The organism is Burkholderia sp. AU31652, assembly GCF_002223155.1.
Classification (GTDB): Bacteria; Pseudomonadota; Gammaproteobacteria; order Burkholderiales; family Burkholderiaceae; genus Burkholderia.
In genome coordinates this window covers 168790-225373 of the sequence record NZ_NKFG01000008.1, presented here as the reverse complement: position 1 = coordinate 225373, position 56584 = coordinate 168790, and the positions used below count along the sequence as shown (strand labels likewise).

Annotated in this window: 54 protein-coding genes and 2 pseudogenes (2 of these 56 running past the window's edge); 21 read left to right on the top strand and 35 right to left on the bottom strand. The window is 66.3% G+C overall.

Annotation, left to right across the window (positions count from 1 at the left end; genetic code table 11):
- On the top strand, positions 1–174 hold the 3' end of the coding sequence (fnr, locus tag CFB40_RS36780; RefSeq protein ID WP_089434175.1) for a fumarate/nitrate reduction transcriptional regulator Fnr. 600 nt of this gene lie to the left of the window's left edge; the window shows 174 of its 774 coding nt (coding positions 601–774); its start codon lies beyond the left edge, outside the window; it ends in the stop codon at positions 172–174.
- A gap of 23 nt (positions 175–197) precedes the next feature.
- On the opposite strand, the gene CFB40_RS36775 is transcribed toward fnr, so the two are convergent.
- Positions 198–1187 (bottom strand): zinc-dependent alcohol dehydrogenase family protein, encoded by a 990-nt coding sequence (locus tag CFB40_RS36775; protein WP_089429401.1) that lies wholly within the window; start codon positions 1185–1187, stop codon positions 198–200.
- Between the two features lie 174 nt (positions 1188–1361).
- Here CFB40_RS36775 and CFB40_RS36770 point away from each other — a divergent pair, with 174 nt between their 5' ends.
- Genes CFB40_RS36770 through CFB40_RS36755 form a run of 4 tightly spaced genes read left to right on the top strand, consistent with a single transcriptional unit; the run spans position 1362 to position 5576 of the window.
- Positions 1362–2363, top strand: a complete 1002-nt coding sequence (locus CFB40_RS36770) for an Acg family FMN-binding oxidoreductase (protein ID WP_089429400.1) — start codon at positions 1362–1364, stop codon at positions 2361–2363.
- Positions 2364–2414: 51 nt separating this feature from the next.
- Positions 2415–2750 (top strand): c-type cytochrome, encoded by a 336-nt coding sequence (locus CFB40_RS36765; protein ID WP_089434174.1) that lies wholly within the window; start codon positions 2415–2417, stop codon positions 2748–2750.
- Between the two features lie 22 nt (positions 2751–2772).
- On the top strand, positions 2773–3813 hold the full coding sequence (locus tag CFB40_RS36760; RefSeq protein ID WP_089434173.1) for an LOG family protein: 1041 nt from the start codon (positions 2773–2775) through the stop codon (positions 3811–3813).
- The gene (locus tag CFB40_RS36755; RefSeq protein WP_089434172.1) at positions 3810–5576 is read left to right on the top strand and encodes a SulP family inorganic anion transporter; all 1767 of its coding nucleotides are present in this window, start codon (positions 3810–3812) and stop codon (positions 5574–5576) included. The genes CFB40_RS36760 and CFB40_RS36755 overlap by 4 nt, the downstream gene beginning before the upstream one ends.
- A 98-nt stretch (positions 5577–5674) precedes the next feature.
- On the opposite strand, the gene CFB40_RS36750 is transcribed toward CFB40_RS36755, so the two are convergent.
- The 7 genes from CFB40_RS36750 to CFB40_RS36720 all read right to left on the bottom strand — a co-directional run bounded on the left by CFB40_RS36750 (position 5675) and on the right by CFB40_RS36720 (position 10126).
- On the bottom strand, positions 5675–5914 hold the full coding sequence (locus CFB40_RS36750) for a hypothetical protein (RefSeq protein WP_089429396.1): 240 nt from the start codon (positions 5912–5914) through the stop codon (positions 5675–5677).
- Positions 5915–5964: 50 nt separating this feature from the next.
- Positions 5965–6615, bottom strand: a complete 651-nt coding sequence (locus CFB40_RS36745; protein WP_039353456.1) for a BON domain-containing protein — start codon at positions 6613–6615, stop codon at positions 5965–5967.
- Positions 6616–6872: 257 nt separating this feature from the next.
- The gene (locus CFB40_RS36740; protein WP_089429395.1) at positions 6873–7307 is read right to left on the bottom strand and encodes an Hsp20/alpha crystallin family protein; all 435 of its coding nucleotides are present in this window, start codon (positions 7305–7307) and stop codon (positions 6873–6875) included.
- Positions 7308–7487: 180 nt separating this feature from the next.
- On the bottom strand, positions 7488–7763 hold the full coding sequence (locus tag CFB40_RS36735) for a DUF1488 domain-containing protein (protein WP_089429394.1): 276 nt from the start codon (positions 7761–7763) through the stop codon (positions 7488–7490).
- A gap of 65 nt (positions 7764–7828) precedes the next feature.
- Positions 7829–8299, bottom strand: a complete 471-nt coding sequence (locus CFB40_RS36730) for a universal stress protein (RefSeq protein WP_089429393.1) — start codon at positions 8297–8299, stop codon at positions 7829–7831.
- 143 nt (positions 8300–8442) lie between these two features.
- Positions 8443–8916, bottom strand: coding sequence for a hypothetical protein (locus CFB40_RS36725; protein ID WP_089434171.1), 474 nt, complete (start codon positions 8914–8916; stop codon positions 8443–8445).
- Positions 8917–9244: 328 nt separating this feature from the next.
- Positions 9245–10126 (bottom strand): endo alpha-1,4 polygalactosaminidase, encoded by an 882-nt coding sequence (locus CFB40_RS36720; protein ID WP_089434170.1) that lies wholly within the window; start codon positions 10124–10126, stop codon positions 9245–9247.
- A gap of 57 nt (positions 10127–10183) precedes the next feature.
- On the opposite strand from CFB40_RS36720, the gene CFB40_RS38480 reads away from it, so the two are divergent.
- The 3 genes from CFB40_RS38480 (at position 10184) to CFB40_RS36710 (ending at position 12918) form a co-directional block, all read left to right on the top strand.
- The gene (locus CFB40_RS38480) at positions 10184–10699 is read left to right on the top strand and encodes a hypothetical protein (RefSeq protein ID WP_143329956.1); all 516 of its coding nucleotides are present in this window, start codon (positions 10184–10186) and stop codon (positions 10697–10699) included.
- Between the two features lie 357 nt (positions 10700–11056).
- Complete coding sequence (locus CFB40_RS36715; RefSeq protein ID WP_256976991.1) at positions 11057–11860, top strand: hypothetical protein; 804 nt, start codon at positions 11057–11059, stop codon at positions 11858–11860.
- Between the two features lie 56 nt (positions 11861–11916).
- On the top strand, positions 11917–12918 hold the full coding sequence (locus CFB40_RS36710) for a fatty acid desaturase family protein (RefSeq protein WP_089434168.1): 1002 nt from the start codon (positions 11917–11919) through the stop codon (positions 12916–12918).
- Positions 12919–13074: 156 nt separating this feature from the next.
- Here CFB40_RS36710 and CFB40_RS36705 read toward each other — a convergent pair whose 3' ends face one another.
- From CFB40_RS36705 to CFB40_RS36685, 4 genes are all read right to left on the bottom strand, one after another.
- Positions 13075–14067 (bottom strand): chitinase, encoded by a 993-nt coding sequence (locus CFB40_RS36705; RefSeq protein WP_256976990.1) that lies wholly within the window; start codon positions 14065–14067, stop codon positions 13075–13077.
- Between the two features lie 666 nt (positions 14068–14733).
- Positions 14734–15444 carry a lytic polysaccharide monooxygenase gene (locus CFB40_RS36695; protein WP_244115330.1) on the bottom strand — a complete coding sequence of 237 codons (711 nt, stop codon included), beginning with the start codon at positions 15442–15444 and terminating at the stop codon, positions 14734–14736.
- Between the two features lie 477 nt (positions 15445–15921).
- Positions 15922–16959, bottom strand: coding sequence for a LysR family transcriptional regulator (locus CFB40_RS36690; RefSeq protein ID WP_089434167.1), 1038 nt, complete (start codon positions 16957–16959; stop codon positions 15922–15924).
- Positions 16960–17039: 80 nt separating this feature from the next.
- Positions 17040–17783, bottom strand: a complete 744-nt coding sequence (locus CFB40_RS36685; RefSeq protein ID WP_089434166.1) for an SDR family oxidoreductase — start codon at positions 17781–17783, stop codon at positions 17040–17042.
- A 205-nt stretch (positions 17784–17988) separates the two neighbouring features.
- On the opposite strand from CFB40_RS36685, the gene pdxR reads away from it, so the two are divergent.
- The 5 genes from pdxR (at position 17989) to CFB40_RS36660 (ending at position 22556) form a co-directional block, all read left to right on the top strand.
- Positions 17989–19554 carry a MocR-like pyridoxine biosynthesis transcription factor PdxR gene (pdxR, locus tag CFB40_RS36680; protein ID WP_089434165.1) on the top strand — a complete coding sequence of 522 codons (1566 nt, stop codon included), beginning with the start codon at positions 17989–17991 and terminating at the stop codon, positions 19552–19554.
- A 304-nt stretch (positions 19555–19858) separates the two neighbouring features.
- Entirely contained in the window at positions 19859–20359 is a 501-nt protein-coding gene (locus CFB40_RS36675) for an Ohr family peroxiredoxin (protein ID WP_089434164.1), read from the top strand.
- A 107-nt stretch (positions 20360–20466) separates the two neighbouring features.
- The gene (locus CFB40_RS36670; protein WP_089434163.1) at positions 20467–21468 is read left to right on the top strand and encodes a bestrophin family protein; all 1002 of its coding nucleotides are present in this window, start codon (positions 20467–20469) and stop codon (positions 21466–21468) included.
- Positions 21469–21667: 199 nt separating this feature from the next.
- Entirely contained in the window at positions 21668–22147 is a 480-nt protein-coding gene (locus CFB40_RS36665; RefSeq protein ID WP_046546535.1) for a carboxymuconolactone decarboxylase family protein, read from the top strand.
- A gap of 4 nt (positions 22148–22151) precedes the next feature.
- Positions 22152–22556 carry a cupin domain-containing protein gene (locus CFB40_RS36660; RefSeq protein WP_089429382.1) on the top strand — a complete coding sequence of 135 codons (405 nt, stop codon included), beginning with the start codon at positions 22152–22154 and terminating at the stop codon, positions 22554–22556.
- Between the two features lie 58 nt (positions 22557–22614).
- Here CFB40_RS36660 and CFB40_RS36655 read toward each other — a convergent pair whose 3' ends face one another.
- The 13 genes from CFB40_RS36655 to CFB40_RS36595 all read right to left on the bottom strand — a co-directional run bounded on the left by CFB40_RS36655 (position 22615) and on the right by CFB40_RS36595 (position 38542).
- Positions 22615–23499 carry a GNAT family N-acetyltransferase gene (locus CFB40_RS36655; protein WP_256976989.1) on the bottom strand — a complete coding sequence of 295 codons (885 nt, stop codon included), beginning with the start codon at positions 23497–23499 and terminating at the stop codon, positions 22615–22617.
- Positions 23500–23580: 81 nt separating this feature from the next.
- Positions 23581–24768, bottom strand: a complete 1188-nt coding sequence (locus CFB40_RS36650; RefSeq protein WP_089434161.1) for a M20 aminoacylase family protein — start codon at positions 24766–24768, stop codon at positions 23581–23583.
- Positions 24769–24841: 73 nt separating this feature from the next.
- The gene (locus CFB40_RS36645) at positions 24842–26299 is read right to left on the bottom strand and encodes an aldehyde dehydrogenase family protein (RefSeq protein ID WP_089434160.1); all 1458 of its coding nucleotides are present in this window, start codon (positions 26297–26299) and stop codon (positions 24842–24844) included.
- A complete protein-coding gene (locus CFB40_RS36640) occupies positions 26296–27573 on the bottom strand; it encodes an NAD(P)/FAD-dependent oxidoreductase (protein ID WP_089434159.1) in 1278 nt (425 codons plus the stop codon). The genes CFB40_RS36645 and CFB40_RS36640 overlap by 4 nt, the downstream gene beginning before the upstream one ends.
- Positions 27574–27706: 133 nt before the next feature.
- On the bottom strand, positions 27707–29032 hold the full coding sequence (locus CFB40_RS36635; RefSeq protein WP_089434158.1) for an NAD(P)/FAD-dependent oxidoreductase: 1326 nt from the start codon (positions 29030–29032) through the stop codon (positions 27707–27709).
- Between the two features lie 2 nt (positions 29033–29034).
- Positions 29035–29769 carry a cupin domain-containing protein gene (locus CFB40_RS36630; RefSeq protein ID WP_089434157.1) on the bottom strand — a complete coding sequence of 245 codons (735 nt, stop codon included), beginning with the start codon at positions 29767–29769 and terminating at the stop codon, positions 29035–29037.
- A gap of 120 nt (positions 29770–29889) precedes the next feature.
- Positions 29890–30330, bottom strand: a complete 441-nt coding sequence (locus CFB40_RS36625) for a helix-turn-helix domain-containing protein (RefSeq protein ID WP_089434156.1) — start codon at positions 30328–30330, stop codon at positions 29890–29892.
- Positions 30331–30353: 23 nt separating this feature from the next.
- Positions 30354–31631 carry an NAD(P)/FAD-dependent oxidoreductase gene (locus CFB40_RS36620; protein ID WP_441299790.1) on the bottom strand — a complete coding sequence of 426 codons (1278 nt, stop codon included), beginning with the start codon at positions 31629–31631 and terminating at the stop codon, positions 30354–30356.
- Between the two features lie 200 nt (positions 31632–31831).
- Positions 31832–33721 (bottom strand): ABC transporter ATP-binding protein, encoded by a 1890-nt coding sequence (locus CFB40_RS36615; protein ID WP_089429375.1) that lies wholly within the window; start codon positions 33719–33721, stop codon positions 31832–31834.
- Positions 33721–34677, bottom strand: a complete 957-nt coding sequence (locus CFB40_RS36610) for an ABC transporter permease (protein ID WP_089434154.1) — start codon at positions 34675–34677, stop codon at positions 33721–33723. Before CFB40_RS36610 ends, CFB40_RS36615 begins: the two co-directional genes overlap by 1 nt.
- Positions 34678–34707: 30 nt before the next feature.
- Positions 34708–35661: an ABC transporter permease gene (locus CFB40_RS36605; protein WP_089429373.1), complete on the bottom strand. Its 954-nt coding sequence runs from the start codon at positions 35659–35661 to the stop codon at positions 34708–34710.
- Positions 35662–35740: 79 nt separating this feature from the next.
- Positions 35741–37324, bottom strand: coding sequence for an ABC transporter substrate-binding protein (locus CFB40_RS36600; protein ID WP_089429372.1), 1584 nt, complete (start codon positions 37322–37324; stop codon positions 35741–35743).
- Positions 37325–37873: 549 nt separating this feature from the next.
- Positions 37874–38542, bottom strand: a complete 669-nt coding sequence (locus tag CFB40_RS36595) for a haloacid dehalogenase type II (protein ID WP_089434153.1) — start codon at positions 38540–38542, stop codon at positions 37874–37876.
- Between the two features lie 471 nt (positions 38543–39013).
- Between CFB40_RS36595 and CFB40_RS36585 the strand changes: the two genes are divergently transcribed.
- The 5 genes from CFB40_RS36585 to CFB40_RS36565 all read left to right on the top strand — a co-directional run bounded on the left by CFB40_RS36585 (position 39014) and on the right by CFB40_RS36565 (position 44540).
- A complete protein-coding gene (locus CFB40_RS36585; protein ID WP_089434152.1) occupies positions 39014–39874 on the top strand; it encodes a GNAT family N-acetyltransferase in 861 nt (286 codons plus the stop codon).
- Positions 39875–39886: 12 nt separating this feature from the next.
- A complete protein-coding gene (locus tag CFB40_RS36580) occupies positions 39887–40813 on the top strand; it encodes a 2-hydroxyacid dehydrogenase (protein ID WP_089434151.1) in 927 nt (308 codons plus the stop codon).
- A gap of 161 nt (positions 40814–40974) precedes the next feature.
- Complete coding sequence (locus tag CFB40_RS36575) at positions 40975–42375, top strand: aspartate aminotransferase family protein (protein WP_089434150.1); 1401 nt, start codon at positions 40975–40977, stop codon at positions 42373–42375.
- Between the two features lie 91 nt (positions 42376–42466).
- Entirely contained in the window at positions 42467–42958 is a 492-nt protein-coding gene (locus CFB40_RS36570) for an Lrp/AsnC family transcriptional regulator (RefSeq protein ID WP_006749694.1), read from the top strand.
- Positions 42959–43067: 109 nt separating this feature from the next.
- Positions 43068–44540: an NAD-dependent succinate-semialdehyde dehydrogenase gene (locus CFB40_RS36565; protein ID WP_089434149.1), complete on the top strand. Its 1473-nt coding sequence runs from the start codon at positions 43068–43070 to the stop codon at positions 44538–44540.
- Positions 44541–44767: 227 nt separating this feature from the next.
- Here the strand turns inward: CFB40_RS36565 and CFB40_RS36560 are convergent, their stop codons facing one another.
- Positions 44768–45733, bottom strand: a complete 966-nt coding sequence (locus CFB40_RS36560; protein ID WP_089429365.1) for a DMT family transporter — start codon at positions 45731–45733, stop codon at positions 44768–44770.
- Between the two features lie 131 nt (positions 45734–45864).
- Here CFB40_RS36560 and CFB40_RS36555 point away from each other — a divergent pair, with 131 nt between their 5' ends.
- Positions 45865–46788, top strand: coding sequence for a LysR family transcriptional regulator (locus CFB40_RS36555; protein WP_089429364.1), 924 nt, complete (start codon positions 45865–45867; stop codon positions 46786–46788).
- Positions 46789–46873: 85 nt separating this feature from the next.
- Here CFB40_RS36555 and CFB40_RS36550 read toward each other — a convergent pair whose 3' ends face one another.
- From CFB40_RS36550 to CFB40_RS36510, 9 genes and pseudogenes are all read right to left on the bottom strand, one after another.
- Positions 46874–47203, bottom strand: a complete 330-nt coding sequence (locus tag CFB40_RS36550; RefSeq protein ID WP_089429363.1) for a hypothetical protein — start codon at positions 47201–47203, stop codon at positions 46874–46876.
- A 139-nt stretch (positions 47204–47342) separates the two neighbouring features.
- Positions 47343–47837, bottom strand: a complete 495-nt coding sequence (locus CFB40_RS36545; RefSeq protein WP_089429362.1) for a DUF2938 family protein — start codon at positions 47835–47837, stop codon at positions 47343–47345.
- 154 nt (positions 47838–47991) lie between these two features.
- A complete protein-coding gene (gene asd / locus CFB40_RS36540; RefSeq protein ID WP_217481516.1) occupies positions 47992–49104 on the bottom strand; it encodes an aspartate-semialdehyde dehydrogenase in 1113 nt (370 codons plus the stop codon).
- 40 nt (positions 49105–49144) lie between these two features.
- Complete coding sequence (locus CFB40_RS36535) at positions 49145–49582, bottom strand: acetyltransferase (RefSeq protein ID WP_089430089.1); 438 nt, start codon at positions 49580–49582, stop codon at positions 49145–49147.
- Between the two features lie 268 nt (positions 49583–49850).
- Positions 49851–50435, bottom strand: a complete 585-nt coding sequence (locus CFB40_RS36530) for a flavodoxin family protein (RefSeq protein ID WP_089429360.1) — start codon at positions 50433–50435, stop codon at positions 49851–49853.
- 127 nt (positions 50436–50562) lie between these two features.
- Complete coding sequence (locus CFB40_RS36525; protein ID WP_089429359.1) at positions 50563–50991, bottom strand: SRPBCC family protein; 429 nt, start codon at positions 50989–50991, stop codon at positions 50563–50565.
- Positions 50988–51311 carry an ArsR/SmtB family transcription factor gene (locus CFB40_RS36520; protein WP_089434148.1) on the bottom strand — a complete coding sequence of 108 codons (324 nt, stop codon included), beginning with the start codon at positions 51309–51311 and terminating at the stop codon, positions 50988–50990. The genes CFB40_RS36525 and CFB40_RS36520 overlap by 4 nt, the downstream gene beginning before the upstream one ends.
- 318 nt (positions 51312–51629) lie before the next feature.
- Positions 51630–52880: a DUF1835 domain-containing protein gene (locus CFB40_RS36515; protein WP_089434147.1), complete on the bottom strand. Its 1251-nt coding sequence runs from the start codon at positions 52878–52880 to the stop codon at positions 51630–51632.
- A 345-nt stretch (positions 52881–53225) separates the two neighbouring features.
- A pseudogene (locus tag CFB40_RS36510) lies at positions 53226–53852 on the bottom strand (GrpB family protein).
- 383 nt (positions 53853–54235) lie between these two features.
- Between CFB40_RS36510 and CFB40_RS36505 the strand changes: the two are divergent.
- Together CFB40_RS36505 and CFB40_RS36500 are read left to right on the top strand one after the other, a co-directional pair.
- The gene (locus CFB40_RS36505; protein WP_089434146.1) at positions 54236–56017 is read left to right on the top strand and encodes an IlvD/Edd family dehydratase; all 1782 of its coding nucleotides are present in this window, start codon (positions 54236–54238) and stop codon (positions 56015–56017) included.
- A 33-nt stretch (positions 56018–56050) separates the two neighbouring features.
- Positions 56051–56584 (top strand): annotated as a pseudogene (locus CFB40_RS36500) (fumarylacetoacetate hydrolase family protein); it runs 647 nt beyond the window's last position.

Sequence of the window (56584 nt, the reverse complement as noted above, 5' to 3'; positions counted from 1 at the left end):
TACTCGGCCGCCGAGTTCGTGCTGCGGATGACGCGCGACGAGATCGGCGAATATCTCGGGATGAAGCTCGAAACCGTCAGCCGGATGATGTCGAAGTTCCAGCACAAGGGGCTCGTCGCGGCGCAAGGCAAGCAGATCCGCATCGTCGATCCGGAAGGCCTCGGGCAAATCTGACCTCGCTGTGTGCGGCGGGCGCATCAGCCGCGCATGGCGAGCACCGCCGCCCCCGACAAACGCCCGGAGCGCAAGTCGTCGAGCGCACGGTTCGCGTCGGTCAGCGCATAGCGCACGGCCTCGACCCGCAGCGGCATCGTATCGGCGACCCGCATGAATTCGACCGCATCCGCGCGCGTCAGGTTGGCGACCGACACGATACGGCGCTCGCCCCACAGCCACGCGTACGGAAAGCCCGGTATGTCGCTCATGTGGATGCCGCCGCATACGACGATCCCGCCTTTGTCGACCGCGCGAAGCGCTGTCGGCACCAGTGCCCCCACCGGCGCGAAGATGAGCGTGGCGTCGAGCGCCTCGGGAGGCGCTTCGTCGCTGCCGCCGGCCCACGCGGCACCGAGTGAACGCGCCAGCTGCTGCGCCACGGTATCGCCCGGCTTCGTCAGCGCAAACACCTTGCGTCCCTCGATATGCGCGACCTGCGCGACGAGATGCGCTGCCGCACCGAAGCCGTAGATGCCGATGCGCCGTGCATCGCCCGCCATGCGCAAGGTTCGATAGCCGATCAGGCCGGCACACAGCAGTGGCGCGGCTTCGAGATCGGTGTAGCGCTGCGGCAGATGCACGCAATACCGGTGGTCGGCGACGGTGCACTCCGCATAGCCGCCGTCGATCGTATAGCCGGTGAATCCCGGGCTGTCGCACAGATTCTCACGGCCCGTCGTGCAATACGCGCAATGGCCGCACGTCAAGCCGAGCCACGGCACACCGACGCGGTCGCCCACGACGAAGCCCGTCACGCCCGCGCCGAGCGCACGCACCGTGCCGACGATCTCGTGCCCCGGGATCAGCGGCAGCTTCGGATGCGCAAGCTCGCCGTCAACGACGTGGAGATCGGTCCGGCATACGCCGCATGCGTGTACGTCGATCAGCAACTGGCCCGCCGCCGGCAACGGGTCCGGCACGCGCGCCTCGCGCAGATGCTGTGTCGTGCCGTCAAACATCATCGCAAACATGCTCGCCTCCCCGCGCACGCATGTTCGTGCGCGTCACCTCTCCACGCTAGTCGCTCCGCGCCCCGAACGCATGGCCCGGTGACGGGCGCTTGATGTGGGTCAACGGCGGACAGACGGTTGCTGACACGATGAAGTGACATGACGCCCCCCGTGTGGCGACCAGGAGATGATCGAATGGTATCCGTTCCCCCACTAGCCGCAAGCGCCCACCCTGAAGCACATCTGAGGTCGCTGCTGGCCTACGCGGTGCTGGCCCCGTCCAGCCACAACTCGCAGCCGTGGCGGTTCATCGTCGACGGCCCCACGATCGCGGTCTGCGCGGATCGCGTGCGCGCGTTGCCCGTCATCGATCCGTTCGATCGCGAGCTGCTCATCAGCTGCGGTGCGGCCCTGCTCAACCTGCGCGTCGCGCTCGATCACGCCGGGCTCGCCCACACGATCAGCACGTTCCCGTCCGACATCGATCCCGATCTGCTGGCGCTGGTCCGGGTGTGCGACGACGGCTATTCCGACGCGTCGCTCGGCGCGCTGTTCGATGCGATTCCGGAGCGCGTCACGACGCGTGCGCCGTTCGAATCGACGGCTGTTCCGGACACGCTGCAGCGCGAGCTGATCGCGGCCGGTGTCGCGGAAGGCGCCGAGATCACCTGCGTCGACTCGATCGCGCATCGCGCACGGGTGGCCGAGCTGGTTGCAGAGGCCGATCAGGAGCAGTTCGCGGACCCGCGCTTCAGGCGCGAACTGGCGAGCTGGATCGATCCGCGCCGCCACGTCGACGGCATGCCGGCGTTCGCGGCCGGCGTGCCGACGCTGCTGGACTTCGCGGCGCCCGTCGTGACGATGGCGGTACGGACGTTCGATCTCGGTAACGGACTGGCCGCGCTGCATCACCAGCTCGTCGGCGCGTCGCCGTTGGTCGTATGCATCTCGACCGTGCGCGACGATCGCGACGCGTGGCTCGCCGCCGGACAGGCGCTGGAGCGCGTCCTGCTAGTCGCGACGCGCGCAGGCTATACGGCGTCGTACCTGAACCAGCCGATCGAGACGACCGAGCTGCGCGCCCACCTGCGTCACATGCTCGGGCTGCACGGCGAACCGCAGTTGCTATTGCGTGTCGGGCACGGCCCGCATACGCCGCACTCGCCGCGTCGCCCGCTCGACGAAGTCGTTTCGTGATCGCGCCCGGCGGCACGGCGCGGCCTTTCTGATCCGGACGAGGAAAAAATCATGAACCTCCTGCGTTGCGCCGCCTTCTGCGTGACCGTCACGGCGGCCAACCCGGCCGCCGCGCAGACGGCCGTGCCCGAGCCGACCGATCTCGTCAATGCGCAGCACTGCATGTTCTGCCACACGTCCGACATGACGTTCCTCGGGCCGTCGTTCCACGACATCGCGCAGCGCTACCGCGGCGATCCGGCCGCCGCGCCTGAACTGGAACGCAAGCTGCGCGTCGGCGGCCGCGTGCACTGGGGCGACACGCCGATGCCATCCGCCGAGGATCGCGGCGGCCCGCTGTCCGCCGACGACGCGCACCAGCTCGTGCAATGGGTGCTGAGCCAGTAACCGGCCCGCCAGCCAGCCGCTCATGTCGACCGTCGTCAAACGCGTTCCCGTCGGTACCGCGCGAGGTGGAGTGCGCCGCCGTGCCGCAGCCGGCCTGACGTCGGCGGCCGCGCCCGGCAAACGCGCTCGCACACGGCCCGATGCGATCGTCGGCAACGACCGCGTCCAGCGCATCCCGCATCGCGCGCCGCGTCTCGCCAACCGTCCGGACTGCACGCCCGCCGACGACGATGCCACCCTCCTGCAGCGCGCGGGCATGCGCGGCATCCGGCTGCAACTCGACTACTGGAAGGCCGAGGAACGCCTGCAGAACGAACGCATCGGCCATGCCGTCGTGATCTACGGCAGCACGCGCATCGTTGCCCCGGCCGTCGCGAACGCGCGGCTGAACGAAGCCAATCGCCTGCTCGCGGCGCGGCCGCACGATGCGGGCCGGCGTCACGCCGTCGCGGCGGCGAGCCGGCTCGTCGAGCACAGCGTGTATTACCGCGTCGCGCGCGAATTCGGGCGCATCGTCGGCCACGCCGACCGGTGCACGCGCGCCGCGCGGCTCGCCATCGTCACCGGCGGCGGCCCGGGCATCATGGAGGCCGCCAATCGCGGCGCATACGAGCGCGGCGCGCCGAGCATCGGCTTCAACATCGAGCTGCCGCGCGAACAGGCACCGAATCCGTACATCACGCCCGGTCTCTGCTTCCGGTTTCACTATTTCGCGATCCGCAAGCTGCACCTGCTCGAACGCGCGAAGGCGGCGGTATTCTTCCCCGGCGGCTACGGCACGTTCGACGAGCTGTTCGAAGTCCTGACGCTGCTGCAGACGCGCAAGATCCCGCCGCTGCCGGTCATCCTCGTCGGCGAAGCGTACTGGCGCCGCGCGGTGGATCTGGCCTTCCTCGCCGACGAAGGGATGATCGCTCGCGCCGATCTCGACCTGTTCACGTACTGCGAATCCGCCCCGGACATCTGGCACGCGATCGGCGACTGGTATGCGCGGCGGCGCACGGCGCGGCCGGTGCGCCGCCGCACGACGCCGAAGCCGAAGCCGAAGCCGAAGCCGCAATGAACCGGCCGCTTTCCGCCCGCGTTGCCCACCTGTTCCCGGGCTTCACCATGCTCGCGAACTACCGGCGCGCATGGTTCTCGCGCGATCTCTATGCGGGCATCGCGCTGTCGGCCGTGCTGGTGCCCGTCGGCATGAGCTATGCCGAGGCGGCCGGCCTGCCCGCCATCACGGGGCTCCATGCGTCGATCGCCGCGTTGCTCGCGTATGCGCTGCTCGGCCCGAGCCGGATCCTCGTCCTCGGCCCGGATTCGGCACTGGCCGCGCTGATCGCCGGCGCCATCGCCCCGCTCGCCGGTCACGATCCGCAGCGCGCCATCGCGCTCGCCGGCGCGCTGGCGCTGTTGGCCGGCACGATCTGCATCCTGCTCGGCGCGCTCCGCCTCGGCTTCGTCACCGATCTGCTGTCGCGTCCGATCCAGTACGGCTACCTGAACGGCATCGCCATTGCGCTCGCGATCGGCCGGTTGCCGGAACTGCTGGGCATGCCGGTATCGGGCGGCGACGTGTTCGCCAGCGTGCCGCGCATCGTGCAGGCGCTCAACGCACACCGGTTTTCCATTGCCGCGACCGCGCTCGGCATCGGTACGCTCACCACCATTTTTCTGATGAAACGCATGATGCCGCGTGCGCCCGGCGTCTTGATCGCGGTGCTGGCGGCAACCGTCATCGCGCAGGTGCCGCGGCTGCACGGCGTGGCCACGATCGGCGCCCTGCCTGCCGGTGCGCCCGTGCCGCATCTGCCGGCCGTCTCCGTCGCCGATCTGGTCGCGCTTGCGTCCGGCGCGATCGCCGTCGCGCTGGTGTCGTTCGCCGACATCAGCATGCTGTCGCGCGCACTGTCCACTCGCGCGGGCGACACACCGGACCGCAACCAGGAACTGGTCGCTCTGGGCGCCGCCAATCTGCTGGCCGGCGTGATGCACGGGTGCGCGGTCAGCAGCAGCGCATCGCGCACGCCCGTCGCGATTGCCGCCGGTGCGCAAAGCCAGGTCACGAATCTGGTCGCGGCGGCCTGCATCGCGCTCCTGCTCGCCGCCGCCCCGGCGCTGCTGACCCTCGTCCCGCGCGCGGCGTTGGCCGCCGTGGTGATCTACGCGGCGTTCGGCATCGCGGACGTCCGCAGCGTCGTGCGGCTGTACCGGATGCGCCGCGGCGAATGCCTGATTTCGGTGCTGTGCTTCGCCGGCGTGATCGGCATGGGCGTCGTGCCCGGCATCCTGCTCGCCAGCGCGCTGTCGCTGCTGTCGTTCGTGTGGCGCGCGTGGCATCCGTACGATGCGGTGCTGGGCCGGCTCGCCGGCGTGCGCGGCTATCACGACGTCGCGCGGCATCCGGACGCCGTGCCGATACCGGGGCTCCTGCTGTTCCGCTGGGATGCGCCGCTCTTCTACGCGAACGTCGAGATTTTCTGCGAGCATCTGCACGCGGCGATCGCGAAGTCCGCGCCACCGGTTGCGCGCGTCGTCATCGCGGCCGAGCCCGTCACCGATATCGACATCAGCGCCGCGGACCGGCTCGTGATGCTGGGCGAGGAACTCCGGGAACGGAAGATCGCGCTGGACTTCGCGGAAATGAAGGGCCCGGTGAAGGATCGCCTGCGCGCCTACGGGCTGTTCGACGTGTTCGGTCGCGCCAGTTTCTTCCCGACCGTGACCGACGCCGTCGCGCATCATGTCGGGCGGCAACGCAGACATGCACGCGACGACGAACCGGTCCCGCGCGCGGCGCTGCCGCGTGCCACCCGTGATCGGTCGGACGGCTAGGCACGTCGATGTCGATGCACACGCGATGCGACGCCGGTTGCGTCGCGTGGCGAACGAAACGCCGGCACCCGTGCGACACGTGCACGGGCGCCGCGACCTCACACCGTGAACGTGTTCGACTTCCTCATTTCGACCCACGTCATCCCGACGCGCAGCCCGTCGATCGCGGCTTCGCGCTCGGTGCCGTGGGTCCGGCTGTGCGCGAACGTACGCTCGCACGCGCCCTCCGGCGACACCAGCGTCACGTGGATCCTGCAACGATAGCCGCCCGTTCCGGCGACGATCGTCTCGATCGCCACCGACCAGTCCGCGTCGTGCACCTCGCCTGACAATGTCATTTGATTCCCCTTTCCGCGCGCACTGCGCATCCGGTTGCCGCTTGCCGGCGTTACTCGACGACCAGATCGTCGACGACGGCGCGCACGCCGCGCGCCGACCATGCCGCCCCGCGCACGGCCTTGCGCTCGGAGAACGAGCCGACCTTGCCGGACAGCCGCACCGTGCCGTCGCGCACCTCGATCGCGATGTGCTTCGCCTCGCGCTCCGCATGGCGCATGATCGCGCGCTTGATGTTGCCGCCGATGTCGGCCGAACCGATCGTCCCCTGCACCGCGATATGGTCGGTCACGCCGGTCACGCTGCGCATCTGCGAGATCGCCCGCACGGCGAGGTGGCTCTGGTACGCCCATTCGACCCTGCCGGACAGCGTGATCCAGCCGTGTTCGACCTGCACCTTCACCGCGTCGTCGTGCAGCCCGACCGTCCAGTGCAGCACCGAACGCACCGCGTTCGCGATGTCCTCGTCGGTGCGGACGTCGTCGTCCGGCAGATGCACGGTCATGTCGACGACGAGCGCCTTGACGCCGGCCACGCGGTTCGCCGCCCGCTCGATCGCCAGCTTCTCCGCATAGCTCGGCGGATGACCCGAGAGCGTCACGATCCGGTTGACCACCTCGACACCGATACGTGTCGCGTCGATCGCCGGGTCGGACTCCAGTTCGTCCTGAACGTCCTGCTTCAACTGCTTGTCGGTCTTCATCGCCTGCACTCCTGTGAGCCGCGGCGCGCCAGTCCGCCGCACATCTCCAGAGTTGCACACGCGCGGCCGGGGATCGCTGATGCAGGTCAACGGACGCCGCCCGACGCGCAGACGGAGCGCTCCCGCGCCGGCGGCACCGGATCGAATGCGCAGGCGTTCGCGCGACCGCCACAATGAAACGGCGCGCGGATCGCTCCGCGCGCCGGTATCTCCGTTCGGACGACGCGTGCCCGCATCGCCCGCTGCCTGCTCTCCGATCAGCTGATGGCCAGTTTCTTCTGCGCGACCGGCGCCTTCTTCGGGAGCGTCAGCGACAGCACGCCGTCCTGGTAAGTCGCCGTCGCGTTCGCGTCGTCGATCTCGCCCGACAGCGAGAACGAGCGGCTGATCGCGCCGCTGTAGCGCTCGCGCCGGATCACGCGTTCGCCCTCCTTCTGCTCCTGGTTGCGCTCGATCTTCGCGTGGATCGATACGGTGCTGCCCGTCACCTGGACGTCGATGTCGTCCTTGGCGACGCCCGGCAGTTCCGCGTTGACCTTGTACGCCTCGTCGCTTTCCGTCACGTCGATCTTCATCGAGGCCAGATCGGGCTCGTCCGTCAGCGTCATTCCGCGCAGCGGCCTGAACAGCCCCTGAAACAGGTCGGCGACGGGTTCGATCGAAAACGGATCGTAACGCGTGACATTGCTCATGGTTCGCACTCCTTGAACGATAGACAAGCGGCCCGCGCGTTCGTCCCGCCCGCGCGACGCCATGATGAAGACCGGATTGGCGCGGCACCGTGTGCCGCACAACGGACGAACGATCATCAGGATTCCAGCGTAAGTGCCCGTATCGGCACGCGCTTGATGCGCGTCAACGACTGCGGGCGCTCACGTGCAGAACCGGAAATAGCCGCTGTGAAGCAGAATCGGCCGCCCGCCCATCTCCTCGAGCAGGCAGCGTGCGGCGCGCTCGATCGCGGGACGGTGGCGGGCAAACGCATCCACGAGATCCTGCTCGCACGGCGACGCCGCGCGGAAGTGATCCTCCAGCGCTTCCGCGGTAATCGCGCAGCGCACGCGGTGGCCTTCGACCAGCGCCGGAAAGGTCAGTGCCGGATCCAGGCCGCAATACGTCGGATGTTCGGAAGGAAACGAGATCTGCATGATGGCCACCTCGGCAGGTTGCGCACGGGCAGGCGCCGGCTGGCGGCGCTGCGTGCATGGCGGCCCTACGCCGCCGCCGCGGCCGGTGCGGCGTCGGTGCCGCGCATGAGCAGGACCGGGCAGCTCGATCCGCGCAGGAACCGTTCGGCGACGCTGCCGAGGAACAGCCGCCGGACCCCGCGCCGCCCGTGAGTGCCGACCACCGCGAGATCGATCGACCGCTCGGCGACGTAGCGCTGCAGCCGTTCGGCGACACTCTCGCCCAGCTCGGTCTCGACGAGTTCCGTCTCGCCGTTGACCGCAGCATGCGCGATGGTTCGTTCGACGTGTCGCAGGACCGACGCGCCGTCGCGCCGGATCTCGTCGAGCAATGCATCCGGGTCCAGGCGCCCGCTGTAAGTGATCAGCAACGACTTGTCGACGACGAAAACGGCGAACAGGCGCGCACCGCACGAGCGCGCCACCTTCAAGCCCTCGTCGAGCGCGCGTTGCGATGAAGGGCTGCCGTCCACGGCGACCATGATGTTCGTGTACATACCGACCTCGCTGGATGACCCGATGCGCCGGCGGCGTTCGGCCTGGTTTTCATCATCGGCGTTCGCCGGAAACGGGCGTTGACGGAGGTCAACGGTTCGGAATCACGCGGAAACCGGCAGACGCACGGACGCGAGACGCCGGATCATCGCGGCACGACCGGCGCCGTCGGCACGTCGGACGAACGCGCCGGGTTCCCGTATGACCGGAAGCCTCGCTCGATGTCGAGGATCTTCGCCGCGCACGCGTCGTACCGCCAGCCCGGGCCGCCGTCGCCGGCGTACATGCCCTTGCACATCGCCTTGAGCCGGATCATCGACGCGCCGCCCGACGTCGTTCGGGAGGCCCACAGATACACTTCTCCGGCCAGAATCGGCGCCGCCGTTTCGATCGTGTCCGCATCGGCGCGCGTGATCCGGGTCGACGAATGCGCTTCGACGTAGCCGCGTGCGAAGTGCCATGCGCGGTCGCATTCGGCAGGCGTCGAACACTGCAGCACCGCGGCCTGGCGCGTCGCGAACAACTGCGTTTCCGTCGACCGGAAGGCCGCGTTCCGTTCCGCGCCGGCGCACGCGGCCAATGCAAGGAGCACGCCGAGCGCCCATAACCGTTGGTTCATCACCCTGCCCCGCAACGCATCGCGTTCCGCCCGCCAGCGGGCGGCATGAACACGCCCGGCGCGAATCCGGCCCCGTCGCCGCCGCCATCCCGCATGCGGCGCGCAGTGGCGTGCGGCATCGCGCGAGCGCTCGACTCGACTGTATGGCCTGCGTGGGGAATGCGGTTGACCTGCGTCAATGGCCGGCCCGGGCGACGCGGGCCGCGAACCGGAATGCTGTCGATGCCGCACCGATGCCTGGGCGCACGCACCCGTCCGTGCGCGCAGTCGCGATGCCCGCGTCGTCATCGCGGCCGATGCGATCGCACTCGGCGACGCGCGCCGCCGCTCACTCGAACCGGCAAGCCGCGCGCGGCAGCGCCGCCAGCGTGTCGCTCGACAGTTTCAGAATGCCGTCGAAATTGGCCTGGTTGTCCGCCGGGCAGAAAGCCGCGAGCGTCATGCCGTCCGGGCGCGTGTACTCGACATTGAACACGGCCTTGTTCAGCGCGATGAAGCTCGCGTAGTCACCGCACTCGTGGAACCTGTTGCATTGCTCGTTGAGCGCCCAGTCGGCCACTTTCGCCATCGCGGTGGCGATACCCGAACCGTTCTTGAGGCCCATCGACATCCCGCGATCGTGCGCGGCGGCGATCAGCGCCGTGTTGTACCGCAACTGATCGTCACGCGTCAGCGGAAAGCCGGTTTCCTGGCGATAGCTGTCGTCGAGGTCCGGCTCGATGCCGTCGCAGCCCTTTTTCTTCGCCTGGTCGAGCCGCGCCAGCATCAGCGGCATCAGGATCGCGGTCTGGCGGATGTCCAGCCAGCGTTCGTGATCCTCATACCCTTCGACGGGGTTGCCGAGCACGCTGTCCGGAAACTTGCCGGCATCGCCACGCGTGTCCTCGCGCCCGCCCACCTCCATGTAGCAGACGACATAGATGCCCTTCGCCTTCAGGCGCTGGATCGTGCCGGCATCGGTCAGCTCCATGTCGACGTCGAACATCTTGCGCGGGTTGTTCACGCCGTCCAGCACCGTCTCGTTGATCCGGTTGCCGTCGATCTGCCATTGCCAGCTCGTGCCCGGCACGAGCGGTTTCCACGCGGCGCCCTGCGAGGCGCGCACGGAGGTGGCCGCGAATGCGCTGCCGGGCGCGGACGAATCGGAGTCGCCTCCGCACGCCGCGAGCAGCAGCATCAGCACGAATGAAGCGAACGATCTTGCGGACATGGCGAATCCTTTGCCTGTTGGGCGGCTTGTCAGGATGCGAGGGTGCGAGGGAGACACGTGCAGCGGAATGCGGGCGATGCATCTGCCGATACTGCGGTGGTGCGCGAATGCGCGAGGTACGTGCGGATGGTAGGCGGGAACACTGCGCCCATCTGTTCCGATTTGTCGATTTTTGTGGGCATGGTGGGGCGCCGGCAAGCCGTCAACCTCGTGATGGTCAAGAACCGCCGACGCGCGGCGACCGCATCCGGAAAAATCGGATTTTTTGCATTGAACACCGTTAACGCATCAAAAGCAAAAATAAAAATGACTTTGATTTCCAGAACCCAAAATGGAACCGATGTCACGATATTTTTATTTACAGCATTTCAACCACTCCAATGCATTATTCAATTCATGAAGACAATTCGTGGATGCCACCTTCATCTCTTCAATCCATTTTCATGGCGACACGAGCCTCCTCCCCGAGACCCGCCACACAAGCCGATATCAGCCATTCATTTCATGACATCGCGCTCGTTTTCGACAACCATCAGCCTCATCATTCAAATGAAATCAACAATGAATAAATAGATTGAATTTGTTTGACAATCAAACGTAAGGATAATTAAAGTCGTCGCCGACGATGCGCGGGTCGCCTCTCGATTCGCGCAATCCCCCACCATCACCAGGGCAAGCAAGGCAATGAATTCAATTGATGGCCGCACCGCGGGCGGGAACCGCGTCGAGCCCAACGGCGCCCGCCACCGGCCACTCCGGATACGCCGCGGAACGGTGTCGGACACATCGGGAATCTGCGCGCTGTTCGAACGGGAATACGGCGACTCGTCGCACCCCTGTCTCGATGCGGGCTACGTGAGGCGCGCCGTCTCGAACAAATCGGAGCTGTGGTTTGTCGCCGAAGAGGAGACGCAAGCCACGATCGGTTGCATGAGCGTCAGCTACAACGCGCAGAATCGCTCGTGGGAATACGGCCGCGCGATGATTTCCCGGCACCATCGTCACCTGGGCGTCCTGTCGGCGCTGATGCAATCCGCGATCGACACGTTGCCGGCCGCGGATCACGACCTGGCGTTCGCGATTGCCCGCACCGATATCGCGCTGCGTGCGTTGCTGCGTCATCTCGATGGCGTCGTGGTCGGACACGACGGGTCACCCGACAGCGCGCACGGCGTGCGTGAACATCACGTCATCGCGCTCGAGAAATTCCGCTCGCCAAGCTTCAGGCATTGCCTGCCGCTTTCCCCGATCTTCCGCGAGTCCGACATCCTGCGCGGCGCGATCTTCGAGCCGCTCGGTGTCGCCGGTACGCCGGCACCGTATCCCGATACCTGTTTCTGGGGGCATGGGCACGAGTGCGCGGACGACTTCACGTTTCGTGTCGACGAGCGGGCCGATGCGATCTATCTCTGCCAGCATGCAGGCGGCCCGTTCATGACCGAGCGCGACGTCACGGCCGACCTGCTGCGTTTCCTGAAACGGCGCGGCACGACGGCCTATGTCGGCGCGATCGTGCTCGCCGACAAGCTGACGCTGGTCAAGGCGATGCTCGAAGCCGGCTTCCGCATCACGGCCTATTTGCCGGCGTGGCACTGGAGCCGCGGCGCGCGCTACGACTGCCTGCTGCTCGCCCGGCGCGACAACGGGTTCGCGAGCAAGAACGGACTCGACGCACACATCGACGGGCTCGATGCCGCCTACCGCGAGATCGGCCAACGCATCCTGTCCACCTGAGATCCGCGCCGGCCACGCATCGCGCCCCCCATCAATCCACTTAATCGAGGTAGCACATGACCCAAGACGAATGGCGCTCGGTCAAGGCAATATTGCCGAACGGACCCACCGGACACCTGACGCTCGCGCTCTGGTTCGCCGATGTCGCATTGCTTGCCGCTGCGTGGGTGCTCTGGCTCGCCGGCGGGCCCGGACGCATCGCCGCGCTCGTCCTCGCCACGCTCGCGCTGATTCACCTCTATCTGATCTTGCACGAGGCACTGCACAACGCCGCATCGCGTACTCGCGCGTGCAACGAGGCCATCGGCCATCTCTGCGGATGGATCATCGGATTGCCGTACCTGCCGCGGCGCAGATCGCATCTGGGCCATCACGCGTGGACCGCGCACCCGACACGGGATCCGGAGAATCGCAAGATGATCCAGAAGTTTTCCGTGATGACGGAACGCGGCGCGCGTACGCTCGAATTCATCTGGCGGCACTGGATCCCGATGATGGCGTTCAATCATTTCCTCAGCCACTGGATCGCACCGTTCCTGCACCGCGATACGCCTGCGTATCGCGCGAAATCGAATACCGAGATCGCATTCAGCGCGCTCTACCTGGCCGGCTATGCGGCGGTCGGCGCGCTGGCGTATCGTGCGGGCGTGCTCGGCAGCCTCATCGCGTTCTCGACGATCCTGTGGATCGTGTTGCTAATGGCCGTCGAACTGCTCAACCTTCCGCATCACGCCGAGATCCCGCTGCTGGCCGACGACGCGGCACGCCCGCCGCTCTGGGAGCAGGACGTGGTGTCGCACAGCTGCGCCAACGTTCCCCTCTGGTCACGCTGGGTGATCCTGAATTTCAACCTTCACGTCGCCCATCATGCGTACCCCTGGTTGCCGTGGTACGACCTGCCTCGCGCACAACGGCTGCTCGATGCAGTCTCGACGGCCGAGGCGCCGCGCCAGACCCACGAGTGGGCATTCGCCGTGACCAAGCGACGCCGGCCGCTGCTCGAACTGATGGGGCACTTCTTCGACAAGCGTGGCGCGTCGTCCCAGGGCGGACGCTGACGCTCCGCCCTAGCGAGCGCATCCGTCGGGTGCCGGCGGCCCGGCCCGCGACGACAGCGGCGCCTCCGGTTGCCGGTCGAGGAAATCGGAGACCATGCGAAACGTCGTCGCCATCATCCGGGCGGCCCGCATGGTCTCCTCCCTGCCCGGCTTCGTTCATTTACCGGGCGCCAGGCGGTTGGCAAACCGGTTCGTATAACCGAGCGTACCGACACCGCCGATCGAATTGCACGTCGACGATGCGGCGCCGGGCGGACAATCGACGTCCCGGTCGAACGACCAGAAGTGGACACCCGCGAGACCGTTCTGTTTCACGAACTGCGCCACGGTGTCCGCGTCCGCCGGCGTGAAGGTTTCGCCGACCACATCGTTGCCGCCGATCATCGGCGTCAGCTCGATCTGGCTGTACGGTACGCCCCAGTGATCGTGCAGGTTCATCGCGGCCTGGATCGCCGACTGCCCCATCTGGCAGGTGCCGTTCGCGACCACGCAGTTCCCCGCGCTAGCCGACCCGTAGTCCATCGTCATCAGGTCGATGGTGTAGTTCTTCAGGCCGGCCGCCTGAATCGCCTGCATGACCCAGTCGCCGTATATGTTGAAGCTGTCGGGGGCGCTGGCACCCCACGAGCTTGCCGTGCTCGCGCCCTGCTGGGAAGGCGCCAGTGTCGCCAACGTGAAGCTGAAGCGCAGGCCGGGATATTTCCGCTGGGCGACGGCCACGCGCTGGACGAGATCGTTGATCACCTGTTGCGTCTGCCCGCCCTCGATGTCGAAATCGATGCCGATCAGGTTGCTCGATGCATAACGATCGATGAAGGCCGCCATGCCCGCATCCGTCCCGCACGTGAACATGCCGGCCGCGCCGCCGGTGGAAATCACGTAATTCACGTTGGCCGCGGTGAAGAGCGGCACATTGGCAGCCGCCATCGCGCCGCCGTCGACGCCCGCCCAGTTCTCGCTGCCGCATTCACCGGTCGCGAACGCGAGCGTCAGCGTACGGACACCGGTTGGCAGCACCGACAGCACCGGGCTCAGCTGACCCGTGACGTTCGTCGAGATGACGTTCGTGTTCCAGTTCATCGAAATCGTCGCGTCCTTGTACGGGCTATAGACGAATGCCGGCGCCGTGCCGGTACCCGATGTACCCAAGGCACCCGCCGCGGCAGCGCCGGTGCCTAACAACGACCCTGCCAGCAGAAGCGCCAGCGCGCCCCTCAAGGTCGATCGCCGCACGATTCCGGTTTGCTGGTTGCGCTTCATTTTCATGCCCTCGATTCCGGTCTGGCTCATGATTTCCCCTTTCGATTGACAAAGCTCCGCCCAGGTCGAATTCAAAAGAAATCAACCTTACAAATTGCCACTTGAAGAAAAATTCCGATATTGATTCCGTCTTTATCTCAACGACGGAAAACAATTCGACGGCCGATGTAGTGATCCTTCAATCCAGCGCCGGCACTTCGATTTGTTATACTACATAATTATCAGGCATCAACCCTGGAATCGATTATTTCCATCAATATCGGAACCCGAAATATTCACGTGATCGCATCGCCATATTGCAATTGTCGCGATTCGATAATTCAAACGGATAGCTCGCAGCCATCCGACTGATTGTTCAAATCGACGAAATTCAGGCGATGCGATCCGGCCGTAAGACGGCGTCGCGCGGGTGGGCGGAGAGGCAATGATGGGGCTGCTTCGGCAAGCCGGGCTGAACACTGCCCGGTCGGTCGGCGAGCGCATCCGCGCTCCTGAGCGGCGTTCTTCCATTCATGACGCCCCGGCCATCGCCGGGCGCGCCATGTCGCAGCCGTATCAGAACGGGCTGCGAGTCGTATCGCCGTTGGTGAACGTCGCATCGACGACCTGATAGAACGCCATCGCCGTATCCGCGACTTCCCAGACCGCCAGGATGACGTGGTAACCGCTACGCACCGGCAACCGGCATTGGTGAATGGTCGGCTGCTGCGGCACCAGGTTCGCGTTCGGGTCCCAGTAAGGCTGGCCGGGATTCTGGATCGTGCAGAACGGCGTGGGCTCGAACTGCGCGCGCGTCAGCTTTTCCGACGGGTTCCAGTCGGCGCGTGTAATGAAGTAGTTCCAGCGACGGGTCTTGTGCACGGCGCTGAATTCCCATTTGAAATTCTGCAACGCGCCCGGCCGCAGCGGGATCTTCTGCCAGCGGCTCGGCGACTGCTCGTTCAGCACGGGCAGCGGGCCATTGGTGCTGGCGCCGGCGATTTCGCCGTCCGGCGGCGGTGCGGCATTCTTCGCGTCGGCCGGCGCGAACGGATCGGACAGGCCGCTTTGCGTCGCGGGGAAGAACTTGCCGTTCTCCATCGCGTTCGCGTGCCACGCGTCGACGTGACAGTTCGGATTCTGCCCTTGCGTGCACAGCACGATACGCGAAGGCGGTTCGGTCAAACGGCCGTGCGCGTGAGCACCGGCCGCCGCGACCAGCAGTGCCACGCCGGTCAACGCGCATGGCACCACGGAAGCAACGTATCTGCGGATGATCTTGTTCATGAGCCCTCATGACGTCGATGTCGGAACGGATATGCGCGTGTCGGGCCTGCCGCAGGATCCCCGGCAGGGGTTCCTGTCGACACGGCGTCGCGCACACTGATCGGCAAAAGCGGCAACCCGATGAAACCGCGGCACGCGATGATGAATCGCCGCGTTTTCTGACAAATCACTTTCACCGAACCGAACCTTATCCGCAAAAACCTGAAAAATAAACGTCCCGCATTGATAGTTTTTTAATTTTAATCAAACGCCCGATTCGTTTTTAATTTCAGCCTGTTTTGTCTCGGCTTTAATTGCGCGACATTGAATAAACCGCCAATTCATTAAAACACTTTATCGATCATTCGGCAGGCGGCTTTGCGCACTCGACTTGCCCTGCGTGGTTCGTCGTTGCTTCGACCGATGAAAAAATCGTGGCCGGTGGAAGATGTCCATGCAAGCCGCCGGACCGCCCGCTTCCCCCAAGCCCTTTATTCTTCAAGCCGCCAATCCCGGCGACGAAGCAACCGTGAGATCCCGGTTGAACTGCGTCATGCAGTTCAGGTCGAGCGCGCGAATCTGCTCGGTCATGAAATCGACGAAGATGCGGATGCGCGTCGGCAGGTGTTGCCGGCTCAGATAGCAGATGTAATGGCCGCGATCTTCCGGCACATGCTTCGCCAGCGCGACGACGAGCGCCTTCGATGCGAGATGGTCGCGGATCTGGTAGCCCGCCAACTGTGCGATGCCCGCTCCGTTCAGCACCGCGCGCAATACCAGGTCCGCGTCGTTGAACGTGAGGCGCGAGGTCGGCAGGTACTTCCGCGGGCGGCCGTCGACATTGAACTCCCATTCGAACAGGCGTCCGCTCGCGAACCTGAAATTGATGCACGCGTGCCGGTCGAGATCTTCCAGGCTCTGCGGGAGCCCGTGCGTCGCCACGTACGACGGCGCCGCACAGAGTGCCATCTGCATCGGAATCAATTGGCGCGCGATGATGCTGGAATCCTCGATGCGCCCGTTGCGGAACGACACGTCGATCCGCTCGGACACCAGGTCGATCGGCCGGTCGTCGAGCAGCAGGTCGATGTCGATGTCCGGGTACGCGTCCGCGAATTTGGCCAGCAGCGGCGCCACGATCTTCCTGCCGAAGCCCACGGCCGAGCTGATGCGAATGAGGCCGCGCGGCGGCCCCTGCCGCAACTCGAGCATGTCGTTCATGGCTTCCACGATCTGCGCGACGCCCTGATGGCAGTTCTCGTAGAAGCGCCGGCCCTCGCACGTCAGTTCGGTCGTGCGCGTGGTTCGCTGGAACAACCGCGTGCTCAGTTGCGCCTCGAGCTTCTGGACGTTCCGGCTCACGGCCGGCCGCCCGACGCCGAGCCGTTCGGCGGCCTTGGTGAAGCTGCCCTCGCTCGCCACGGCAACGAATGCCAGGATGCCCGCATAGCTCGCGCCAAAGCTCGCCGACAGGGCATTGGCGCGACCGGCCAGGTCGCGCCGCACGCTGTACTCCGATGGTTCCGAATGATTCATTTTCCGCTGCCCCCATGCCAATCATCCCGATTGCCCGCGATCCGCGGGCGCCTGCGAACCGTCACATGTGCGAACGCGAATCAGCCTCGCGCCAGCCACGCGTCGAGGCCGATGCGGCCGAGTCGCGCCTTCCCGAGCGGCACCAGCGAGGTTTCCTCGACGCGGCCGCCGTAGTAGCGGGCTTCGCGGTCGGTCACCACCGCGCGCGGATCGCCGACCGATTTCAGGTAGCGCGCGACGATCTCCGCGAACGGCGCGCGATCCGGGCCCGCGATCTCGACCGTGCCGTTCTGCGGCCCGGCAAGCGCGATCTGCGCGACGAGCGCCGACACGTCTTCCGCGGCGATCGGCTGGAACAGGCCGTCGCCGATGCGGACCGTGCCATCCTGCGTGCTGAAGTCCGCGATGCCGCCGATGAATTCCATGAATTGCGTCGCGCGCACGATCGTGTACGGCACGCCCGCCGCTTCGATCGCCTGCTCCTGCGCGACCTTGGCCAGGAAATAGCCGTTCTCCGGCATCCGGTCGCAGCCGACGATCGACAGCGCGACGTGATGGCGCACGCCCGCGGCCACTTCGGCCTTGCCGAGATTGCGTGCCGCCGTGCGGAAGAAGTCCAGTACCGCCTGCGGCTCCCACGACGGCGCATTCGCGACGTCCACCACGACATCCGCATCCGTCAATGCTTCGGCCAGGCCCTCTCCCGTGACGGTATTGACGCCGGTGCTCGGCGAGGCGGCCAGCGCCTGATGACCCGCTTCGGCGAGCAGCGTGACGACACGCGAGCCGATCAGGCCCGAACCACCGATGACAACGATTTTCATCGCACAATCTCCTGACGATTTAATTTGACGGCAATGCGACCGGGCGTGACGGGTGCCGGATCCGGAGGTGGCGGTCATGTCCGTCGCATCGCGTGACGCAATTGTGGAAGAATCATGTCCTATCCATCAGTGCCAAGAATCGGCGATCGGACTAGTCCAAGCTGGATCCGATCCTGTCCCTGCGTGCGTTACCTGAGAAGCCGCGATGTCTGAGCCCACTCTTCCGCTGACCATTGAAATCGACCGGCAGCACCAGTTGCCGCTCTATCTGCAGATTTGCGAGCGGTTCCGGGCCGCGATCGCCGCCGGCCACCTGCGCCCCGGCGACCGCGTACCCGCGCTGCGCGGCCTGGCGACGCAATTGAACACGGCGCGCGGCACCGTCGAACAGGCCTATACGATCCTGGTCGACGAGGGCTATCTGCAGATGCGCGGCGCGGCAGGCACGTTCGTCTCGCCGTCCTTGCCGATCTCGCTGACCCGCGCGTCGCCGCCGCGCACCGGTACCCCGCCGAACCGGCCCGGCGAACCGGCGGCCCCGCCGCGGGCGTCGACGCCGGCTCCTTCGGCGCCTTTGGCCCGGTCAGCCCCGTCGACCCCGCCCGCCGACCTCCAGCCTCCGCGGCGCCCGCAGCCGATCGCCGTCGCGCTGAGCGGCGAGCCGAGCCCGCTGCAACCCGGGCTCCCGGCGCTCGATGCGTTTCCGCGCAAGGTCTGGCACCGGCTCGTGTCGCTGCGCGCACGCAGCGGCGAACGCGCGCTGCTCGGCTATCCGAATCCCGCCGGCTACCGGCCGCTGCGCGAACACATCGCCACCTATCTGACGCTGTCGCGCGGCGTGACCTGCGTGCCGGACCAGGTCTTCGTCACCGGCGGCTACCGCGCCACGCTGGAACTGATGCTGCGCAGCCTCGCACGGGCGAACGACCGCGTGTGGTTCGAGGATCCCGGCTATCTGCTCGCCCGCGGCTTCCTGTCCGAGACCGGCGTGCAGCTCGTCCCCGTGCCGGTGGACGACGAAGGGATCGACGTCGCGCGCGGCATGCAACTGGACCCGCAGGCCCGCTTCGCGCTGGTGACGCCGTCGCATCAGAGCCCGCTCGGGCATACGCTGTCGCTGTCCCGCCGCATCGCGCTGCTGGACTGGGCCGCCAGGACGTCGGGGTGGATCGTCGAGGACGACTACGACAGCGAGTTTCGTTATCTCGGCCGCCCGCTGCCGGCGCTGAAGAGCCTTGACCGACGCGATCACGTGATCTATTGCAGCACCTTCAGCAAGGCGATGTATCCCGGCCTGCGGCTCGCCTACGCGGTCGTGCCCGAGCGCGCGGTGGAGCGGGTCGAGCGCGTGGCATGCAGCATGAATGCCGGTTCGCCGCCTCTGCTGCAGGCGGCCCTCGCCGACTTCATCGAGCAGGGGCACTTCGCGCGGCACCTGAAGCGGATGCGCGCGCTGTACGGCGAGCGCCGCATGCTGATCGTGCACGCGCTGCGGCAGGCGTTCGGCGAGCGGATGATCGTCGAATTGCCGGCGGGCGGCATCCAGTTCGCGGTGCAGTTCACCGACGGGCCCGACGGACCGGTCGACGACGTCGCCGTCGCTGCCCGCGCGCGCGTCGCCGGCCTGGCGGTCCTGCCGCTGTCGATCTGGTATACGAACAGCCACACGCGACAAACGCCGCGCGGCCTCGTCATCGGGTTCGCGAACATCGTCGACGCGGACGAAGCGCAGCGTCACGCACGAACGCTGCGCGCCTGCCTGGACCGCTGACGCGCGGCGCGCAACGGCCGGGCGTCGCGTCACGATCCCGATTGGTGCCCGAAGGGAAACATTGAATCGCCCGGGACGGCCATACCGTGGCCGATCGTGCTCCTCTAGCATGGAGGCGTCTTTTCCCGGAGACCCGCCAGGGATCGCACCGCACCGGAAGATCGCCGCACAGGAGTCGTGCGATCGTTCGCGCCACGCGTGCCTGGCGCACGCTATCTGCCCGGGGCCGCGCCGCCCCGTTCGCCCCACGCTTCGACACACGACTGACCGGGAATCGAAGCGGCGCTGAACTCGAGCACGCATCATGGACGACAAGAAGCTCCAGGCCCCTCCGCTTTCCCTCCTCGACCGGTATCGGGGCCACGCGTTTCAGCCGCTCTATACGACGAGCGTCACCGTGACCGGCGGCGAGACGGGGCACGGCCGCGCGTCGGGCGTCGTTCGCTCCGACGACGGCAGCCTTGCCCTCGAGCTGCGCCTGCCCGCCGAACTCGGCGGCCCGGGCGGCGGCACCAATCCCGAACAGCTGCTCGCCGCCGGCTACGCCGCGTGCTTTCACGGCGCCCTGAACCTGCTCGAGCAACGCGCGGGCGCGGCGCCAACTGAGACCGTCGTGGAGGTCCGGGTTGCGTTCGGCCGTGATCCGATGGACGGCGGTCATGCGTTGATCTTCGAGGTTCGCGTCCGGATGCCCGGCGTCGAGCGCAGCATCGCCGAAGAGCGGGTGCGCGCCGCGGAGCGCCTGTGCCCGTACGCCAAGATGGCCAGGCAAGGCGCCGTCAATCTCGTGACCGTCGTCGACTGACCCGACGTGCGTCGTGCGGCGGCGGCGACCTTCGCCGCCGTCGCCTCGTGCGTGGCCGCCCCGCTGCGCGTTTCGCGACACGCCTAGTCCTCGATGAGGCCAAAGACATGCATCTCGGAAAATCCTACAAGCTGGCGGAATTCCTGATCTGGACGCGCTGGAAAGTTTACGAGCTCCTCGCTTTCGGGACCGTCCCGGTCGTCCTGTACACGGTCTTTTCGGTCAGATGGCTGTCGCTCCCGCTGACGATCGTGGCGCTGCTCGGCACCGCGACGTCGTTCATCGTCGGCTTCAAGAATGTCCAGACGTACAACCGCGCCGCGGACGCGCTGGACATCTGGATCGGCATCCTGAGCAAAAGCCGTCGCTGGGGGCAGGTCGTGCAGGACTTCGTCGGCGACGAAGAGATCGCTCGAACCCTCGTCCATCGCCACCTTGCGTGGCTCACCGCGCTGCGCTACGACTTGCGCCGCCCGCGCGTCTGGGAAAGCACGAACAAGCGCTACAACGCGGAGTACCGCCGGTTCTATCGCGTGCCGGAGTGGGAACAGGACATCCGGGAACTGCTCCCGGCGTACCTGTCACCGTCCGAAGCGGCACAGGCGTGCGCGTCCGCTTCCATCGCGACGTTCGTGCTGAGCCTGCAACGCCGCACCCTCGCGATGCTGCACACGGCCGGCCGCCTCGATACGAGCTTCTACATGGACCTGCACAAGACGATCGGGGATTTCACCGATCTCCAGTCGCGCGCGGAGCGTTTCAAGAATTTCCCGTATCCGCGCCAGTACGCGACCGTCAGCTCGCTGTTCGTCCGCTTCTTCTGCCTGTCTTTGCCGTTCGGTTTGCTGAACGAGTTCAACCGGCTGAACGACGGCGTGAGCGGTTTCATGCACGGCTACATGGTCTGGCTGGTGGTGCCGTGCAGTGTCGCGGTGTCGTGGATGTACACCTCGCTCGATCAGGTCGGCGAAAGCACCGAGAACCCGTTCGAAGGCGGCGCGAACGACGTGCCCATTTCGACGCTGTGCGGCACGATCGAGCGCGATCTCAGGGCGATGCTCGGGGAACACGCAGGCGCGCCGTGCGGCGACACGATCATCGCGCTGTAGCGAACCGTGCGCGTTCCCGCTGCGGTTGAGATCGACCGCGCCCCCGACATGGATTGGTGCCGAAGCGGCAACAGAATGCGCACCTGCCGGGCACTACTGGCCCGCGGGGCCCGCGATTACGATGCTGTCAGGCAGGCCGTGCGTGGGGCGCCACATGCAGGGCCGGCAGTCGCGATTCCACATTTCAGGAGAACCGATCATGACGCAACGTATCAACTACTTCCAGCAATCGCCGGAGCTGACCAAGAAGCTCGTCGAACTCGACGGGCTGTTTCAGAAGACGACGATCGAGACGCCGATCCGCGAGCTCGTCGAGATTCGCGCGTCGCAGCTCAACGGCTGCGCGTTCTGCGTCGACATGCACACCAAGATGGCAAAGATCCACGGCGAGCGCGAACTGCGCCTGCATCACGTCGCGATCTGGCGCGAGTCGACGCTGTTCTCGCCGCGCGAGCGCGCCGCGCTCGCCTGGACCGAAGCGCTGACGCAGATCCCGTCGCACGGCGTGCCCGACGAGCTCTACGAACGCGTGCGGGGCCACTATTCCGAGAAGGAACTGTCGGATCTCACCTTCCTCGTGGGCGCCATCAACTGCTGGAACCGGCTGAACGTCGCCTTCCGCGTCGTGCCCGGCTCGTTCGACAAGATGTTCGGGCTCGACAAGGCCAACCTGGAGTAACGACATGAAACGCCTCATGCTCGCGCTTGCACCGCTCGCGCTGTCGCTCCTGGCCCCCGTTCAGCCGGCCGCCGCCGCCCCGCACGCCACGGTGACGCAACTGACCACGGAACCGTTGCCCGAGTATCCGGGCAAGGAAGTGGAAATGATCGTCGTGGACTATCCGCCCGGGGCCGTCGATCCCGTGCATCGCCACGATGCTCACGCCTTCGTCTACGTGCTCGACGGCAGCATCGTGATGGGCCTGAACGGCGGGAAAACGGTCACGCTCCATGCCGGCGACACGTACCATGAAGGACCGGACGACGTGCACACGGTCGGACGAAACGCCAGCAGCACGAAGCCGGCGAAATTCGTCGTGATGCTGCTCAAGAACAAGGGCGCGCCGGTTCTCACCCCGGTGAAGTAAAGCGATCGCCGCCTGGGCCCGGCAACGCCGGGCCGGGCGCGCGAGGCAATCCCGCGGGCTACAACATCGCCTGGCTGACGAGCGCGTACTGTCCGAAGGCCGGATCGGCCGGCCCTTCGTGCGCTGCGGCCGGCGCGTTGCGCACCATCTTCGAACACGTATCGACCCGCGCCAGACCTTGTTCGACCAGCCAGTCCGGCAGACTGGTCCCGTCCGGTACGTCGATGCGGACGAATTCGCCTTCCCGTTGCGTCAGCCAATGACTGACGAGCGCCTTCGCATACGCATCGTCGCTTGCGCGCGGTGCGGCCACCGGGCCGATCACGTCGCCGCGCCCGAAGCGCCGCAGCACCGAAAACCCGACCACCTCGCCATCGCGTTCGAGCACGACGCTTTCACCGCGCTGGAACAGCGCGGCCATCAACGCATCGCGCTGGAGGCCGGACGCGCGCGCGTCCAGCTCGACGAGGCGCGGCCAGTCGGCCGACGATCCGGCGCGCAGCCGCACGCCTTCTGGCAGAACCACGTCGGCCGGCCGCACCACGTTCCCCTGATACTGGCCCAGCGAGCCGCACACGTTGAAGCCGAGCTTCTCGTACAGCGGCCGGCCGGCCGGCGTCGCATGCAGGAACGTGACGCGCGGCCCCAATTCGTCGATGAGCAGCTCCATCAGCTTGCGGCCGATGCCTCGCCCCTGATGCGCGTCGGACACGATGACATGCCCGATCGCGGCGCGATCGGCACCGTACTTCCAGCACATCGCCGTGCCGATCACCACGCCGTTTTCCTCAGCCGCGAACGCGGTCGACGTGTCCGCGGAAAACTGCCAGTCTTCCGCCCTGAACGGCCAGCGAAGCGCGACGGTAAGCGCATGGGCCGCGGGGACGTCCGCGGCGGTGAAGCGCCGGTAGCGAACCGCCGGCATCGTGTCGGAATCCTTCATATCGTTTTCCTGTTTCATCAAGCAATTCTTATAAAAGTGTCGTCGCGCGCCACGGCCCGACTTCAATGCCGGCGTCGCGCATCATCGCGATCGCGCGAAGTAGTGCTGCGCCAACGCAACCCAATAGCGGACGCCAGCCGGAATGATCTCGTCGTTGAAGTCGTATTTCGGGTGGTGCAGCGCCGGTGCGCTCGCGCCGTCCTGCGCGTTGCCGATCAGCACGTAAGCGCCCGGCCGCTCCTCCAGCATGAAACCGAAGTCCTCGGACGTCATGTTCGGCGGCACGTCGCGGTCGACGCGCGCGTCGCCGAACGTGTCGCGAATCACCGCTTCGCACAGCGCCGTCTCGGCCGGCGTGTTGACCGTCGCCGGGTAATACTGGAAAAACTCCACGTCGACCTGCGCGCCATAGGCACTCGCCAGCGCCTCGCACGCGAGCCGCACGTCGCGCTGCAGCTTCTGCTGCAACGCCGACGACAACGTGCGGATCGTGCCGCGCAGCTCGGCAGTGTCCGGAATCACGTTGTCCGTGGTGCCCGCATGGAACATGCAGACGGAGATGACTGCGGGATCCACCGGATCCTTGTGCCGCGCGGCGATGGTCTGACATTGCAGCACCATCGAGCATGCGAGCGGCACGGGATCGATGCCCAGGTGCGGCTGCGCCGCGTGCGCGCCCTTGCCCGTCACCGTGATTCTGAAGCGCGAGCCGGCCGCCATGATCGGCCCGGTGCGCAACCCGAAATGGCCGGCCGGCAGCCCGGGCCAGTTGTGCATACCGAATACCGCTTCCGTCGGGAACTGGTCGAACAGCCCGTCGTCGATCATCCTGCGCGCGCCCGCGCCGCCCTCTTCGCCCGGCTGGAACACGAAATGGACGCTGCCGGGCAACTGCGGCAGTTCCTTCAGCACGCGTGCGGCGCCGAGCAACATCACGGTATGGCCGTCATGGCCGCACGCGTGCATGATCCCGTGCGTGCACGACGCATGCGCGAAGTCGTTGGCTTCGTGGATCGGCAACGCGTCCAGATCGGCGCGCAGCACGATCCCGCGTGCAGGATCCGCGCCGGGCAGGCTCGCGACGACGCCCGTGCCGCCCAGCCCGCGTGATACCTCATAGCCGAGCGCTTCGAGCTCGCTCGCGACGACATCGGCCGTCCGGTGTTCTTCGAATCGCAATTCGGGATGCGCATGCAGATCGCGGCGCAGCTTCGCCCAGTGCGCGTGATGCGCTTCCAGCAACGGGTCGGGAATGACGGGGTTATCCAATTCCAATTTCGGCACCTTCGGAAAATAAAAAGGTTCAGCCGTACTGCCGGCGCGATCGCGCGCGGCGGCCGGGTCAGTCGTAAAAACCGACGATCGACTTGATCTCCATATATTCCTCCATCCCTTCGATCCCGTACTCGCGGCCGTTGCCCGACTGCTTGTATCCGCCGAACGGCGCCTGAGGGTCCCATGCCGGGTAGTTCAGATGCACCTGCCCTGCACGGATACGCGCGGCCACCGCGCGGGCCTGCGCCTTGTCGGTGCCCTGCACGTGCGCGCCGAGCCCGTAGACCGTGTCGTTCGCGATCGCGATCGCTTCTTCCACGGTGTCGTAAGGCAGGATCGCGAGCACCGGGCCGAAGATCTCCTGCTGCGCGATCGTCATGTCGGTGCGCACGTCGGAGAAAATCGTCGGCTGCGCGTAAAAGCCGCGCTCGAGCCCCGCAGGCCGGCCGGGGCCGCCGGCGATCAGCTTCGCGCGTTCGTCGATGCCCGCGTCGATCATCTGCGCGACCCGCCCGAACTGCGCACGGTTGGCCAGCGGCCCGTGCGTCGTGGCCTCGGCGAACGGATCCCCGACGACCAGCGTGCGCGCCGCCGCGACGGCCAGTTGCTCGACCGCGCCGAGCACGGCGCGCGGCACGATCATGCGAGTTGGCGCACTGCACGACTGCCCCATGTTGCGGAACGCGGCGGCCACGCCCGGCGCGATCGCGCGCGACAGGTCCGCATCCGGCAACACGATATTCGGCGACTTGCCGCCGAGCTCCTGCGCGACGCGCTTGACGGTCGTCGCCGCCGCCTGCGCGACCAGCACGCCGGCACGCGTCGATCCGGTGATCGACACCATGTCGACCTCCGGGTGCGACGACAGCGCGGCGCCGACCGTGTCGCCGCTGCCGCTCACGAGATTGAATACGCCGGCAGGCACGCCCGCATCGGCGATCACTTCCGCGAACAGCAACGCGCTGAGCGGCGACAGCTCGCTCGGCTTCAGCACCACCGTGCAGCCTGCCGCGAGCGCCGGCCCGACCTTCGCGGTGATCTGGTAGATCGGCCAGTTCCACGGCGTGATCAGCGCGCATACGCCGATCGGCTCGCGCACGACCGCGGTCGTGCCGCGTTGCCTGACGAACGCGTAGTTCGCCAGGTTGTCGCGTGCGACGCGGATATGTTCGGCCGCGAGCGGCACGTGCGCGCCGCGGGCGTAGCCGATCGGCGCGCCCATTTCCAGCGCGAGCGTCGTGGCGAACAGTTCGGCACGCTCCAGCATCAGCGCATGCACACGGTCGAGCAACGCGGCGCGTTCCCGCGGTGACGTCGCGGACCAGCGCTCGAACGCGCGGCGCGCGGCCTGCACCGCGCGGTCGGCGTCGCGTGCGCTGCCGAGCGGGATCTCGCCCAGCGTGTCTTCGGTGGACGGGCTGACGACCGCGAACCGGTCACTGCCGTCGGGCAACACCCAGTCGCCGTCGATGAAGAAGCGATCGAGCCTGCCGGCTTGCATCAGGTGAACAACAGGGGAATTCATTGGAGAGTGTCCTTGAGTCGATACCAGGCACCGACGAACGGCAGGAACCACGGTTTGCCGAAATGCCCGGGAATGGCCGGCCAGTCGAAGCCTTGCCACGGGTTGAGTTCCGCGCGCCCGTCCATGATCTCGGCCATCAACGTGCCCATCAGCGTGGCCATGTGGGTGCCGTGGCCGCTATAGCCCATCGAGTAGTAAACGCCGTCCCGCTCGCCCGCGCGCGGCAGCCGGTTGGCCGTCATGTCGACCATCCCGCCCCAGCAATAGTCGATGCGCACGCGGGCCAGCTCGGGAAACACGGCGGCGAGTTGATGCCGCAGGATCGCCCCGCTCTTTTCGTCCGAGCGCGGGTTCGACGTGGCGAACCGCGCGCGCCCGCCGAACAGCAGACGGCCGTCGGGCGTCGTACGGAAGAAGTTGACGAAGTTCTTCGTGTCGGTGGCCATCCGGCGCGTCGGCAGCAAGCGGTCGAGCCACTCGCGCGGCAACGGCTCGGTGACGATGATGAAGGCGCCCACCGGCACGACCCTGCGGCGAATCCAGCCGAACGGCCCGACGTGCGAAATGCCGCTTGCGAGCAGCACCTGACGCGCACGGATCTCGCCGCGCGGTGTTTGCACCGCATACGCGCCGCCCGCTTGCCGCTTCAGGCCCAGCACCGGCGCCTGCTCGACGATGTGCGCGCCGCGCGCCTGGGCGGCGCGCGCGAGGCCGCGCACATAACGGCCGACATGCATGCCCGCACTCTTGCCGAACAGCAGCCCGCCGTGATAACGATCCGAGCCGATCTCGTCGCGCAGCTCGGCCTTCGTCACGAGGCGCGTGTCGGGGTCCACGCTCGCCGCGAGCAAAGCCTGGCTGCGCGCGAGCTTGTCGTAGTGTTCGGGCTTCGCCGCGAGCTTCAGCTTGCCGGTGCGGGCGAAATTGCAATCGATCGACTCTTCGTTGACGAGCCGCTCGACCGTGTCGACGCCCGCGTCGAACGCCAGATAGAGCCGGTTCGCCAGTTCCGTGCCGATGCGCTGCGACAACGACGCGTAATCCTGCGCGAAGCCGTTGTTGCACATGCCGCCGTTGCGTCCCGATGCCGCCTGGCCGACGGTGCCCGCCTCGCAGACGATCACGCGCGCGCCCTTCTTGGCCAGCGCCAGCGCGGCGGCCGATCCCGTGATCCCGCCGCCGACCACCACGACGTCGCAACCGCCGTCGGGAAACTCGGGCGAGTGGCTCACGAATGGCTCCGACGTATCGAGCCAGTACGAACTGAAACGCATCAGGCACTCCCAAGCTGGCGCACCGCACTGCCGGGCCGGCGAACGTTCACCGCACCGCTCCGGCCGCTCGCGGGCGGTCCGGCTCGATGCGCGTCGGAAACAGGCGGCCTCTCATCCACGTGACGGCGTTGCATCAGAAATCCGCGACCTTGCCCCACGCGGACTCGCTGAACCGGCCGGGCCGGTACGGCGCCGGGTCCACGAACGGTTGCGCACCGGACGCCAGATCGGCGATCAGGTGCCCGGCGCCCGGCCCGATCCCGAAGCCGTGCCCGGAAAAACCCGCCGCGAGGATCAGCCCCGGCACGCCCGGCACTTCGCCGATGCCCGGCACGCCGTCCGGCGTACTGTCGACGAACCCGGCCCACGCGTGCGTGATCTTCGCTTCGCGCAGCTCGGGCAACAGTTCGGCCGCGCGGCGGTACGTTTCAGTGACGGTCGGCATGTCGGGCTTCGGATCCAGAATGCGCACGGCCTCCATCGGCGTCGGCGCGTCGAGGCGCCAGTGCTTCAACGTTTCATGGCCGCCGCGCACGCCTTCGAAGCCGCCCGGCAGCAGGTTGCGCCAGCGCTTCGCGAACATCGGCACGAATTGCGGCGCGAAGCGCAGGAACTGCGGCGTCAGGTCCACCCGCGCGCGACCGCTGATCGCCAATGCGTAGCGTCCATCGCTGCGGCGCGTGACGGACACGCCGGACGTGTACATCGCATCGGGCAGCGGCGTGTCGACGGGCGACACGCTCAGGATCGACTGACGGATCGACGCCTGCGGAAACCGGATGCCGAGCTGGCGGCAGAATGACGACGCCCAGGCGCCGCCGGCCATCACGACCGTGCGGGTCTTGATGACGCCGGCCTCGGTGACGACACCGGCAACCCGGCCGCCCTCGAGTTCGATGCCGCGCGCCGCGCAGTGCTGATGGACGCTGCCGCCCAGCTTCATCAGCGCGGCGGCCACGGCCGGCGCGGCCTTGCCCGGATCGGCCGTGCCGTCGGTCGGCGAGAACACGCCGCCCTTCCACTGCCGCCCGGTTGCCCGTCCGCGCTCGGCGGCCTGCTTGCTGTCGAGCATGTAGGTGGTCACGCCGGCGGTCTTCGCGAATTCGCCCCAGCTCGCCCAGCGGGACAGCTCGGCCTCGTCATTGCTGAGATACAGCAGCCCGCAGCGATGAAAGCCGGTGTCTTCGCCGGATTCGGCCGCGAAGCGTTCCCACAGGTCGATGCTCTTGCTCGCCATCGGCAACTCGCGCGCATCGCGGTTCTGCTGGCGGCACCAGCCCCAGTTGCGGCTCGACTGTTCGGCGCCGATGCGCCCCTTCTCGACGAGCGCGACCGAGATGCCGCGGCGGGCCAGGTAGTAGGCAGTGAACACGCCGATGATGCCGCCGCCGATCACGACGACATCGGCCGCGGCCGGCGGCGTGGACAAGGTTTCGATATGGCGCAGCGGAGGGGACATGCTCAGTCTCGTTCGGTGGAAGGTTTGACGTTCTGCATCACGTAGAACTTCGCCACGCGTTCGCTGCTTTCCCACCCGATCGACGCGCCGCGCGGCACGAACAGCGCGTCGCCGGTACCGAGCGACTGCACGCTGCCGTCGGGCGCCGCGAACCGGACGCCGCCGTCCAGCAGGAACATGAACTCGTTCGCGCGATGCGGCCGGACGATCCGGTGATACGGCGTCGAATCCCAGGTGCCCGCGCAGTACCCGGCGCCGTCGTCGGTGAACACGTTGTCGCTGCGGCATTGCGGCGCGGGGCCGAGCAGCGCCTCGGCCGGCAGCGTGGCGGACGGCTTGAAGTCGGCGTCGGCGCGCAGCTCGAAGACGCCGCGTTTCGTCGGTTGCGCGCACGCTGCCGCGCAGAACGTCAGCAGTACCGGCGATTGCGCGACGATGCGCAGTGCGGTGCCGGCGCCGATGACGGCGCCTTGCCCCGGGCCGACCACCAGCGGCGCGGCCCCGGCCGCTTCGAGCGTCAGCTCGCCCTGGATGACGGCCAGGGTTTCGATGTGCGGAAAGCTCGCCACGTCCAGTTCGCCGACGAAAACGATCCGCCCCGCGGCCATCGCGTCGGGGCCTTCCCACGCCATCTCGCGATGCGACGCGAACGGATCGCTCGCGCCGAACGCCCGCTTGCGGAATGCGGTGGAAGACGGTGCGCCGTCGGCGCGGTGCAACACGAAAACTGCGGTCATTTCTGCTCCTGTGCAGTGCGTGACGGATTCGCTCGAAAGCGGTCACGCGATATCGGAAATCGTCGTTCGCCGGCGCTTGTGCCGGACATCCTCAGCGGGGCATGTCGTCCATGCGTGCGCTTACGCCGCGTGACACGACGCTTCGCGGCGTTCGGCGCGCACGCGCGTCGATGGCGGTCGCACCGGCGCGCCGCCCGTTCGGGCGACCACGTAATCGCGCGGCGTGATCCCGAGCACGCGCCGGAAATGCCGGCACAGATGGCTCTGATCGAAGAAGCCGACGTCGGTCGCGACGACCGACGGCGCGAGACCGTCGCGCAACAGGTCCTGCGCCCGCCGTATCCGCACGAGACACAGATACCGGTGCGGCGACAGCCCGGTTTCGCTACGAAAACGCGCGGTGAATCGCGACACGCTCAACCCGGCCACCGCCGCGAGCGTGTCCAGGTTCAGCGGCTGCGCGAACGATGCATCGATCGTGCGCAGCACGTCGCCGATCGCGGGCGACACGGGCTGCGCGCCACGCGGCGAGCCAACCGAGCCAATGAATTGCACTGTCATATCGAATTCTCCCGGCGCTCGCTTCAATGCAGGAAATCCTGCATCCGGTAATACGCGCCGACGAGCGGCAAGAACCACGCGTGCCCGAAATGGCCCGGTATCGCCGGCCATTCGAGCTCGCGCCACGGGTTCGACGCGGCCGCGCCATACAGCACGTCGGCCATCACGCGGCCCATGTGCACCGACATCTGCACACCGTGGCCGCTGTAGCCCATCGAGTAATAGAGGCCGTCGTGCTGGCCCGCGCGCGGCAGCCGGTCGGCGGTGATGTCGACGAGCCCGCCCCAGCAGTAGTCGAGCCGCACGTTCGCCAGTTCCGGGAAATAGCCGGCCATGCCCGCACGCAGGACGTCGCCGCTTTTTGCATCGGAGCGCGGGCTCGACATCGCGAAGCGCGCGCGGCCGCCGAACAGCAGCCGGTTGTCGGGCGTCACGCGGAAGTAGTTGCCGATCTGGCGCGACGTGACGTATGCGCGTCGATGCGGAAACAGCCGGTTCAACTGCGCGTCGGGCAGCGGCTCGGTCACGACGATGAAGCTGCCGACCGGCGCGATGCGTCGCCGGAACCACGCGAACGGCCCGTGCTGCGATGCGCCGGTCGCGACCAGCACGCGGTCGGCGACGATCGTGCCGCGGGCGCTGGTGATCCGGTGGCGCTCGCCGTCCAGCCTGTCGAGCTGTGTGACGGCCGCGTGCTCGTACACGTGTGCGCCGGCACGCACGGCCGCTTGCGCGAGCCCGACGCCGAACTTGCCCATGTGCATCTGCGCGCCGTTGCGCTGCAGGAGCCCGCCGTAGAAACCGTCGGAGCCGACTTCGTCGCGGATGCGTGACGGCTCGATCAGTTCGATGTCCGGATCGACGTCACGCCGCAACGCGTTGAAGGTCTTTTCAAGCCCCGCGAAATGCTGCGGCTTCGCGGCGAGCTTCAGCTTGCCGGCGCGCCGGAAATCGCAGTCGATCGCCTGTTCGGCGACGATCGTCTCGACGCTCTTCACCGCGCTTGCGTAAGCGCGGTAGAACGCTTTCGCCTGCTCGACGCCGATGCGCTCGGCCAGCGACGCATAATCCTGCGCGACACCGGTATTGCACTGGCCGCCGTTGCGGCCGGACGCTTCGCCGGCGACCTGCGCGGCTTCGAGCACGACCACCGACACGCCGCGCTGCGCGAGCGCGAGCGCCGCCGACAAGCCGGTGAAGCCGCCGCCGATCACGACCACGTCCGCGCGTCCGTCGACGGGCCCTTCGCTGCCGGCGCGAAACGCGGGACGAGTGTCCAGCCAGTACGATTCCAGTTTCATCGAATTCTTCTCGCGTATTCCGGCGACGACGATCGGCGACCGTCCAATGAGAATCATTTAATCATCATCAAAAAGCGCAGTTGTCGCGTATTCGTGCGCGCCACACGTGTCATTTGCCGTTTTGCCCGCCTGCCGCAGCACACTATGCGCAACGTCGAGCGCCGGCGCGGGCGGGTGCGATGAACGAACGACGGCGCGCATTACAGCCGGACCGGCTGCACCGTCGTGCCGCCTGCCGGCACCGGCTCCGGCTCCGCCTGGAAGCGCGCGAGATCCTCCTCGCTGCGATGGCACAGCACCTGCGCGCCGTTGCCGAGCGTGCGCAACGACGGGGCCGTGCGATTGCACACGCCGTCCACGCGCATCGCGCAGCGCGACAGGAACGGACACAGCTCGGCCTCGTTCTCGCGCTCGCCGATCGGCACCAGCGGCCGATGGCAACGCTCGGTCGCATCGTCGAGCCAGCCCGCGCGCAGCTCCGGCGCGGACGACACGAGCAGATGCGAATACGGGTGATAAGGCGGCGCGCACAGCGCGTCGCGGCTGCCCGTCTCCACGCGGCGGCCTGCATACAGCACGACGATGTCGTCGCTGATCGCGCGCACCTTCGCGATGTCGTGCGTGATGAACACGTACGACACGCCAAGCTTCGCCTGCAGGTCGCGCAGCAGCTCGATGATCGCGGCGCCGACCACGGTGTCGAGCGCCGACGTGACCTCGTCGCACAGGATCAGGTCGGGCTCGGCCGCGAGCGCGCGCGCAAGGTTCACGCGCTGCTTCTGCCCGCCCGACAGCTCGCCGGTACGCCGCGAGGCGACCGCCGGCGGCAGCCGCACGAGTTCGAGCAGCTCCGCGACACGCTGGCGTGCACGCGCGCCCTTGATCCCGTGATAGAACGCAAGCGGCCGCGCGAGCGTGCGCTCGACGGTATGCACCGGATTGAGCGCGGTATCGGCGTTCTGGAACACGATCTGCACGCGGCGGTGCTGCTCCTTCGTCCGTTTGACGATATCGCGCGCGAGCGGCTCGCCGTCGAGCAGGATCGCGCCGCCGGTCGCCGGCACGAGGCCCGCGATCACCTTCGCGAGCGTCGTCTTGCCGGAGCCCGATTCGCCGATCACGCCGACCGTCTGCCCGCGCCCGATGCGCAGGTCGACTTCGTGCAGGATCACCTTCGCGGGCCAGCCTTTCGCGGTACGGCCGCCGTAGCCGGCGATCGCGCCGCGCACCTCGAGCAGCGGCGCCGGCGCGGCCGGCTCCTGTGCTAGCGCCTGCGCGTCGCGTTCGGCATCGTTCGGCGTGACCGCCGCGATCAGGCTCTGCGTGTACGGGTGCGCGGGCGCATGCAGGATCTGTTCGGTGTCGCCCGCCTCGCGGATCACGCCGTCGCTCAGCACGACGATGCGATCGGCCATCTGCGCGACCACGGCCAGGTCGTGCGACACGTACACCGCACTCATCCCGTAGCGCCGGATCACGTTCTTGAACGCCTGCAGCACGTCGATCTGCGTGGTCACGTCGAGCGCGGTGGTCGGCTCGTCGAGGATCACCAGCTCCGGATCGGTGATCAGCGCCATCGCGGCCATCAGCCGCTGCAGTTGACCGCCCGACACCTGGTGCGGATAGCGCTTGCCGATCGTCTCCGGCTCCGGCAGTGCGAGCGCGCGGAACAGCTCGACCGCCTTCGCCTGCGCGTCGCGCTTCGTCAGCGTCTTGTGGATCAGCGCGCTCTCGATCACCTGGTCGAGAATCGTGCGCGACGGGTTGAACGCGGCGGCCGCGCTCTGCGCGATATACGCGACCTTGCGGCCGCGCAGCGCGGTCAGCGCCTCCGCGGAAAGCGTGCACACGTCGGTGCCGTCGAGCTTCACCGAGCCGCCGGCGATCCGGCAGCCGGCGCGCGCATGGCCCATCAGCGACAGCGCGATCGTCGTCTTGCCGGAGCCCGATTCGCCGATCAGCGCGAGCACCTCGCCGCGCCCGATCTCGAAGTCGACGCCGTGGACGATCGTCGTTTCCTCGCCGCCCGGCCGGCCGCCGACCACGCGCAGCCCGCGCACCTCGACGAGCGGGTTCGATTCGTGTCGCATCAGTGTCCTCCGGCGGCGCCGGCCGCGCCCTTGCGGCGGCCGCGATGCGGCAGGCCGTCGATCAACAGGTTGACGCCCACCGTCAAGATCGCGATCGCGACCGCGGGCATGATCGCGACGGCCGAGCCGTCGCCGAGGCTCGCGATGTTCTCGCGCACGAGCGAGCCGAGGTCCGCATACGGCGGCTGCACGCCGAGCCCGAGAAAGCTCAGGCCGCTCAGCAGCAGCACGACGAACGTGAAGCGCAGCCCGGTGTCGGCCAGCATCGGGTGGATCATGTTCGGCAGCATCTCGACGCACGCGATGTACAGCGCGCTTTCCCCGCGCGCCTTCGCCACCTGCACGAATTCGAGCGTGCTGATGTTGACCGCCAGCGCACGCGCGATCCGGTACGAGCCCGGCATGTAGCTGACCGCGGCGGTGAGCACCAGCAGCGGCAGCGACGAGCCGAACGCGGCGACGAACATCAGCGCGAACATCTTCGACGGAATCGACGTGAGCGCGTCCAGCAGCCGGCTCATCGTCTCGTCCACTGCGCGGCCCGACACGGTCGCGAGCAGCCCGAGCGTCGTGCCGGTCACCGCGGCGAGCAGCACCGCGGCGAGCGCGAGCAGCACGGTCAGCCGCGTGCCGTACAGGATCCGGCTCAGCATGTCGCGGCCGAGGAAGTCGGAGCCGAACGGCAGCTTCGCGCTGAACGGCGCGAACACGTCCGGCGTGACGATCGTGCCGACGTCATGCGGCGCGATCAGCGGCGCGAACACCGCGACGAACAGCATCAGGCCGGCCATCGACAGGCCGACGCGGCCGCCGGCGGTCAAGGTGATGCGCACGGCGCGGCGCTTGCGCGGCTGGTCGGGCGCAGGCGCGACAGGCGGCACGCTGCCCCGCCCCACGGGCGGGTCGCCGGAGGGCGGCAGCGCGCTGCTGCGTTGTACGGGTTCGATCGGTTGCATGGGCGGCATCTCGGAAGGAAGACGAAACACTCAGGTGCGCAATCGCGGGTTCGACACGATCGAGCACAGGTCGGCGAACAGCACGAGCGTCAGGTAAGCGACGCAGAAGATCAGCGTGCACGCCTGGACCAACGGGAAATCGCGGTTGCTGACGGCGTCGACCATCAGGCTCGCCAGGCCCGGATAGTTGAAGATCGTCTCGACGACGATCACGCCGCCGAGCAGATACGACAGGCTCAGCGCGATCGCATTGGCGATCGGGCCGATCGCGTTCGGCAACGCATGGCGCAGCACGACGCGTGCGGGGCTCGCGCCCTTCAACACGGCCATCTCGACGTACGACGCGCTCAGTTGCTCGATCACCGCGGCGCGCGTCATGCGTGCCATCTGCGCGATCACGACCGCGCACAGCGTCAGCACCGGCATCGCGTACGCACGCAGGAAATCGTGCAGGCTTTCGATCGGGCCGCTGTACGACAGCGCGGACAGCCAGCGCAGCTTCACCGCGAACACGAGCACGGCGACCGTCGCGATCAGGAATTCCGGCGTCGCGACGAGCGACAGCGTGCCGAGGCTGATCACGCGGTCGATCACCGACTCGCGCTTGACGGCCGCGAGGATCCCGAGCAGCAGCGCGATCGGCACCGACACGGCGGTCGTGATCGCCGCCAGCGTGAGCGACTTCGGCAGGCGCCCGCCGATCAGCTCCGACACCGGCATGTCGCCGGACAGCGACCGGCCGAAATCGCCGTGCAACAGGCCGGTGAGCCAGTGCACGTAACGCACGTGCGCCGGCATGTCGAGACCGAACTGCTGGCGCAGCGCGGCGACCGTCTCCGGCGTCGCCGACTGGCCGAGCGCGGCCTGCGCGGCGTCGCCCGGCAGCAGGTTCGTGATCGTGAAGATGATCGCGGACACGATCAGCAGCGTCAGCGCGGTGACCGCGATGCGCCGGCCGATCAGCCCGATGAGAATTCGGTTCATGGAGAAGCACTCCTGAAAAGCCCGCGCGTGGCCGGCGCGGTGGCCCGCACCGGCCGCGCGACGGCGGCCAGCCACAACGTCATGCGTTCCACCACACGTTCTCGGCGAACGTGAAGCCCATCATCGGCCCGGTGGGGATCGAGCCGAGGCCCGCGAGCCGCTTGTCGTAGCCGTCGAGGAAGCTGATGAACGCCGGAATGCCGACCCGGCCCTGCTGCGCGACGATCACCTGCATGTCGCCGTACATCTGCTTGCGCTTCGCGTCGTCGGTTTCCGAGCGCGCGGCGAGCAACAACTGGTCGAACTTCGCGTTCTTCCAGCCCGACTCGTTCCACGGCGCATCCGACTTGAAGAACTGCGTGAACAGCACGTCGGCGCTCGAGCGCGGGTTGATGTTGCCGAACGTGAGCGGGTGCTTCATCCAGTGGTTCGACCAGTAGCCGTCGGGCGACGCGCGGTTGACCTGCAGGTTCAGCCCGATCTTCTGGCCGGCCTGCTGCAGCAGCACGGCCATTTCGATCGACCCGTTCGCGTCGGACGTCGCATAGATCGGCGGCAGCGTGGCGCCCAGCGCACCGGCCTTCTGCAGCAGGAACTTCGCCTTGTCCGGATCGTGCGGCCGCTGCGGCAGCGACGCGTTGAAGTAGCGGTGCCCCGGCGGAATCGGCTGGTCGTTGCCGATCACCGAGTAGCCGCGGAACACCGCGGTGCGGAGCTGCTCGCGATCAAACAGGTACTTCATCCCTTCGACGAAATCGGGACTCGAGACGATCGGGTTGTCGCTGCGCATGATCAGGTCGGTATAGAGGCCCGACTTGGTTTCCTTCAGCGCGTAGCCCGGCGTCGACGAGACCCGCTGCGTCGAGCGCGGATCGATCGCGTTGATCAGGTGCACGTCGCCCGACAGCAGCGCGTTCAGGCGCGCGGCGCTGTCGCTGATGCCGATCAGCTCGATCTCGTCGAGATACGGCTTGCCCGGCTTGAAGTAGCTGTCGTTGCGCACGCCGACGGTCGACACGCCCGGCTTGAACGACTTCAGCTTGTACGGGCCGCAGCCGATGCCGGTCGAGAAGTCGGTCGTGCCGTCCTTGACGATCACGAGCTGCGGCGTCGCGAGGATCACCGGCAGATCGGCGTTCGCGCTGGCGAGCGTCAACGTGACTTCGTCGGGGCCGCTCGCCTTCGCATCCGTGAACTGTTCGGCAAGCGTCTTGACCTTCGACGCGGTGGCCGGGTTCTTGTGGCGCATCAGCGAAAACACCACGTCGGCCGGGCCGACCGGCTTGCCGTCGTGGAACGTGACGCCCTTGCGCAGCTTGATGATCCAGGTCTTCGCATCGGTCGTCTGCAGCGATTCGGCGAGGTTCATCTGCGGCGTCAGGCTCGCATCGAGCTGCGTGAGGCCGCTGTAGAACATGAAGAAGCGGGTATAGTCCGCGCCCGTCGAGCCCTTGGCCGGGTCGAGCGTATCGGCCGTCGAACCGGCTTCGTTCGCGACCCGGATCTTGCCGCCGCGCTTCGGCGCGGGCGCGGCGAACGCGGCGCCGGGGGTCATCAGCAGTCCGCCGGCGCCGGCGGCCATCATGCCGCTCGCCGCCATGACCTTCATCATGTCGCGGCGCGTGAAGCCGCCCTTGCCGCCATTGTCGATATCGTCGCTCATCCGAACTGCTCCTGACTGTGGAAAGTGGGGTCTTGGGTCCAGCGTGGTTGTTCAATCCCGCCGCACCCGCGTGCTGGTGGCGGGCGCGGCGTCGTTCACATGCAATTCATTTAAGCATCGCCAAAATGCCGGTTGTCCCGATTCGGGCCGCCCTCACGATACGAATCGACCGTTTTGGGTGGCCTGCGCAGCATGATTTGCTGCGTGCACTCCGGCCGGTTTCGCCGCGCCGATCCGACGCGCATCCCGCACGCATGCGGTGCATCGGCGCAGCCGGCGCGTGCGGGTCGATGTCGGCTGATGTCGACTGATGTCGCCCCATACCGGCTGCGTGCCGATGCGCGGCGGCCCACCGCGCGCGGCAGGTGCCCGTGAAAGTTCAGAGGATTGGTCGCGGCCTCGATGCGTCGAAACGTGGAGCCCGACGGTGCGGTGCAAGGCGCGCACCCGTGTGCGCCGCTGCGGCGCCGGCCGCATGGGCGGGTTTTCCCGTCGCGCGGCCGCCCGGCAGCGGCCCGCGCGACGCACGCCGCGCAGCCGACGTACTGCTTACAGGCCAAGCTGCGTCGCCAGCTGGCCAATATCCGACACTTCGTAATAGTTGTAGAACGGCGTGCCCGGCTCGTGGCCGCGGTTCACGAACGCCTTGTGCCTGATCCCGAGATCCTCGGCCGTCATCAGGTCGTAGCGCAGGCTCGACGACACGTGCAGCACGTCCTCCGGCTTGCAGCCGAGCTTGTCGAACATGTACTCGAAGCCCTGCATGCGCGGCTTGTACGACTGCGCCTGCTGCGCGGTGAACACCGCATGGAACGGCGCGCCGAGCTTGTCGACGTTGCTCATGATCTGGTCGTCCATCGCATTCGACAGGATCACCAGCTTGTACTTCGACGCCAGCCGCGACAGCCCGGCCGGCACGTCCGGGTGCGGGCCCCAGGTCGGCACCGCGTGATAGAACAGCTCGGCCTCGGCTTCGTCGAACGTCACGCCGAGCCGCGCGCAGGTGCGACGGACCGAGTTGACGACGACGTCACGGTACGGCTTCCATGCGCCCAGCACCTCGTCGAGCCGATAGGCGGCGAACGCGCGCACGAAGGTCTCCATCGTGGCCGGCGACAGGCGGTCCGCATAGATTTCGCGCGCCGTCTCGGCCATCCGGAAATGGGTCAGCGTGCCGTAGCAGTCGAAGGTGATGTACTTCGGTTCAAACTGGATCATGGTCAGGTCCTGTCGGTGTGAAGCCCCGGCAGGGCCGGGGATGGGCTGGGTTTAACGAAATTGAATCAGGGCAAAAAGTCGTGCGCGCATCGTTCGGCGCCGCTCAAAACGCACAATCGCCGCAAGTTGCCCGGCGCATGCAGCACGATCTGCGGTGCGATCGGGCGCGGCGCGGCTGGGCGGGGCCGGCCGGTGGCCGCCGTGCTGCCGCAGCGGGCTCGCCTACCGTGCGGCCCGCCGGCAGGCGGCAGCGCCGCCGTGCATGAATCGTAGTGGCGTTCGCACAGCACGAGTGGCGGGATTGACCGGCCGCGCCGGCACGATCCGCGCGTTCGTCCGCGTCGATCGAACGGGTTTGCATCGATCTCGCGGGCGCGCCCGTCAGCGGCGGAAAACAGGCGAATCGTCCTATCCGCGCCGCACCCGCGCTGGCAGAGTGAATGCGTCATTTCCACCCATCCGGAGTCCGGCGTGTCCGACCTCAACCCTTCCCGCACGCTCACCTATCGCCCGTTCGCCGAAACCGACCTGCCTGCCGCCCATCGGCTGTCGGAGGCGGTCAAATGGCCGCACCGGCTCGAGGACTGGCGCTTCGTGCTCCAGCTCGGCGGCGGCATCGTGGCCGAAGACGAGACCGGCGTCGTGGGGACCGCGCTGGGCTGGCGCCTCGGCGAATCGCACGCGGCGCTCGGCATGGTGATCGTGTCGCCCGAGCGCGCGGGCGGCGGCATCGAGCGCGAGCTGCTCGCCCGCGCGCTCGACGGCTTCGGCACACGCACCGTGTTTCTGCATGCGATGCCGGGACGCGAGCCGCTGTACGCGGCGTTCGGCTTCGAGCCGATCGATACGATCAACCAGCATCAGGGCGCGGCGTTCCGGCCGCCGCTGATCTCGCTGCCGCCCGGCGAGCGCCTGCGCCCGCTCGGCACCAACGACGGGCCGCGCCTCGCCGCGCTCGCGTCGCGCGCGGCCGGCTACGAACGCGGCGCGGTCACCGACGCGCTGCTCGACGTCGCGAACGGCATCGCGCTCGATCGCGACGGCGAACTGCTCGGCTTCGCACTGTTCCGCCGCTTCGGCCCGGGCCACGTGATCGGCCCGGTGATCGCGCCGGATGCGCTGCGCGCGCAGGCGCTGATCAGTCACTGGCTCGCGCTGAACGAAGGGATGTTCGTGCGGGTCGACCTGCCGAGCGACAGCGGGCTGTCCGACTGGCTGGACGGGCTCGGGCTGCCGCGCGTCGATACCGTCGTCACGATGGCGCGCGGCACGACGCCCGCGCGCGACCCGGCGCTGCGCGCGTTCGCGATCGTGAGCCAGGCGCTCGGCTGAACGGGACACACGATGAGCTTTCTCTACAAGGCCGACCCGGTGCGCGGCGCGCAGTGGGCGGCACGCTTCGCGCAACAGGCGCCCGATCTGCCGTTCCGGATCTGGCCGGACCTCGGCGACGCCGCGGCCGTCCGCTATCTCGCCGCCTGGCAGCCGCCGGACGATCCGGTCGCGCTGTTGCCGAATCTCGAAGTCGTGTTCTCGGTCGGCGCCGGCATCGACCAGTTCGACCTGTCGCGCGTGCCCGCACACATTCCGGTCGTGCGGATGATCGAGCCCGGTATCGTCGAAGGGATGGTCGAGTATGTGACGCAGGCCGTGCTGACGATCCATCGCGACCTGTTCGACTATGCCGCGCAGCAGCGCGAGCAGGTGTGGCACGAGAAACCGGTGCGCGCGGCCGCGTCGCGGCGCATCGGCGTGCTCGGGCTCGGCACGCTCGGCCAGGCCGTGCTCGACACGCTGCGGCGCTTCGGTTTCCCGTGCGCCGGCTGGAGCCGCACGCCGCGCACGCTCGACGGCATCGACTGCTACGCGGGCGACGCGGCGCTCGACGCGTTCCTGGCGCGCACCGACATCCTGATCTGCCTGCTGCCACTGACCGACAGCACGCGCGGACTGCTCGGCGCACGCGTGTTCGATGCGCTGCCGGCCGGCGCGTCGCTCGTGCAAGTCGGGCGCGGCCCGCAGCTCGATGAAGCCGCGCTGCTCGCGGCGCTCGCGAGCGGCCGCCTCGACAGCGCGGTCCTCGACGTGACGGATCCCGAACCGCTGCCGGCCGGCCATCCGTTCTGGACCCATCCGCGCATCCGCATCACGCCGCACATCGCCAGCGCGACGCGGCCCGACACCGCGGTCGACGCGGTGCTCGCGAACCTCGCGCGCCATCGCGCGGGCCAGCCGATGATCGGCGTCGTCGATCGCGCGCGCGGCTACTGACGTCCATGTCCGGCCGCACGGGGCGCGCAGCAGAAAATGCCGAAGCGCCCCGCACAAACGCCGCGCGCATACGTTTCGGGCCGCAAATTGAAGACGCATCCGGATTTCTCGCCCGTTAGCATGAACTCACCGCTGACACCTGACGAGAGTCCCGCCTTCCCATGAACCAAGCCGCGCTGATCGAAGCCGATCGTCAACACCTGATCCACCCCGTCGTCAATTACCGTGCGCACGAGGCGCGCGGCGTCACCGTGCTCGAATCCGCGGACGGCGTGTTCCTGCGCGACGCCGCCGGCCACACGCTGCTCGACGCGTTTTCGGGCCTGTGGTGCGTGAACGTCGGCTACGGCCGCGACAGCATCGTGAAGGCCGCCGCCGACCAGCTGGCGAAGCTGCCTTATGCGACCGGTTATTTCCATTTCGGCTCGCAGCCGGCAATCGAACTCGCCGAACGGCTCGCCGCGCTCGCGCCGCCGTCGCTGAACCGCGTGTACTTCACGCTCGGCGGCTCGGACGCGGTCGATTCCGCGATCCGTTTCATCACGCACTATTTCAACGCGACCGGCCGCCCGTCGAAAAAGCACATGATCGCGCTGGAGCGCGGCTATCACGGCTCGTCGTCGATCGGCGCCGGCCTCACCGCGCTGCCGGCGTTCCATCGCCATTTCGACCTGCCGCGGGCCGATCAGCACCACATTCCGTCGCCCTACCCGTACCGCCATCCGCTCGGCGACGATCCGCAGGCGCTGATCGCCGCGTCGGTCGCCGCGCTCGAAGCGAAGGTCGCCGAACTCGGCGCGGACAACGTCGCCGCGTTCTTCTGCGAGCCGGTGCAAGGCTCCGGCGGCGTGATCGTGCCGCCGGTCGGCTGGCTGAAGGCGATGCGCGATGCGTGCCGGCGCCTCGGCATCCTGTTCGTCGCCGACGAGGTGATCACCGGCTTCGGCCGCACGGGCCCGCTGTTCGCCTGCGAGGCCGAACAGGTCGATCCGGACCTGATGACGGTCGCGAAGGGCCTGACGGCCGGCTATGCGCCGATGGGCGCGGTGCTCATGTCCGACGAAATCTACGAAGGGATCGCGGGCGACCGCGCCGATTCGCCGGTGGTCGGCCACGGCCATACGTATTCCGCGCATCCGGTCAGCGCGGCGATCGGCCTCGAGGTGCTGAAGCTCTATCACGAAGGCGGGCTGCTCGCGAACGGCCAGGCGATGGCGCCCCGCTTCGCGGCGGGCCTCGACGCGCTGCGCGCGCATCCGCTCGTCGGCGACTCGCGTTCGGTCGGCCTGCTCGGCGCGCTCGAACTGGTCGCCGACAAGGCGCACAAGACGCGCTTCGACCCGGTGCTGAACGTGCCGGACAAGATCGCGGCCGCCGCGTACGCGAACGGCGTGGTGTTCCGCGCGTTCGGCGACGGCGTGCTCGGCTTCGCGCCGGCGCTGAGCTTCACCGCGGGCGAGTTCGACCTGCTGTTCGAACGCGTGCGCGACACGCTCGACGACGTGCTGGCCGAATCGGGCGTGCAGCGCGCGCTCGACGCCGCGCACGCGCAGCCGGCCTGACGGGCCGAGGGAAAGCCGGGCTTGTGGCGGATATCTTTCGACTCTAAAGTAACCGGACATTCCATTTTTCCGACTCCCGACGCACGTGAACATGACGGACAGCAAGCTGGATCGCATCGACCTGCGCATCCTCTCCCAGTTGCAGAAGCGCGGCCGCATGACCAACGTCGAGCTGGCCGATGCGGTCGGGCTGTCGCCCAGTCCCTGCCTGATCCGCGTGAAGCGGCTCGAGAAGGCCGGCTACATCGGCGGCTACGGCGCGCACATCCAGCTCGAGAAACTCGGCGACGTGCAGGTCGTGTTCACCGAAGTCACGCTGGCCGACCATCGACGCGAGGATTTCGACCGCTTCGTCGCGGCGATCCGCAACGTCGACGAGATCGTCGAATGCCACCTCGCGAGCGGCGGCTACGACTATCTGCTGAAGTTCATCACGCGCAGCGTGAGCCATTACCAGACGATCGTCGAAGGGCTGCTCGAGCAGAACATCGGCATCGAGAAGTATTTCAGTTACGTGATCATCAAGTCGCCGTTCGTCAAACGGCACTACCCGCTCGAATCGCTGTTCGGCGAACGTCACTGACGCACCGCGCGCGGCACCCGCGAATACGGCAGCTTCGCTGTCCGTACGGGACAGTCGCGCGCCTGCCGCGCCGCCGTCGCCGCCGAACCGCTTCATCCAAGGACCTGTCATGCCGCTTACGCTGTCCCGAACCGAACTCGTTCGCACCGCCAACCTGATCGACGGCGCCTGGCGCGATGCGCTCGACGGCCGCCGCTTCACCGTCACCGATCCGGCCACGCTCGACACCGTTGCCCACGCACCCGACAGCGGCGCCGCAGACGCACGCGCAGCGACCGACGCGGCGGTACGCGCACTGCCCGCCTGGCGCGCGACGCCCGCTCGCGACCGCGCGGCGATCCTGCGAGCATGGCACGCGGCGATCGTCGCGCATACCGACGATCTCGCGAAGCTGATGTCGCGCGAACAGGGCAAGCCGCTCGCGGAAGCGCGCGGCGAGGTCGCGTACGGCGCGTCGTACGTGCTGTGGTTCGCCGAGGAAGCGACGCGCACGTACGGCGACATCATTCCGCAGCAGCAGCGCGGCAAGCGGCTGAGTGCGGTGAAGGAGCCGATCGGTGTCGTCGCGGCGATCACGCCGTGGAACTTCCCGCTCGCGATGATCGCGCGCAAGATCGCACCGGCGCTCGCGGCAGGCTGCACGGTCGTCGCGAAGCCGGCGGAGGACACGCCGCTCACCGCGCTCGCGCTCGCGTTCCTCGCGCAGGAAGCGGGCGTGCCGGCGGGCGTGCTGAACCTGATCACGGCGTCGCGCGAGCGCGGCATCGACGCGGCCGCCGACTGGCTCGCCGACAGCCGCGTGCGCAAGATCACGTTCACCGGCTCGACGGCCGTCGGCAAGCTGCTCGCGCGCGATTCGGCCGCGACGCTGAAGAAGCTTTCGCTCGAGTTGGGCGGCAATGCGCCGTTCATCGTGTTCGACGACGCCGAGCTCGATGCCGCGGTCGACGGGCTGATGGCGGCGAAGTTCCGCAACGGCGGGCAGACGTGCGTCTCGCCGAATCGCGTGTACGTTCAGGCCGGCGTTTACGATGCGTTCGCGCAGAAGCTCGCCGCGCGCGTCGCCGCGTTGAAGGTCGCGCCGGCGACCGACCCGGCCGCGCAGATCGGCCCGATGATCAACGCGCGTGCGGTCGACAAGATCGCGCGCCACGTCGGCGATGCCGTTGAACGCGGCGCGCGCGTGCTGACGGGCGGCAAGCGCCTGACCGAGCTCGGCGCGAACTATTACGCGCCGACGGTGCTCGCCGACGCCACCGCCGACATGCAGCTGACCTGCGAGGAAACCTTCGGCCCGATCGCCGCACTGTTTCGCTTCGATACCGAGGACGAAGCCGTCGACGCCGCGAACGACACGCCGTTCGGGCTCGCCGCGTATTTCTACACGCAGGACGTGCGGCGCATCGCGCGCGTGTCGGCACGGCTCGAAACGGGCATCGTCGGGATCAACGAAGGCGCGCTCGCAAGCGAGGCCGCGCCGTTCGGCGGCGTGAAGGAATCGGGCTATGGCCGCGAAGGTTCACGCTATGGGCTCGACGATTACCTGTCGATCAAGTATCTGTGCCAGGGCGGGCTGGACTGAGCCGGCGGACGCGCGCCGTCCGCGACGACGGCATTGCGCTGCCCGGCCGGAAAGCGCACGTTGAAACAGGAACCGATCGGTCCATATCATGCGTTCCATTCCTGAACACCGCATCGTTTGCGAAACCGATCCGGGCGAGCGCTGCGGATCGGCTGCCCACTGACTGATATCGGGCTCACTACGCGGATGGGGAGACGCCCTGCGTCGAGAAACAACCGCTTGACGCTTCACAGCGCTTGGCGTTCTCGACGTTCGTACGTCAGGTGGCCAGCCGTTTTCGACTCCTCAACTTCCGAAATGGCATCCCGGTTGCGCCGATCCTTTCCGTGAATCGATGCCAGCAACGATGCGAGGACGATCAGCCCGCCGCCGATCGATGCGAGCACGGATACACGTTCTCCAAGCCATGCACATGCGAACACGGCACCAAAAACCGGCTCGCTGCCCATCAATAGCGCGACGCGTGTCGGGGTGCTGCGACTGACCGCGTAGTTCTGCACAAAGAACGCAAACAACGTGCAGCCGACGACCAGGTAAACGACGATCATCCAAAAAGTTTCATTTCCGGCGAATGCAGGCAAGGGCTGCCATTGCGACCTCGCGACGCTCACGGCGAGCATGGCGCAGCCAAGCGACACGACGCCGGATTGCACGGCCGTCATTGCCAGTGGAGACACGGCCTGATTCTGCATGACGCGTTTCGTTGCGCACACGTTGATCGCGCGTAACAGCGCGGCAAGTACCACCAGCGCATCACCCGGTGTGAAATGGAATCGCCCTCCTCCGAGCAGAAAGGCGCCCAGAACGGAAAGTCCGGTTGCCGCCCACTCGATACCGCGCGGCATGCGTCTGAGCCATGCCCATTCAACCAGCGGCGTCATCACCACGCACAGGCTGATCAGAAACGCAGCGTTCGAGGCGGTCGTCATCCCCACACCGAACGTCTCGGCCAAGAAAATCCCGAGCAATACGCACCCGGCACCGACGATCCTGCCCCACTGAGAAAGCGACAACCCGCGTATCGACCACAGGGATGGCGACAGCAGCACGAACGTGATGCCGAAGCGCAACGCCAAAAGAGCTAACACCGGGTAGACGACCAATGCGCTTTTCACCACGGCATAGCTGGTGCCCCAGATAAAAGCCACGACAAGCAACAACAGATCGGCAGATATATTGAACCGGAAGCGCATGACGAATCTCCCACACGAAAGATCCGCATTGTCCGGCAGTGCACCGACAGTGATAATCCGGTCGAAGCGAACAAGTTTTGTGCGTCTCGCGCATAAATTGAACGGACATCCCGCCTACCTTTGCTACCCCCATGACACCGACCGAACTTCTCCCGTTGTTGCCGGATCTCGCTGCCTTCGCCCAGGTGGTCGAGGCCGGTAACTTCTCGGCAGCCGCGCGGCCGCTTGGCACGACACCTTCGACAGTCAGCCGTCAAGTGCAGCGGCTTGAACGAGCGCTGGGCGTGAGATTGTTCGAACGCTCGACCCGACGCATCCGGCTGACGGAGTCCGGCATGCAAATCTATCGTTACTGCAGGGACATGATGGAGGCAGCGTCCGGAGCCGTCGACGCGGCAAGCCAGCTGACAGCGCAGCCACGCGGCCGAGTCAGCATCGGCGCGCCGATTTCGCTAGCGAAGAGCCTGATTCACCCGAAGATTCCAGGATTCTTGCGCGCCTACCCGGAAGTAGAGGTCAAGGTCATATTTGACGACCGCGATCTGGATCCGATTCGTGATCATGTCGATCTCGTCGTGCGGCCAACCCCGAAACCGCCACAAGGCCTTGTCGCAAGACAACTCGGCACGGTACGGTGGATGCCGTGCGCCTCTCCCGGCTATCTGCGTGCACGAGGTATGCCCGTCGTTCCAGACGATCTTGCGCAGCATGATTGTCTATTTCTCGGCGATGCACCGGACGACAATCGGTGGACGTTCCGGCAAGGTAACCAAGTAGAGACCGTCGATGTCAAAGGACGCTATATCGCGAATGATGTGAGTGCACGGCGTGAGGCTGCACTGGACGATTGGGGCGTGGCAAGCCTGCCGGAGTTTGCGATAGGGGACGATCTCCGCGCCGGCACGCTGGTACACATCCTGCCCGAATGGCTATTCGAGCCGCGCGCCTACAGCGGGCCAGTCTGGCTCCTGTATCCGCCGAATCGGCTCCTTCCGCCGAAAGTTCGAGCGTTAATTGACTGGCTCGTCGAGCAGTCCGGTTGCCCACTCGACTGAGTCCGCACGCCGAAAACCCCAAGCATGTCAGCGAGCAACGCTGGCCCTGCCTTGTTTTCACGTAAAGCACGTCATGCAGCGGCGCCTAGGGTTTCCTGTCGTGCACCATCCGGAGAAATTGCCACACATCCATATTCAGCGGCTTTCCGGTTGCCAAATCGTCTTTCACGTACTGACACACGCGTTCAGCACGTTCCTGTGCGAGCTCGCCAGTATCGAACAGAATGACATCGTCTGCTTCAGGACGAACCTGAATCTCCCAGCCTTGGAAACCGGGTAAGTGGACGTACAACTCCCCGCTTCCCAACTCGGCAACCACGAAGAATTTCTTGACCAGCATTCCTTCGTCGTTTTTTGTCCGGCCGATACGGAACACTTCGTTGGCGACTTCGACTTTCACAACGTTCTGCATCATTGCAATTGTTACCGGATAAACACCCCAAAGAAGCTGGCGGGTCTATTGAGCAACACTCATCTCAAGACTCGTGATCGATTCGTGGAAGCGGCCGAAAAGTACATGCCGGCATGATTGCTGCCTTCACCCTCGACCTTCCTTAGCGCATCACCGCCGAAAAGAAGATTGCGCCGATGTAGAGCGCAATGCCGTAGTACAGGTGCGAGATCACGCCCTGGCGACGTGCCGCCCAGGGATCCGGCGTCCGCGAGCACAGGACACCCATGCCGAACGCAGGAACGACGATGAAGAACGGCACCGCGAGCGTCAGAAGACCTGCAGCGATTGCAACTGCCCACGTCGGATTGGCAATCCAGTCCGTGCCGCCACCAAGCAGGATCGGCAAGAAGCCAAACGCAGCGCCCAATGCGTAATGTGCGATCCAGCCGATCGCTTTTTCGCCCGGAATCGGAGGCGACGCGAAAATCGGCTTGTGGAAGAATTGTCCGCGTGCCATGTGCCCAATCCAGCGGCCCACGACATCAAAGCCGTAGTTCGGCAGCTTGAACGCCTTTTCGAGGAATATGGCCCACAAATCCGACAGCGCCGTGGCAATCAGACCGATAAAGACGCCTGCGATGATGATGTCACTCATGTTTTTTCTCTCAGGATTCTAGACACGAGGCGTGTCGACGCCACCTGCATCGGGTGAGGCGTTCCACGTATCAGGACGAAGCCATCATCGAAGGATCGAACGATGGCAGTTCACGTCGCTCCGCCATCGCTGAAACGCCCTGCTCGCTCGACGCCTACTGCGCGTTCAGAATCATGTTCAGCACGCGTCGCAGCGGTTCAGCCGCCCCCCAGAGCAATTGATCGCCCGTGGTCAACACGCTGTACATCCGCGGCTCGACGTTGAGGCGACGCAGTCTGCCCACACCGATCTTCAGCGATCCGCTGACGGCGGCGGGCGATAATCGATGGATCGTTTCCTCCCGGGTGTTCGGCACAAAATCGACCCACTCGTGTGCCCCGCGAATCAACCTTTCGAGACGATCGAGTTCGACGTTCTCCTTCAGCTTCAGCGTGATCGCGGCCGAGTGGCTCTGCAGCGCAGCGACGCGAACGCAGAGTCCGTCAACTCTAATCGTGCCCGGCGGCAGCCCGAGAATCTTGTTCGTCTCGACTTCGCCCTTCCATTCCTCGCGGCTCATGCCATTGCCGAGGTCGCTGTCGATCCACGGAATGATGCTGCCCGCGAGCGGCGCGCCGAACGCTTCGATCGGGTAATCGCTGGCGCGCGATGCTGCCTGTGCTTTCGCCAGCACATCGAGCACGGGCGTGGCGGGTGCGGCAAGATGGTCGTCGACCCGTCTGGCGACGGCCGACATCTGGCCGAGCAGTTCCTTCACATGCTGTGCGCCGGCGCCCGACGCCGCCTGGTACGTCATCATGCTCATCCATTCGACGAGTCCGGCGCGAAACAGTCCGGTCAGGCCGATGAGCGAGAGCGTGATCGAGCAGTTGCCGCCGATATAGTTGCGCACGCCCGCGGCGATGCCGGCCTCGATCTGCTCACGGTTGACCGGGTCCAGCACGATGATCGAGTCGTCATCCATCCGCTTCGCGGACGCCGCATCGATCCAGAAGCCGCTCCAGCCCGACGCGCGCAGTAACGGATAAACCGCCTTCGTATAGTCGCCTCCCTGACAGGTGATGACGATATCCATCTCGCCCAGTCTTTCGACCGAGTTCGCGTCGAGCAGAGCGTGCTCGACGCCAAGCGGGTCACGATACGTGCGCCCTGCAGCGGACGTGCTGAAATACGTCGGCGATATTCTGGAAAAATCGCCCTCGTCGCGCATCCGCTTCAGCAGCATCGAACCGACCATGCCGCGCCATCCCACCAATCCGACCTTCATCATTGCTTCTCCTGCTTCATTGAAATCATGTCGATCCTGTTCAACCTTGGTATTCAAGATGAATCAGCGGGTACGGCCTGCCTTGATCGTCGACGGGGGAACGGCCAATGCGCCGGAAGCCCAGGTTTTCATAAAACCCGATTGCCTGACCGTTCTGTTCATTAACGTCAGTCGTCATGTTCGGGTGAAGCGTCAAGCCGTGGCGAACCAGCGCCGCGCCAATGCCAGTCCCTCGACACGCCGGATCAACGAATAACGCCTGCATGTGCCCGTGTTCGATGAACATAAAGGCCAACGGATAATCATTGGCATCGACGGCGAGCCAAAGCGGCACTTGAGGCAAAAAGCCGCATACCATCTCGTCAATCGCGCGGCGATCCTCCGGTGACAAAAAATCATGTGTCGCATCAACTGCACGCCGCCAGATTTCCACTGCGCGCGCACCGTCTTCGGGCCGAGAGACCCTGATCTCACTCATTTTCATATTCGCAGTCGTTGAATAATTCAAAACCCGCACGACGCAGGTTTCCACTCTCGATCAACCCACGGCCACCTTGACCGGCCGCCCGTGGCAGGCCCCGATGAATATTTCGGATGACTCATTGGCTGAAACCCGCCCGTACACGCCAACCGCAACGATGGGGCGAAACCGGCCGGTTCGGGAGACGGCAGCGCTCAACGCGACGATCCCGCCATCGCGTAGCCCGCGACCGTCCTCGCGACCACTTGCCGTTACGTGACAACCTTCAAGCCCGCCCACGCATCAGCTGCATGGCGACCTCTGCCACGCGTTGCCCCAGATGGCTTGCCGTCGCCAGATCCGCTTCCGGTGGCGCGATATCGGCCGCCTGATCGACGTTGGATTGCGCCCCTGCACCGAGCCAGAATCCGAGACGGTTCAAGTCCTGATCCGAGCCGGTCGTCGAATTGTTCGCGGGCGGCAGTGCAAGGTTGACCCAGTGCATGCCGTGCTGGGCGGCAAACAGCGCAATCTGGATCAGGGTGGCAAGCTTGTCGCCGGCGTGAGCGCCCGAGTTTGTAAACCCTGCGGCGACCTTGTCTTTCCATGCGCCTTTGGCCAGGACCGCATTCGAGGTCGCCTCCTGAAAAGTCTTGAATGCTGCAGACACGCTGGCCATATAGGTGGGCGAGCCGAAGATGATGCCGTCAGCCAATGCCAGATCGTCCCAGCGAGAAGACGCCTCCTCGGTGGTCAAGAGAAGCGCTTCCGCGCCGTGAATGCGTTCTACACCGGCGCGCACCGCATCAGCCTGCCTGGCAGTGTGGCCATACATGCTGTGATAGATGATTGCGATTCGGACAGTCGACATACCTGCTATTCCTTTGGACGTACGGCCGAAGCCGATGGCTCGCGACGGGCAAGCATTACCCCTGGGGCCGGCCAGCAGGCAGGCCCCATCGGGAAGAAAACAGAGCGTTGATGTTCAGTCGCCGGAACTAGCCGATGAGCTGATCCAGTTTGTCCAGAAAGCGCGGCCAGGCCGCGCCGAGGCGCACGTAGCTGAGTGCCGTCGGAGACGGAAAACCCGACTGCTCCATGTGCAGCAAGGTGCCGCCCTCATGTGGCGTCAAGGTCCAGGTGACGATCGTCTTCAGACCGCTCGCGGATTCCGTGCCATCGCCCCAGCGATAGCTGAGCAGCCGTTCCGGCTCCACCGCGATGACCTGGCAATTCGTGATACCCGACCATCCGGGCAACGGCTGCGCGCGCAGCGTAAAGCGGTGACCGACCTCAGGCACAAAGTCGTTGGCCATCAGCCACTCCTCGATCAACCACGATTGCGTGAGCGCGCGCCACACCTTGTCGGGCGGATGCCGAAGATTCCGCTCCACGACCAGGCTGTGCGATTCTCGCGATGCCGTCATGTGTCTATCCGGTCCAGCAAGTCCGACAACGCGTCGATTCGATCCCGCCAGAAGACGCCGTAGACACCGATCCAGTCGACCAAGGGCGCGAGTCCCTCCGGTCGGGCACGGTAATAGGTTTCTCGTCCTTCCGGGCGCCCTTCCACCAACCCGGCCTGTCGCAAGACGGCCAGATGCTTGGACACGGCGGGCTGCGATACGCCCGCATGCGCGGTCAATCGTCCGACGGTCTGCCCGCCTTCATGCGAAAGCCGTTGAAAGATTGCCCGGCGGGTCGGTTCGCCCAACGCGGCGAACAGGTCGTTGGCAGTAGGGTCCAATGCATAGCTCAAAAGTTATGAATCTCAATGATAACCGTAGAGTTATGGATTTTCAACCCTGCCGCCCGATGTTTGAGCGGGCAATCGGGGCGTAGTGGCAATGTTCTCGAGCGTTGATCCCGATGCCGGGATCGGCATGCGACAGTGAATGGCCGTTCCGGGGCGACGCGAACGGCGCTGAACGCGCCGTTGCGGTCGGTGCGATGCACTCGTTGTGATGCACGGAAGCCCAGCGATCGCACTCAAAGCGTATAGACATCCACTGACGCCAAGTTCACCGATCATTCGATTGATTGCAGGCGGCCGGACCGACCGTCGTTAGCTGAATCGACGGCGTTGCACCGGTGTGCAATCGTCATCCAGGGCCCAGTGGGTGGTGCGCGGCAGTATCTGTGTGCCGCCTACCCATCGCGGTACGTCGCAATGATCCTGCCAATTCGCGTTTGCTTGCAGCACCTGCTCGCCAAGCGGCGTCAGGCCAACGATGCACCTTTCGCGCTCGGGATGGTCGTCATGGATCTTGATCAGCGGACGGTCGCCTTCTGCCAGCGGGCGCATCATCGCATGGAACATTGCGTCACCGAGGAACGGCAGCGGATCGCGACACAGGTTCAACTCGGCGAACACCTGCGACAACGCAAGCCCGTCACCGTCGCGAATGATCTCCAAGGCGAGTCTTTCCGTCAGACCGAGGCCATCACGTACCGATGGCAATTCCTGCAACTGGCGTTTCAGTGCCGGGGCCAACAGCGGAAGGCTGGGACTCGCCTCTTTGCAAAGCGCGGCCCAGGCAAGTGGAGTCGCATCGCGATAGGCGTCCCAAGCCTCGCGAGCGAGCGAGAACACGTCGTCAGTCAGCTCACGACGGCGTGGCCAAAGCCACGCAAGCACCTGCGGCGTCAATTGCCCCATGCCGACGAATCGATCGACGCCCGGCACGCTGTCGACCTCGACCAACTCCAGCGATTGCGGCCGTCCCGTCATGTTGGCAAGCACAGCTATCAGGAAAAGCTGATCGTAAGCATCCGCTTCGCACCACAGTACGGCGTGCCTGGCCCGGGACAGCTGCGACAACGCGCCATACTCGGTTAGCGCGCGCCGTCGAACCGTCGCCAGCGGGATGCCGAAACACTGGCTGATGAATTCGCAACGCGTGTCGATGAATGCTTCCGGCTCCAACCTGGGAACGGGTCCCATGCAGTACGGATCGGCGAACACGTGGAATTCCCCCCGAAACCCGGCCACGCCCAGACCATGCGCGATGTCGTTGCCACAACGCCAGTGCTGGGTATCAGCCGTGTCATTGGCGGCAAATTCCGGATGCCGTGCGGCGAACTCGATGGCATCCGCATGAGACTTGAGTTTCGGCCAGCTGGCAAATCCCAGTTCGCGAGCGATCAGCCATTGAGCGTCAGCAAGCACGGGGGAAGCCGCACGACGCAAATTTTCGCCTGGTCCGCCAACCGGAATTCCCGCCTGGAGCTGCTTGAGAAGTTGCTTGGCACGCTTGCGCTGCCGAACGAGGTCGATGTGACCGTTTTGCGCCGTGGCGCGAGGATCTTGAGGCATACGATCTCCAAAGGCAGCCGTATCCGCTTGTCGGCTGGGAGTCGCATGAATATGCGGTGAGACGGTCGACCTGGGTGTGAACCCTTTCCGCGGAATGGAGGCGCGGTGATACGCCGCTGCTGACTGTATCACAAGCACAAACAAGTTGCCGCATCGTCGCCCGATCGATGTCGCGCGAATCGACCGGGGAGCTGCCCCGAGGGACGCTCGGCGACTTCGTTGGCGAGGCATGCGATTGATCGGCCGATGAAAAAGAAAAGAAAAACTGTAGCGCGGGTACTGCCAGGTTGTTGCGAGGCCGGCAAATATCAGAGCCCCTCCAATTAACTTCACCTCCATACCATTTCAATCAGTCGAATCAGACTTCGGCAACCCGTGAAACTCGAATATCCTTCGGTAAATTTCCTCAACGGTATCACGCTTTTTTTCGTTGTAAGATTGAACATTATCAACGCGATTTTTCGCCAGCGCTTTCGTCAGTGCGTAGTGCTGTCGATCTTCAGGGTGTGAGCAAAGCCAGTCCCGAAAGAGAATGTGACGAACATGCTCCGGGCAATTCGGGCCAAACACATGCAGATTCACGCGCGGCGAATCCAGACGAAGCATCCGATGCTAATACCACGACAGTTCACGAACCGTGAGCGTATAACCCATCGCCTCCAGCACGGGCACATACAACGCTTCCGCGTGCGGATTCTCGACTATCAAATCGATGTCGATGACTGGTTTCGCGGCGAGCCCAGGTACGGCAGTGGAACCAACATGCTCGATGTTCAAAAAATTTCCCGCCAGAGCGGTTTCAATGTCAGCTTTCAGCGCAAGAAATAATTCCGGCCACTTCGAATCATATGGTACTACCTCGATCGACTCGATCTTTGGTACGCCCCAAACCCACGGATTCTCATTCGGGTCGCCGGTCTCAAATACAGTTATCTCATCCGATAACAGCCGCGAACTATTGCTGCCTACCATATCGATCACCCTCTTCAATTTTCCGAATTGGCTATTGTCGCATCACTCACCCCCGGACAATCCCTCCGCACACAAAACCGCACAATTTTCGATATACCCAGAGGACAAACGCTGCACATAAAGCATAAAAAACACAATTACCGGATAAAACCCAATTAGATCTTTTGTGAAATATTGAACATCGCCCCAGCCAGATCATTGATGGCTAATTTTATGGCGAACGCCGCAGGGAAAGAACATGAAATGCTCCAGCAAGCATTTCCGCCACTCTGCAACCATATTGGCATTTAGGCTGCAAAAACCCCGTGCTAACATCCGCTCGATGTTACCGGTACCAATCCGGTGCGCAACAATGAACGAGGCCCCTTCGGAGACAGCCCGCCATGTCACAGCCCCCTCGCCGCCTGCGCAGCCAGGAATGGTTCGACGATCCCGCGCATGCCGACATGACCGCGCTCTATGTCGAGCGCTTCATGAACTACGGGTTGACGCGCGAGGAGTTGCAGTCGGGCCGCCCCGTGATCGGCATTGCGCAGACGGGCAGCGACCTCGCGCCGTGCAACCGCCACCACATCGAACTGGCCGAGCGCACGAAGGCGGGCATCCGCGACGCGGGCGGCATTCCGATGGAATTCCCCGTGCATCCGCTGGCCGAGCAAAGCCGCCGGCCGACCGCCGCGCTCGACCGCAACCTGGCCTACCTCGGGCTGGTGGAAGTGCTGCACGGCTTTCCGCTGGACGGCGTGGTGCTGACGACCGGTTGCGACAAGACCACCCCCGCCTGCCTGATGGCGGCCGCGACCGTCGACCTGCCGGCGATCGTGCTGTCGGGCGGGCCGATGCTCGACGGCTGGCACGACGGCAAGCGCGTCGGCTCGGGCACGGTGATCTGGCATGCGCGCAACCTGCTCGCCGCCGGCGAGATCGACTACGAAGGCTTCATGCGGCTGACCACGGCCTCGTCGCCGTCGATCGGCCATTGCAACACCATGGGCACCGCGCTGTCGATGAACAGCCTGGCCGAGGCGCTCGGCATGTCGTTGCCGGGCTGCGCAAGCATCCCCGCCGCGTACCGCGAGCGCGGCCAGATGGCGTACGCCACCGGCAAGCGCGCGGTCGAGCTCGTGCGCGAAGACGTGCGCCCGTCGGCGATCATGACGCGCGCGGCGTTCGAGAATGCGATCGTCGTCGCGTCCGCGCTCGGCGCCTCGACCAACTGCCCGCCGCACCTGATCGCGATCGCGCGCCACATGGGCGTCGAACTGAGCCTGGACGACTGGCAGCGCCTCGGCGAGTCCGTGCCGCTGCTGGTCAACTGCATGCCGGCCGGCGAATACCTCGGGGAGAGCTTCCACCGCGCCGGCGGTGTGCCTGCGGTGCTGCGCCAGCTCGATGCGGCCGGCCTGCTGCGGCGCGACTGCGTGACCGTGTCCGGCCGCGCGATCGGCGAGATCGCCGACACCGCGCCCGACGCCGACCGCGACGTGATCCGCACGCCCGACGCGCCACTCAAGCATGGCGCCGGCTTCATGGTGCTGTCGGGCAACTTCTTCGACAGCGCGATCATGAAGATGTCGGTGGTCGGTGAAGCGTTCCGCCGGACCTATCTGGCCGAGCCGGGCGCGGAGAACACGTTCGAGGCCCGCGCGATCGTGTTCGAAGGCCCCGAGGACTACCACGCGCGCATCAACGATCCCGCGCTGAACATCGACGAGCGCTGCATCCTCGTGATTCGCGGCTGCGGCACGGTCGGCTATCCGGGCAGCGCGGAAGTCGTCAACATGGCGCCGCCGGCCGAACTCGTGAAGCGCGGCGTGAGCTCGCTGCCCTGCCTGGGCGACGGGCGCCAGAGCGGCACGTCGGCCAGCCCGTCGATCCTGAACGTGTCGCCCGAGGCGGCGGTCGGCGGCGGCCTCGTGCTGCTGCGCACGAACGACCGCATTCGCGTGGACCTGAATCGCCGCAGCGTCGACGTGCTCGTGGACGAGGATGAACTCGCGCGCCGCCGCGAGACGGCAAGCTGCACGGTGCCGCAGGCGCAAACGCCGTGGCAGGCACTCTATCGCCAGTTCGTCGGCCAGTTGTCCACCGGCGGCTGCCTCGAACCGGCCACGCTGTACCTGAAGGTGATCGAGCAGCGCGGCAACCCGCGCCATTCGCACTGACCCTCCCTGCCCACGACCCTTGCCGAGCCGACCATGCGTACTCTTTCCGTTTCCGACTGCCTGCCGCACGACCTGGCGCAAGCGCTGCTGATCGGCCGTGTGTGGCGGCACGACGGCGCCCATGCGGGCCCGAGCGTCGTTGCCGTGCGCGACGGCGAAGTGATCGACATCACGCGCACCGTACCGACCACCGCGGACCTGTTCGACCGCCCCGACGCCGCCGCCCTCGCCCGCACGGCGCCCGGCGAATCGCTCGGCCGCGTCGAGCCGCTGCTGCAGGCGGCGCTCGACGGCACGCGCGGCGCGACCCACCTGCTCGCGCCGTGCGACGTGCAGGCCATCAAGGCCTGCGGCGTGACCTTCGCCGTCAGCCTGATCGAGCGCGTGATCGAGGAACAGGCCGGCGGCGACCCGGTGAAAGCAGCGGACGTGCGCGCGACCACGCGGCCACCATCGGCACCGATCTGTCGAAAATCGTGCCGGGCTCGGACGCCGCGATGCGGCTGAAGGCGGAACTCGAGCGCCGCGGCGCGTGGTCGCAATACATGGAAGTCGGCATCGGCCCTG

What these genes read in the sequence shown, in the direction of transcription:
- CFB40_RS36560 (WP_089429365.1), bottom strand. Translation starts at nt 45,733, where the DNA reads ATGCGCTTCCGGTTCAATATATCTGCCGATCTGTTGTTGCTTGTCGTG.
- CFB40_RS36750 (WP_089429396.1), bottom strand. Translation starts at nt 5,914, where the DNA reads ATGACATTGTCAGGCGAGGTGCACGACGCGGACTGGTCGGTGGCGATC.
- CFB40_RS36720 (WP_089434170.1), bottom strand. Translation starts at nt 10,126, where the DNA reads ATGTCCGCAAGATCGTTCGCTTCATTCGTGCTGATGCTGCTGCTCGCG.
- CFB40_RS36535 (WP_089430089.1), bottom strand. Translation starts at nt 49,582, where the DNA reads ATGAGTGAGATCAGGGTCTCTCGGCCCGAAGACGGTGCGCGCGCAGTG.
- CFB40_RS36635 (WP_089434158.1), bottom strand. Translation starts at nt 29,032, where the DNA reads ATGTCCCCTCCGCTGCGCCATATCGAAACCTTGTCCACGCCGCCGGCC.
- CFB40_RS36570 (WP_006749694.1), top strand. Translation starts at nt 42,467, where the DNA reads ATGACGGACAGCAAGCTGGATCGCATCGACCTGCGCATCCTCTCCCAG.
- CFB40_RS36625 (WP_089434156.1), bottom strand. Translation starts at nt 30,330, where the DNA reads ATGACAGTGCAATTCATTGGCTCGGTTGGCTCGCCGCGTGGCGCGCAG.
- CFB40_RS36670 (WP_089434163.1), top strand. Translation starts at nt 20,467, where the DNA reads ATGCATCTCGGAAAATCCTACAAGCTGGCGGAATTCCTGATCTGGACG.
- CFB40_RS36515 (WP_089434147.1), bottom strand. Translation starts at nt 52,880, where the DNA reads ATGCCTCAAGATCCTCGCGCCACGGCGCAAAACGGTCACATCGACCTC.
- CFB40_RS36725 (WP_089434171.1), bottom strand. Translation starts at nt 8,916, where the DNA reads ATGAACCAACGGTTATGGGCGCTCGGCGTGCTCCTTGCATTGGCCGCG.
- CFB40_RS36545 (WP_089429362.1), bottom strand. Translation starts at nt 47,837, where the DNA reads ATGAGTGACATCATCATCGCAGGCGTCTTTATCGGTCTGATTGCCACG.
- CFB40_RS36595 (WP_089434153.1), bottom strand. Translation starts at nt 38,542, where the DNA reads ATGATCCAGTTTGAACCGAAGTACATCACCTTCGACTGCTACGGCACG.
- CFB40_RS36525 (WP_089429359.1), bottom strand. Translation starts at nt 50,991, where the DNA reads ATGACGGCATCGCGAGAATCGCACAGCCTGGTCGTGGAGCGGAATCTT.
- CFB40_RS36555 (WP_089429364.1), top strand. Translation starts at nt 45,865, where the DNA reads ATGACACCGACCGAACTTCTCCCGTTGTTGCCGGATCTCGCTGCCTTC.
- CFB40_RS36580 (WP_089434151.1), top strand. Translation starts at nt 39,887, where the DNA reads ATGAGCTTTCTCTACAAGGCCGACCCGGTGCGCGGCGCGCAGTGGGCG.
- CFB40_RS36575 (WP_089434150.1), top strand. Translation starts at nt 40,975, where the DNA reads ATGAACCAAGCCGCGCTGATCGAAGCCGATCGTCAACACCTGATCCAC.
- CFB40_RS36615 (WP_089429375.1), bottom strand. Translation starts at nt 33,721, where the DNA reads ATGCGACACGAATCGAACCCGCTCGTCGAGGTGCGCGGGCTGCGCGTG.
- CFB40_RS36760 (WP_089434173.1), top strand. Translation starts at nt 2,773, where the DNA reads ATGTCGACCGTCGTCAAACGCGTTCCCGTCGGTACCGCGCGAGGTGGA.
- CFB40_RS36640 (WP_089434159.1), bottom strand. Translation starts at nt 27,573, where the DNA reads ATGCGTTTCAGTTCGTACTGGCTCGATACGTCGGAGCCATTCGTGAGC.
- CFB40_RS36755 (WP_089434172.1), top strand. Translation starts at nt 3,810, where the DNA reads ATGAACCGGCCGCTTTCCGCCCGCGTTGCCCACCTGTTCCCGGGCTTC.
- CFB40_RS36660 (WP_089429382.1), top strand. Translation starts at nt 22,152, where the DNA reads ATGAAACGCCTCATGCTCGCGCTTGCACCGCTCGCGCTGTCGCTCCTG.
- CFB40_RS36565 (WP_089434149.1), top strand. Translation starts at nt 43,068, where the DNA reads ATGCCGCTTACGCTGTCCCGAACCGAACTCGTTCGCACCGCCAACCTG.
- CFB40_RS36610 (WP_089434154.1), bottom strand. Translation starts at nt 34,677, where the DNA reads ATGCAACCGATCGAACCCGTACAACGCAGCAGCGCGCTGCCGCCCTCC.
- CFB40_RS36630 (WP_089434157.1), bottom strand. Translation starts at nt 29,769, where the DNA reads ATGACCGCAGTTTTCGTGTTGCACCGCGCCGACGGCGCACCGTCTTCC.
- CFB40_RS36655 (WP_256976989.1), bottom strand. Translation starts at nt 23,499, where the DNA reads ATGAAGGATTCCGACACGATGCCGGCGGTTCGCTACCGGCGCTTCACC.
- CFB40_RS36505 (WP_089434146.1), top strand. Translation starts at nt 54,236, where the DNA reads ATGTCACAGCCCCCTCGCCGCCTGCGCAGCCAGGAATGGTTCGACGAT.
- CFB40_RS36745 (WP_039353456.1), bottom strand. Translation starts at nt 6,615, where the DNA reads ATGAAGACCGACAAGCAGTTGAAGCAGGACGTTCAGGACGAACTGGAG.
- CFB40_RS36715 (WP_256976991.1), top strand. Translation starts at nt 11,057, where the DNA reads ATGAGCGTCAGCTACAACGCGCAGAATCGCTCGTGGGAATACGGCCGC.
- asd (WP_217481516.1), bottom strand. Translation starts at nt 49,104, where the DNA reads ATGAAGGTCGGATTGGTGGGATGGCGCGGCATGGTCGGTTCGATGCTG.
- CFB40_RS36620 (WP_441299790.1), bottom strand. Translation starts at nt 31,631, where the DNA reads ATGAAACTGGAATCGTACTGGCTGGACACTCGTCCCGCGTTTCGCGCC.
- CFB40_RS36645 (WP_089434160.1), bottom strand. Translation starts at nt 26,299, where the DNA reads ATGAATTCCCCTGTTGTTCACCTGATGCAAGCCGGCAGGCTCGATCGC.
- CFB40_RS36730 (WP_089429393.1), bottom strand. Translation starts at nt 8,299, where the DNA reads ATGTACACGAACATCATGGTCGCCGTGGACGGCAGCCCTTCATCGCAA.
- CFB40_RS36685 (WP_089434166.1), bottom strand. Translation starts at nt 17,783, where the DNA reads ATGAAAATCGTTGTCATCGGTGGTTCGGGCCTGATCGGCTCGCGTGTC.
- CFB40_RS36530 (WP_089429360.1), bottom strand. Translation starts at nt 50,435, where the DNA reads ATGTCGACTGTCCGAATCGCAATCATCTATCACAGCATGTATGGCCAC.
- CFB40_RS36675 (WP_089434164.1), top strand. Translation starts at nt 19,859, where the DNA reads ATGGACGACAAGAAGCTCCAGGCCCCTCCGCTTTCCCTCCTCGACCGG.
- CFB40_RS36740 (WP_089429395.1), bottom strand. Translation starts at nt 7,307, where the DNA reads ATGAGCAATGTCACGCGTTACGATCCGTTTTCGATCGAACCCGTCGCC.
- CFB40_RS36605 (WP_089429373.1), bottom strand. Translation starts at nt 35,661, where the DNA reads ATGAACCGAATTCTCATCGGGCTGATCGGCCGGCGCATCGCGGTCACC.
- CFB40_RS36600 (WP_089429372.1), bottom strand. Translation starts at nt 37,324, where the DNA reads ATGAGCGACGATATCGACAATGGCGGCAAGGGCGGCTTCACGCGCCGC.
- CFB40_RS36690 (WP_089434167.1), bottom strand. Translation starts at nt 16,959, where the DNA reads ATGAATCATTCGGAACCATCGGAGTACAGCGTGCGGCGCGACCTGGCC.
- CFB40_RS36735 (WP_089429394.1), bottom strand. Translation starts at nt 7,763, where the DNA reads ATGCAGATCTCGTTTCCTTCCGAACATCCGACGTATTGCGGCCTGGAT.
- CFB40_RS36550 (WP_089429363.1), bottom strand. Translation starts at nt 47,203, where the DNA reads ATGATGCAGAACGTTGTGAAAGTCGAAGTCGCCAACGAAGTGTTCCGT.
- CFB40_RS36710 (WP_089434168.1), top strand. Translation starts at nt 11,917, where the DNA reads ATGACCCAAGACGAATGGCGCTCGGTCAAGGCAATATTGCCGAACGGA.
- CFB40_RS36775 (WP_089429401.1), bottom strand. Translation starts at nt 1,187, where the DNA reads ATGTTTGCGATGATGTTTGACGGCACGACACAGCATCTGCGCGAGGCG.
- CFB40_RS36765 (WP_089434174.1), top strand. Translation starts at nt 2,415, where the DNA reads ATGAACCTCCTGCGTTGCGCCGCCTTCTGCGTGACCGTCACGGCGGCC.
- CFB40_RS36665 (WP_046546535.1), top strand. Translation starts at nt 21,668, where the DNA reads ATGACGCAACGTATCAACTACTTCCAGCAATCGCCGGAGCTGACCAAG.
- CFB40_RS36770 (WP_089429400.1), top strand. Translation starts at nt 1,362, where the DNA reads ATGGTATCCGTTCCCCCACTAGCCGCAAGCGCCCACCCTGAAGCACAT.
- CFB40_RS36695 (WP_244115330.1), bottom strand. Translation starts at nt 15,444, where the DNA reads ATGAACAAGATCATCCGCAGATACGTTGCTTCCGTGGTGCCATGCGCG.
- pdxR (WP_089434165.1), top strand. Translation starts at nt 17,989, where the DNA reads ATGTCTGAGCCCACTCTTCCGCTGACCATTGAAATCGACCGGCAGCAC.